The sequence below is a fragment of the Collimonas sp. GW821-FHT02H07 genome, assembly GCF_059421505.1.
This window is the reverse complement of sequence record NZ_JBWKVC010000012.1, coordinates 171,906-215,957: the sequence shown is the minus strand read 5'-3', so window position 1 is coordinate 215,957 and position 44,052 is coordinate 171,906. Positions and strand designations below refer to the sequence as shown.

General features: G+C 54.0%; 29 protein-coding genes and 7 pseudogenes (1 of these 36 cut by a window edge). 17 read left to right on the top strand and 19 right to left on the bottom strand.

Annotated features, from left to right (window positions below):
• Positions 1-554, bottom strand: a 554-nt coding sequence (locus AC07V8_RS18980; protein ID WP_494681179.1) for a TolC family protein, incomplete at its 3' end; no start/stop codon positions are given.
• A 407-nt stretch (positions 555-961) separates the two neighbouring features.
• On the opposite strand from AC07V8_RS18980, the pseudogene AC07V8_RS18975 reads away from it, so the two are divergent.
• A pseudogene (locus tag AC07V8_RS18975) lies at positions 962-1,734 on the top strand (IS5 family transposase); the annotation flags it as partial.
• A gap of 104 nt (positions 1,735-1,838) precedes the next feature.
• Positions 1,839-2,359: pseudogene (locus tag AC07V8_RS18970) on the top strand (IS6 family transposase); the annotation flags it as partial.
• 77 nt (positions 2,360-2,436) lie between these two features.
• Here the strand turns inward: AC07V8_RS18970 and AC07V8_RS18965 are convergent.
• Positions 2,437-4,518, bottom strand: coding sequence for a hypothetical protein (locus tag AC07V8_RS18965; RefSeq protein WP_494681183.1), 2,082 nt, complete (start codon positions 4,516-4,518; stop codon positions 2,437-2,439).
• Positions 4,519-4,659: 141 nt separating this feature from the next.
• Positions 4,660-6,360: a hypothetical protein gene (locus AC07V8_RS18960; protein WP_494721483.1), complete on the bottom strand. Its 1,701-nt coding sequence runs from the start codon at positions 6,358-6,360 to the stop codon at positions 4,660-4,662.
• A gap of 615 nt (positions 6,361-6,975) precedes the next feature.
• On the opposite strand from AC07V8_RS18960, the pseudogene AC07V8_RS18955 reads away from it, so the two are divergent.
• Positions 6,976-7,787: pseudogene (locus tag AC07V8_RS18955) on the top strand (IS3 family transposase); the annotation flags it as partial.
• A gap of 341 nt (positions 7,788-8,128) precedes the next feature.
• Positions 8,129-8,299, top strand: a pseudogene (locus tag AC07V8_RS18950) (response regulator); the annotation flags it as partial.
• 15 nt (positions 8,300-8,314) lie between these two features.
• Here the strand turns inward: AC07V8_RS18950 and AC07V8_RS18945 are convergent.
• The 11 genes from AC07V8_RS18945 to AC07V8_RS18895 all read right to left on the bottom strand — a co-directional run bounded on the left by AC07V8_RS18945 (position 8,315) and on the right by AC07V8_RS18895 (position 21,003).
• Complete coding sequence (locus tag AC07V8_RS18945; RefSeq protein WP_494680880.1) at positions 8,315-8,692, bottom strand: carboxymuconolactone decarboxylase family protein; 378 nt, start codon at positions 8,690-8,692, stop codon at positions 8,315-8,317.
• An 84-nt stretch (positions 8,693-8,776) separates the two neighbouring features.
• Positions 8,777-9,649, bottom strand: coding sequence for a hydroxymethylglutaryl-CoA lyase (locus AC07V8_RS18940; protein WP_494680879.1), 873 nt, complete (start codon positions 9,647-9,649; stop codon positions 8,777-8,779).
• 60 nt (positions 9,650-9,709) lie between these two features.
• Entirely contained in the window at positions 9,710-10,507 is a 798-nt protein-coding gene (locus AC07V8_RS18935; RefSeq protein ID WP_494680878.1) for a hypothetical protein, read from the bottom strand.
• 179 nt (positions 10,508-10,686) lie between these two features.
• Positions 10,687-12,186 carry a sugar ABC transporter ATP-binding protein gene (locus AC07V8_RS18930; RefSeq protein WP_494680877.1) on the bottom strand — a complete coding sequence of 500 codons (1,500 nt, stop codon included), beginning with the start codon at positions 12,184-12,186 and terminating at the stop codon, positions 10,687-10,689.
• A complete protein-coding gene (locus tag AC07V8_RS18925) occupies positions 12,183-13,211 on the bottom strand; it encodes an SMP-30/gluconolactonase/LRE family protein (RefSeq protein ID WP_494680876.1) in 1,029 nt (342 codons plus the stop codon). Before AC07V8_RS18925 ends, AC07V8_RS18930 begins: the two co-directional genes overlap by 4 nt.
• An 80-nt stretch (positions 13,212-13,291) precedes the next feature.
• Positions 13,292-15,412: an ABC transporter permease gene (locus AC07V8_RS18920; protein ID WP_494680875.1), complete on the bottom strand. Its 2,121-nt coding sequence runs from the start codon at positions 15,410-15,412 to the stop codon at positions 13,292-13,294.
• A gap of 53 nt (positions 15,413-15,465) precedes the next feature.
• On the bottom strand, positions 15,466-16,443 hold the full coding sequence (locus AC07V8_RS18915; RefSeq protein WP_494680874.1) for a sugar ABC transporter substrate-binding protein: 978 nt from the start codon (positions 16,441-16,443) through the stop codon (positions 15,466-15,468).
• Between the two features lie 75 nt (positions 16,444-16,518).
• Positions 16,519-17,547: an ABC transporter permease gene (locus AC07V8_RS18910; RefSeq protein WP_494680873.1), complete on the bottom strand. Its 1,029-nt coding sequence runs from the start codon at positions 17,545-17,547 to the stop codon at positions 16,519-16,521.
• Between the two features lie 26 nt (positions 17,548-17,573).
• Positions 17,574-18,338, bottom strand: coding sequence for an enoyl-CoA hydratase/isomerase family protein (locus tag AC07V8_RS18905; RefSeq protein WP_494680872.1), 765 nt, complete (start codon positions 18,336-18,338; stop codon positions 17,574-17,576).
• Positions 18,338-19,576 carry a CaiB/BaiF CoA transferase family protein gene (locus AC07V8_RS18900; protein WP_494680871.1) on the bottom strand — a complete coding sequence of 413 codons (1,239 nt, stop codon included), beginning with the start codon at positions 19,574-19,576 and terminating at the stop codon, positions 18,338-18,340. The genes AC07V8_RS18905 and AC07V8_RS18900 overlap by 1 nt, the downstream gene beginning before the upstream one ends.
• A 41-nt stretch (positions 19,577-19,617) precedes the next feature.
• Positions 19,618-21,003, bottom strand: coding sequence for a hydroxymethylglutaryl-CoA reductase, degradative (locus tag AC07V8_RS18895; RefSeq protein WP_494680870.1), 1,386 nt, complete (start codon positions 21,001-21,003; stop codon positions 19,618-19,620).
• A gap of 305 nt (positions 21,004-21,308) precedes the next feature.
• Here AC07V8_RS18895 and AC07V8_RS18890 point away from each other — a divergent pair, with 305 nt between their 5' ends.
• On the top strand, positions 21,309-22,688 hold the full coding sequence (locus AC07V8_RS18890) for an aminotransferase-like domain-containing protein (protein ID WP_494680869.1): 1,380 nt from the start codon (positions 21,309-21,311) through the stop codon (positions 22,686-22,688).
• Positions 22,689-23,176: 488 nt separating this feature from the next.
• On the opposite strand, the gene AC07V8_RS18885 is transcribed toward AC07V8_RS18890, so the two are convergent.
• Complete coding sequence (locus tag AC07V8_RS18885; protein ID WP_494680882.1) at positions 23,177-23,461, bottom strand: helix-turn-helix transcriptional regulator; 285 nt, start codon at positions 23,459-23,461, stop codon at positions 23,177-23,179.
• Between the two features lie 180 nt (positions 23,462-23,641).
• The gene (locus AC07V8_RS18880; protein ID WP_494680868.1) at positions 23,642-23,905 is read right to left on the bottom strand and encodes a hypothetical protein; all 264 of its coding nucleotides are present in this window, start codon (positions 23,903-23,905) and stop codon (positions 23,642-23,644) included.
• Between the two features lie 200 nt (positions 23,906-24,105).
• Here AC07V8_RS18880 and AC07V8_RS18875 point away from each other — a divergent pair, with 200 nt between their 5' ends.
• The 10 genes and pseudogenes from AC07V8_RS18875 (at position 24,106) to AC07V8_RS18830 (ending at position 37,245) form a co-directional block, all read left to right on the top strand.
• Positions 24,106-24,735, top strand: coding sequence for a hypothetical protein (locus tag AC07V8_RS18875; protein ID WP_494680867.1), 630 nt, complete (start codon positions 24,106-24,108; stop codon positions 24,733-24,735).
• Between the two features lie 279 nt (positions 24,736-25,014).
• Entirely contained in the window at positions 25,015-26,970 is a 1,956-nt protein-coding gene (locus AC07V8_RS18870; RefSeq protein WP_494680866.1) for an aconitase family protein, read from the top strand.
• 4 nt (positions 26,971-26,974) lie between these two features.
• Positions 26,975-28,085 (top strand): annotated as a pseudogene (leuB, locus tag AC07V8_RS18865) (3-isopropylmalate dehydrogenase).
• A 55-nt stretch (positions 28,086-28,140) separates the two neighbouring features.
• Positions 28,141-29,589 carry an MFS transporter gene (locus AC07V8_RS18860; RefSeq protein WP_494680865.1) on the top strand — a complete coding sequence of 483 codons (1,449 nt, stop codon included), beginning with the start codon at positions 28,141-28,143 and terminating at the stop codon, positions 29,587-29,589.
• Between the two features lie 69 nt (positions 29,590-29,658).
• The gene (locus AC07V8_RS18855) at positions 29,659-30,732 is read left to right on the top strand and encodes a hypothetical protein (protein WP_494680864.1); all 1,074 of its coding nucleotides are present in this window, start codon (positions 29,659-29,661) and stop codon (positions 30,730-30,732) included.
• A 196-nt stretch (positions 30,733-30,928) separates the two neighbouring features.
• Entirely contained in the window at positions 30,929-32,080 is a 1,152-nt protein-coding gene (locus tag AC07V8_RS18850) for a porin (RefSeq protein WP_494680863.1), read from the top strand.
• Positions 32,081-32,468: 388 nt separating this feature from the next.
• Entirely contained in the window at positions 32,469-33,371 is a 903-nt protein-coding gene (locus AC07V8_RS18845) for a LysR substrate-binding domain-containing protein (protein ID WP_494680862.1), read from the top strand.
• Positions 33,372-33,726: 355 nt separating this feature from the next.
• Positions 33,727-34,689 (top strand): hydroxymethylglutaryl-CoA lyase, encoded by a 963-nt coding sequence (locus tag AC07V8_RS18840; RefSeq protein WP_494680881.1) that lies wholly within the window; start codon positions 33,727-33,729, stop codon positions 34,687-34,689.
• On the top strand, positions 34,686-35,903 hold the full coding sequence (locus AC07V8_RS18835) for a CaiB/BaiF CoA transferase family protein (protein WP_494680861.1): 1,218 nt from the start codon (positions 34,686-34,688) through the stop codon (positions 35,901-35,903). Before AC07V8_RS18840 ends, AC07V8_RS18835 begins: the two co-directional genes overlap by 4 nt.
• A 269-nt stretch (positions 35,904-36,172) precedes the next feature.
• Positions 36,173-37,245: pseudogene (locus tag AC07V8_RS18830) on the top strand (transposase).
• Positions 37,246-37,481: 236 nt separating this feature from the next.
• Here the strand turns inward: AC07V8_RS18830 and AC07V8_RS18825 are convergent.
• Positions 37,482-37,952 (bottom strand): Lrp/AsnC family transcriptional regulator, encoded by a 471-nt coding sequence (locus tag AC07V8_RS18825; RefSeq protein ID WP_494680860.1) that lies wholly within the window; start codon positions 37,950-37,952, stop codon positions 37,482-37,484.
• 138 nt (positions 37,953-38,090) lie between these two features.
• Between AC07V8_RS18825 and AC07V8_RS18820 the strand changes: the two genes are divergently transcribed.
• Positions 38,091-41,570 carry an indolepyruvate ferredoxin oxidoreductase family protein gene (locus AC07V8_RS18820; RefSeq protein WP_494680859.1) on the top strand — a complete coding sequence of 1,160 codons (3,480 nt, stop codon included), beginning with the start codon at positions 38,091-38,093 and terminating at the stop codon, positions 41,568-41,570.
• Between the two features lie 45 nt (positions 41,571-41,615).
• Positions 41,616-42,071: pseudogene (locus AC07V8_RS18815) on the top strand (acyl-CoA dehydrogenase family protein); the annotation flags it as partial.
• A 32-nt stretch (positions 42,072-42,103) separates the two neighbouring features.
• Here the strand turns inward: AC07V8_RS18815 and AC07V8_RS18810 are convergent.
• Together AC07V8_RS18810 and AC07V8_RS18805 are read right to left on the bottom strand one after the other, a co-directional pair.
• On the bottom strand, positions 42,104-43,009 hold the full coding sequence (locus AC07V8_RS18810; protein ID WP_494680858.1) for a LysR family transcriptional regulator: 906 nt from the start codon (positions 43,007-43,009) through the stop codon (positions 42,104-42,106).
• Positions 43,010-43,134: 125 nt separating this feature from the next.
• A protein-coding gene (locus AC07V8_RS18805) for an MFS transporter (RefSeq protein ID WP_494680857.1) crosses the window boundary here: on the bottom strand, positions 43,135-44,052 show its 3' portion. Its footprint extends 417 nt past the window's final position; 918 of the gene's 1,335 nt are visible here — the last part of the coding sequence; its start codon lies off the right edge, out of view; its stop codon occupies positions 43,135-43,137.

Here is a 44,052-nt window from a genome sequence, read left to right as displayed (position 1 = left end):
GTGACGGTTGACGTGCCGACTTCAAAATTGCGATTGGCCGAGGCCAGTTGCTCGGTGATGGCGCTTTTCTGCGCCTGCAAAAACGCCAACACGTCTTGGGCCGCCAATATATCGAAATACGCCTGGCTGACACGCAACATTAAATCCTGCTGAGCCTGGGCAAATTTGACTTCACTGGCGGCGACCGACAATTTACTTGCTTGATATTGCTGCCAATAGGCCGGCCGAAAAAGCGGCAAAGTAAGCTGCAGGCTGTAGTTGTTGGTGACGGTATGCCAGGCCTCCCCGGCACGGCTATAAGTGCCCCCCAGAGCGACGGTGGGCAACAAGGCTGCGCGCCCCTGGGCACTGGCTTCGCTGCCGGCGCTGAGTGCATAACGCGCGCTCGTATATACCGGATCGTTGCCAAGTGCCTGCTGATAAGTTTGCAGCAGGTCGACCGCGTGCGCATGCGTCGATATAAGAGCAGCAGCCATCAACCAGGTAACGAGGGAACTGCGCATGACGCTCTCCGGAATTTTTACATCAGACAGGCAAACGGCATCCAGCAACAATGAAATTTGTAGCCAGCTGGGGAAATAATTTGAAACACGACAGCAATCGTTGCATCACACTTTCGACCCTATGATGCCTGTCAACTGCGTGCGCGGCACTGGCTTACGCGGCCTATTATCTGGCTTGTGGAGACAATATTTACACGAGGTGGCAATGAAGGCGGGGCTCAGGAGTAAGATTGGATATGTTGGATGAATTGGCGTCGATTCAAACCATGCAATGGCAAGACCGTATAGATCAGTCACCTGACGCCATCAGCGAAGAGCGTTCCCACTGAATTTGCGACTGATCCGGTATCGGCCGCCTGGATGCCCTCCGCCCCATTGCCCTAAGACTTGCCAGTGGGGTTTTGTTGCATAAATCAGTCCACCTACCGCTCGCAAGCTCCATCAGATAAGCCGGCGGCATGACCAAACCTGCTTCCGCGAGATACCGAACGACGAATTGGAAAGAGTACAACGCCACGGTGGAGTCAAGTGGCTCGTTGCTGCTCTGACCGGACAAAGAGATGCACTGGCACGACAGCGCGAATGGCAAGCGGGGCCGCAGGCCGAAGTTCAGCGATGCCGCCATTCAGTTCTGCCTGATGATCAAATGCCTGTTCAATCTGGCGCTGCGGTAAGCTATGGGGATGGCGCAAAGTCTGCTAAAGTTGGCAGGATTGGACTGGCAGGTGCGAGACTTCAGCACTGTGAGCTGCCGACAAAAGCGCCTGAGTGTGACGATCAAAGCCAGGCCAAGTACGGCCGGCTTGCACTTGCTGGTAGACAGCACCGGCATCAAGATGTTGGGCGAAGGCGAATGGAAAACCAAGAAACACGGTGCTGACTACCGGCGCCAGTGGCGCAAGGTGCACTTGGGACTAAACACTGCAACGCTGAAAATACGAGCCATTGAGGTCACGGACAACAGCATCGGCGATGCGCCAACGCTGCCCGAATTGTTTGAACAGAAGCCGTTTAACAAGAGCATCGCCAGCGTCGGTACCGATAGTGCCTATGACGCGAAAGCCTGCCACGAGGCCATGCGCAGGCCATTATCCCGACCAGGAAAAATGCCAAACCGTGAAAAGAGACGCGCCTTGGTGCCGATTTGCGGAACCAGATACTGCGGACAAGCCGGCTGCTCGGACGCGCCATCTGGAAGAAATGGAGCGGTTACCACCGGCGCAGCTTGGTCTAAACAAAAATGCGCTGTTTCAAAACTGCTCGGCGAACGTCAATGGATCTTACGACAGGGTGGCAGCGTTCGCCAGGCAATGGAGGGAGTTTGCCCTGAATGAAGTCAAACTGCTGCCTGCGTTGCAAAAGATTTTTCGTCGATACAAGCGCCCAGTAGGCAAGAGCTGGGTATGGACGAAACCTACATCAAGATTCGCGGCCAATGGAAGTACTTATATCGCACCATCGACAAGCAAGGCAAGACCATCGATTTTCTGCTCCGCGCCCAGCGCGATACCGCTGCGGCACGGTGTTTCTTCGAAAAAGCCATCGATCAAAATGGGCTTCCCGAGAAAGTCACCATCGACGGTAGCGCCTCTAATCTGGCCGCACTGCACGATATCAATGCCGAGCGGGAAACGCCTATTATCATCCGAAAAAAGAAATATCTTAACAACATCGTTGAACAAGACCACCGAGCCGTCAAACGCATTGTCGATCCGATGCTTGGCTTCAAGAACTTTCGCTGTGCGGCTATCCTTTTGGGTGGCATCGAAATGATGCATATGATCGCCAAGGGGCAATGTTCCCAGCAAGGTACAACCACGTCCGCTGCCCAACAATTCTATGCCATGGCCGCCTGATTTATTTCCCAAGCGGAAATTCGTCCAGGCGGAATTTCTTACTGCGACAGAGCCCCATATCATTCTACGCTACTCCCTCAGGGGTAAGTCACAGTAAAAGTGACGGTATCCCCATTGGGAACGACGTTGCTAATCTTCATGCCGAAGAAATTTGCGCTTTCGCCTGCTCCAAGTGTGTCATTTGAGAATAAATCAGATTCCGTGTTAATTTTTCTGAGATTGTTATCTCTTACATTATTTGTGTCGTCTGGTAATGGCTGCACAAAAAGCGGCATTATCCTTGCAGGATTCGATAATATTATTGCTTCAAAAGTGAGAAATTGTCGCTTTGGGTAATCAGTTCTTAATATTTCATAATCTGCGCCATTTATGTCTTTTGAATTGTAATAGTCAACCCATATTTCAACTTTATTGCCCCCATTAGGCAATTCTAATGCGGCTACTTGATAACCTGGCTTCAAGGGGGTGAACATCGAAGTTAATGTCACGGTTTGTGTCTTCGGCGTTGTAGAACCAGGGGCAGGAACTTTGACGCGCAGAATGTCGCCGTATTCTTCGGAAATAAAACCGGCGCTAAAACGCGACCCTATGCCCAAGCCAGGATGATAAAAAGTGGAACCAGTAGAGCCGACGCCATCAAAAGGGTTGGAGGTTCTCGTGCCATTAGGAGCCCAGTTGAAACCTGGAGGGGGGCCACTTAAATCCGCTAGATTTAGCAAAATAGTGGGGTCTGTTGAGCTTGCTAACCGCGGGTCATAACTGATCCCTGCCGTATGTCCAGGATAGGAGAATCTATTGCCATAAGTGTGTGTCAATTCATGAAAAAATAGCGCCTCAAAGCATAATGGTTTCAGTACATAATCAGCTACCGGATACATAGTGGTTCCATCTGTACCAGAAGCATTCGTATTCTGAATGAAAATTGGTGTGAAATAATTCACATGAGATTTTGGAAGGTGCAAGCTAACCGGACATCCGTAACCCGATTCGAACAATGGGTTTCTAGCTACATGTGTTGTTGGAAGGGATTGGTAAGCCGCCAAAATCGTGGGGTCAACGGCAGAAAGTGTAGAACCGAAGAATATTTCACCCGCAGTCATGGCTTGACCCAAAAACGTGCCAGTAGTAGGCACCCCATTTATTTTTGGCATATATTTGTCCGGATTTGCTGGGTCATAAATTCTTACGGGATTGCCAATGTCGGTTGTGTCACAAGGCTGTGACAGAATTATTATTCTGTCATTTATAACATTGTAATTTAAATCGCTGAGAGATTTACTTAACAAAATATTGAGATTAATGTCGAATGGATCTATGCATTTTTGCTGATCTGAGGCTGCCTTTTGTGGCCCAGCAGGAACCGCGTAACCCCTCCATTCCTCTATATATTTCACCTGGTATTTCATACGACCTCTGGTGACCTGCTGGAAATATCCCTGCATTAAAGGGCTATTGATAGCGTAGTTTGCCCAGTTTGTAACTGAAGGTGTTGGCACGCTGCCTAGGCTATTGTAAACGCCGATCACTATAAAATTTGCTGTGTCTGGTCTGGCTAGAAATTCCCCTAAGTAGTCAATACCTGTTAAGCCGTTGTAGGAGGTCTTCCTAGTGGCACTGGTGTTGGTGGCGTAAGCTGAAACTGTATTGGACAAAGCGCCGGCATACACCATCGTTGAGGCGTTCACCGGTGTGCTTTGTAATTGGTTAGAGTTCAGTATGTTGGCATTAACAATGAGGAAATTTCCGTTGCTGGGCAACTGCGTTTGAGGAATGGGGATGAGAATTTGCTTAGATGCAATGTCACCTAGACTTAGGCGTTGGGTGATCGGTTGTGCACTGCTATTTGGGAACGTGAGTCGCACACTGTAACCAAGTTGTACGTCACTCGCTAAATTTACTGTGGCAACAATTGATGGCGTCAACGATGGATTGGTGATCCCAACACCGCCATCATTGAACATTGCACTGACTGCGGGCATAGGGGTAACCAGGGTAACCAGGGTAACCGGGGTAACCGGGGTAACCGGGGTAACCGGGGTAACCGAAACAGTGTTGTCAGTAGTGTCAACGCTTCCTCCATCACCACAGCCTTGGAGTGTTGCGCACAGCAAGAAAAGACTGGCGAAAAATCTAAAGTTCAGTACCTGTGGTTTTTGCATAAGAGATATAGTCCAATCTGGTGTACGGCGCTCCTGAGCGTCCCTCGGTTTTGGACCTGTCAAGAATTCTGTGTGCGGGGTCAGATTCTGCCACTCGACAACGCCCCGGGTGTGATGTAGCTTATCATTCTCAGACATCCATCAAGGGTATTCAACATCGAAGGTGACGGTATCTCCCGTTGGCTGAACATTATTAATTTTTATCCCTAATAATGAAGCGCTCTCACCAGCGCCCAGGGTTTCATTAGTCAATAAATCAAAATTAGGATTTTTTGTTTTCCTCAAAGCTATATCTCTCGCATTAGTCAGATCAGGTGGATTCGGCGGAATGAAAATAACCCCTTGACCTTTGACATCCTGCATCTTCATTAACTCAAAAACCAATGCTTGCCGTTTGGGATAATTCGTGCGAAAAATCTCATAGTCTTTCCCATCTATATCTTTGGAGTTGTAATAGGAAATCCATAATTCAATTTTGTTTTTACTATTCGGCAACTCAATAGCCACAGCTTGGTAGCCGGGGATTGACGGTGCAAAGCTGGAAGTCAGCCTGACCGTTTGTTTTTTGGGGCTGCTTCCTGCGGGAGCCTTAAGGCGGGTAATATCGCCCTGTTCTTCAGAAATGAAACCCGCACCGAACCGTGTGCCGGCCGTCCAACCATAAGTATAGCGATCGTCACTAGAAGAACCGACGGCATCAAATGGATGATTTCCACGCTGAAACCCCGTGTTGTCGGGCATGTCATACGTCAACACAGGTAGATTGCCTGAGACATCAAATGCCCGTACGTATCCACTTCCGCCAGTATGATCTGTAGTTGTTCGAAACCCAAAGGTATGAGCCAGCTCGTGGAATATAATGGAAGCGCAAATTTGCTTAGTAATATATTGTGGGGTCCTTACTCCATTCACTATGAAATTTTGAACATAAATTGGTTGAAAATAGTCTTTATGGATGGCTGGTAAGGACATTTGTTTACAATCATCGTATCCCTTCTCATACCAGATATTGCGTGCGGGATGGTCGCCAGGCAGCTGGGCATATCTCATATACATTGCGTCTGATAATGCATAAGGGGCATTCTGAGGAGGAACAGGGTCGGAGGCCGCCATAAATATGATGCCCGGCACAAACTCTTGGCCGTTGGTTATCACCGAATATGCGCCATTAAATTTTACTTTCGCGTCATCGGACACCCGGCTGGTCGCCGTTAACGCTACCGGCGGATCCGCTAGATTTGTTCCGTCACTACAATCAACCAACACAACGATCCTATCGGTGACGGCGTTGAAATTGAGATCCTTAAGGGATTTGCTCAGCTGATAATCAAACGGTGCTGTGTTAAAACTAGCCGCACCAAAACATTTTTGAGCGTCGGCTTTTTCCTTGCCGCCAATCCCATCCGGAATGGCGTATGGCCGCCACTCCTCAACATATTTGATTTTAATTTTCGTCCTACCCCTGCTGATTTGATTAAACACTCCTTGAGCAAAATCCTGGGTAAAGTAATGGTTTGTCCATTCTGCTACCGTGGTAGTCGGTTTCTTGGCAGCTTGATGGTAAGCGCCCAATATAACAATACCCAGCTCATCTGTTTGCGGCACTGGCGGACCAAAATCCAGTTCTTCTTTTGACCGGAAAAAACCAGAGTAATTGGCGATAGGTGCTAATTGCGGCTTGGAAACCCGAACACTTGCGCTCGTTTTAGCGCGACTTGAAGGGGGCGTCTGAACTGAAGATGATTGACCGTCGCCGCACCCTTGAAGTATGAAACCAAATGAAATAGATATACATGCTAGAAATGCTATTGCCTTACATTTCTTATAAATGCGTTTATTCATAGAAATCTGCCTCAGGTTAATTCGTAAGATATTGTTGTATGCCACGAATTATTGAATTGTTCGAACTCAAAACAACGTCAATCCAACTCCCAATGAAATTCTTTTTCGGTGTATCCAACGATCCCTTGGAGGAGCGCTGATCTCTTGAATATTTTGATCTCAACGCTGACTTGCAAATCAGAAATGTAATCGCCAACCGAAATCTTGCGATTCATGCGGGCCATTCGTATTCAGCACGCTGACCAGTTCACCTCCGCTGTCAAATGAATTTATCGGGCCTATCTGCTCTGTATGTGCAACGAGATGAAGAAAGTGACGGTCTGTTACAAATTATTTTTTCATGCTGCGATTACAGTGGCGGTATTTTCCGATCTATAGAAAATATCTGCCTCGGTCAGAACTCGAAAGTGTTGGTCAGCAGCAGCGTACGAACTGGTTCGATGCTCACCGTAGATGTGGCAAAGTCGCTATAGAGACGACGATTGAACAGATTTTTGATGCCCAGCGTTGTCGACCAAGTCTTGATTTGTTGTAGATGATGACATCGGCGATGCGTTTGGCCCGCTATGCGGCCGAGCACATCGGTGTCCGGCTTGAGATTTTTGAAAGTTCTGCATGAAGACTTCCCGTTTTACCGACAGCCACATCATCGCCATCCTCAAGCAAGCCGAGGGTGGCTCGCCCGTCCCGGAGCTGTGCCGTGAACACGGCATCAGCAATGCCACGTTTTACAAATGGCGTTCAAAGTTCGGTGGTATGGATGCGTCGCTGATGGCCCGCATGAAAGAACTGGAAGACGAAAACCGGCGCCTGAAGAAGATGTATGCCGAAGAACGGCTCAAGGCCGAGATCGTCGCCGAGGCTCTCACAAAAAAATGGTAGCGCCATCTCAACGGCGAGAGATGGCGCAGTGGGCTGTAGCCAAGCGTTCAGCCACCATTGAATTGGCGTGCCAGGCATTTGGCATCAGCCAAACCTGCTATCGCTATCGCGCCAAGCTCGATGCGGAAAACGACGTTGTTGCCGACTGGCTGGTGCGGTTGACGAGTAACCAGCGCAATTGGGGCTTCGGCCTGTGTTTCCGGTATTTACGCAACGTGAAGGGTTTCAAATGGAACCACAAACGCGTCTACAGAATATATCGCGCACTTGAACTGAACCTGCGGATAAAACCGCGTCACCGCCTAGTGCGGGAGAAGCCGCTGCCGCTGGCTGTTCCCGCGCAGATCAACGAAACCTGGCCGATGGACTTCATACATGACCAGCTCGCCGACGGCCGCAGCATTCGCCTGTTCAACGTAATCGACGACTACAACCGTGAAGGACTTGGTATTGACGTCGATTTCTCGCCACCGTCGGAACGGGTCATCCGTTGCTTGGATCGGATCATTGAGTGGCGAGGCAAACCAAATGCGATCCGTTGCGACTTGTGTCAGTAGCTTGTGCGTTCGATCCAATCGCTGTTGCACCGGCCTTGGTGGCCTGTGCGCAGAGACCGGAGCCAGTAGCATCCACACCATTGACAGTGGTGCAGGTTGCCGCCGTCACATTTCGAATCGCGGTGCCGTTGGTGCAGCGTGTCTGTACTCTACCGTTATTATTGGCGCCGCCTATCGTAGTAACTCCGATCGTCGAGCCTTTGTGGCGGCGGCACCAGACGCATCTGCTAATGGCCTTAGTGTTGTTGACAATGCATTCGCCCTGTTGGCAATGCTATCCAAGTTCACAGAAGACGACGTCTATAGAATCCGACACCTGCGACCAAGTGCCGCTCGATCTCGGTTTGCCGGACGGCGACGGCCTGAACGTGTTGACACGCTTACGCCGTGAAAAAAGCAGCTTACCGGTAATTATCCTGAGTGCGCGCGACGCGCTTAGCGATCGCCTGCTTTGCCTTGATAGTGGCGCCGACGATTACCTGGTCAAGCCTTTTTTGCTGAGGTGTGGGCGGTTATCAATCAAGCGACGTCTCATCGAGTACCCGTTGTGCCGCGCGAAATGCGTCTGCCGCAAATGCTACCCCGCAGTAGACGCTGGTGTGCAAAAGTACCTCGCGTATTTCAATAACCGTTGCGCCATTATTGATAGCGCCACGTACATGTCCCTCTATCTCGTGCATGCGGCCCAAGGCGGTCAGAACGCCCAGTGTGATGAAGCTGCGAATTTTCAGGTCCAGCCCATCGCGGCACCACACTGTTCCCCACGCATTCCGCGTGATGAATTCCTGCAGTGGAAGCGTAAAGTCGTCGGCTTTAGCAAACGCCGCATCAACGAATGCCGTACCCATTACTTCTTTTCGTACCCTGAGGCCTTCATCAAACTGGTTGTCCATCCATTTTTCCTTCTCACGCCAATCTTGTTTGATCGCACAGAGCGCCACACATGGTGTGCGCGAGGTCGGTGGTAGGCGATCATCCTAGGGAGTGCGAGCCTCATCCAATTGCGAACGGATGAAACGCCCAGCGGCTGCAGCCCTTTCGTAGTCCACTCCGGACTTGATCGCCAAGCTATCGAGCAAATGGATCAGACTTTCAGTGGCAACATTGCCGGAGGATCCTGGCGAATATGGACACCCTCCCAATCCGCCGACGGAGCTGTCGAAGATGTTCATTCCAATGTCAAGTGAGGCACGGATATTCGCGATCGCCATGTCAAAAGTGTCGTGATAGTGACCGGCCAGCTGGCTGAGCGGTACGCGACGAGCGCACGCCTCCACCGCTGCACTTGTGGCCGCCGGTGTTCCAGCTCCTGTGGTATCGCCCAGCGATATCTCATAGCAACCTAACTGGTACAGCATGTCCGCGATGCGAGCGGCATTGGATGGTTCGATGGCGCCTTCGAATGGACAATGAACCATGCATGAAACATAACCCCTCACCAAAATCCCTGAGCTGCGCGCCGCCTCAAGGACAGGTTTGAAACGCGCTATGCTATCGGCGATGCTGCAGTTGATATTCTTTTGTGAGAATGTTTCAGAAGCGGAGGCAAATACGGCCACAACTTCGCAACCCGCTGCCAAGGCTGCCTCGAACCCGCGCAAGTTCGGCGTCAGCGCGCTATAGATCAGACCTGGCATGCGGGGCACCGCCTGCATCACCTCTGCCCCATCTGCCATCTGTGGCACCCAGACCGGAGACACGAATGCGGCTGCTTCAATGTTCCGCAGTCCCGCGTCGACCAACATACTGATAAGTTCAACCTTGACCGCGGTTGAAACGTGTTTTTTCTCGTTTTGCAAACCATCGCGCGGTCCGACTTCCACAACCTTGACTGTCTTTATTGCATGCATACACAACTCCCAAAATGTGCGAGCAGCTGCCAAACGGAATCCGCTCAGCAGCTGCTTACTCTAGAAGGCGAGCTTAGCCATTAGGTACGGTGTCGTACGGCTGTACGTACCACCACCCAGATTCTTATAGCGCGCATACTCGAGTCTCAGCCCGACCTGCACTCGTCCTTTCGGTAGCACGTCGACCAGCAAGTCAGGTTGGGCAAACACATTGGTCCCGAAATTGGTAGTCGATTTGATGAGCAGCAGCCCATCGAAGTGAAAATTGACACTACCGACATTGAACGGTGCCAGCCACACTGTGCGCGTGAGCCATTTCGAACCTTTGTCTACACTAGTACTGCGCACCATAAAATCTTGTTCAAAAAAAGCAGTTCCAGGTACTGCGAGATCAAAGGAGATGCCGTAGTTATTCGAATTGAAGTTACCGTAACTTGCCTGCTCTCGACGGTATGTTGCGTACACATCCTTTACGAATCCATTACTTAGTTGCAAGCCCGTCGTTTTCGAGATGCTTATCCTTGGCTGATAGACAAAATACATCTGATTGCTGGTGTTGGTGCCGAAAGATCCTGCGGCCTGTCCGCCTACGTTCTTTCCGTTGAACAGGTCGAGCGCAATGTAATTGTCCCCATACGCCCACGTGCCGTAGTGCTCTGCGCGAAAGACGGTCAGTTTTTCATCGGTCGTCCCAGTCCCGTTGAATATATCCGCCTTCGCCCCATTGGTAGCGAACAATTGTACGTTCGTGGATGAATAGTCCTCTGCCTTCACGCTGGCGGCGCCAACGACGGCGCAGGTTGCAAGCAATGCTCCCACTGCTTTGCTTGCAACGCGACGGTGTATTTGTTGAAACATGGATGTCTCCTTTTGTCAATATTGTGGCAACTTCCCTGATGGGCGGATAACGATGCCGCCGCTGCCGTGAGCGGCATCTCTTTCTTGTGAAATAAAAAAAGAGCGCGAGTTTCCCCTGGGCAGGGATGCAGTCCCTGCCACCGCGGCGCCAAGCGCCTAGTTACCGAGCGTTGTAGAAATTAATGGACGGCCGCGTACATGATCTTTTCCTCCATTGCCTCATCTGGCGTGAACTCTTCGACGACACGCCCTTGGCGTGTAACGAGGATACGGTCGGACAGACTGAGGATCTCCGGGAGATAGGAGGAAATAACCATCACAGCGAGGCCCTCGTCCGCCAGTTGGTGGATCAGCTGATGGATTTCAGCGATGGCGCCAACGTCCACCCCACGCGTAGGTTCATCGAAAATGATGAGCCGTGGTTTTTGCACAAGCGATTTGGCGATTACGACCTTTTGCTGGTTTCCGCCAGATAGCTCGATCACATGGGCGTCGCCGCTGATGGTACGGATGTTCAGCGCCTTTTGCCACGAGGCCGCGATTTCTGCCATCTCGTTGTAACTAACGAAGGAGCTCTTACAGTCGGCGGACGCGAGCTTCCCCATAAAGATGTTTTCAGAGATGGACATGGTTTCAAAAAAACCTTCAAGCTTGCGATCTTCGGTCACGTACATGATGCCGTCGCGCACTGCCGACTGCGGCGTGCGGTAGCGCACGGACTTGCCGTCGAGTAAAATTTCGCCGCCGTGCAGAAAATCCCGCTTCACCACGCCGGCGATGATTTTCGCGGTCTCTGTACGGCCCGACCCGATGAGGCCGAAGACACCGGTTATCTGGCCGGCGTAGAGTGAAAAAGCATTGTTCTTGACGACGCTGCCCATCGACAGGTTTTGCACGCTGAGCAGCTTGGGTCCTCGCGGCCGGCGCTGACGAAGTGCATTGTCCTTGCCGTAAAGCTCGTCCGACAGAACGCGCCCAACCATCGCCTTGATGATCTTGTCTCGATCCATATTGCGAGTGTTCTCGGTCAGGACATGCTCACCGTCGCGCAAGACCGTAATGCGGTCGGAGATCGCTAGCGCTTCTTCCAGAGCGTGCGAAATGAAAACGATCGATACGCCGCTCAGCTTTAGGCGTTCGACCAAGCCGAAGAAATGGTGCTTTTCCTCCGGTGTAAGGGTGGCAGTAGGCTCGTCAAAAATGATAACCCGCGCATTGTGCTGCACGGCTCGCGCAATCTCCACCATCTGGCGCTGTGCTGCGCCCAACGACGACACCAGCTTGGTAGGATCGACGTTGAAATTAAGCTGTTGCAGGAATTGTTGCGCGGAAATGTAGAGTCCTCGCAAGCGGTTGAAAAACGGCTCGTCGCCGAGGTACAGGTTTTGCGCGACCGTGAGAGTGGGGACCAGGCTCGTTTCCTGGAACACCATCGCAATGCCGTTGTGGAGTGCCGCGTGCGGGGTATCGAACGCGATAGGTTTCCCATCCAACAGTACCTGACCCGCCGACGGCTGAACCGCGCCCGCGATCATTTTAGTCAAGGTTGACTTGCCAGCGCCGTTTTCCCCAAGCAGCGCATGAACTTCTCCTTCGCGTATATCGAAATTGACGTTCCTAATTGCAGGTATACCGCGATATTCCTTGGTGATATTACGCACTTCAATCAGCGTTTTCATGCCTGCCTCGTCAGCCAGGTGGAGGGTGCCAGCAGAATCGCATCGCCTCCGTTGCTGGAAATAATTAGTTGACCATCGACCTCGGCCACGCTCGTGATCCCGTGGCGACGACCGTCTGCCCTGCTGTGCAAGCTGTCGGTAGGGAATAATTCTGCATCGAGCTTGACCAGCAAGCCATACGAGCGCGCCGGTGCCCATGGCTTGAGGATGCCCATCGACTTGATCGCTCCACCCTGCAGCGGCTCGCGGAAGTCCCCCCCGCTCGAAAGTGCCGGCGCGACCCAGTGCTTGTCCGCGATTTCAGACATCATGCGCGTGCGGAACTGATCTTCACGCAGCACAAACTCAATCAGCTGGCTACGTGGGGCGAACACGGCAAGCCAGTAGCCTCCGTCCGCGGCCGCCGCCAGTCGAGCCGGATAGCCCGGCAAATCACCCAGCGCCACAACCGGCGCGCCACCAGGTGCCAGTTTGAGCAGGCGATGGCGCCAGCTTTCGCTGACCACCACCGCGCCATCGGCGGAATGGGCTAAGCCGTTAGGATACGCCAGCTGTGCACCGAGACAGGTCGCCGTTCCGCTGGCCATGTCCAATCGCCAGACCGAGCCGCTCGCCCCCTTGCCCATCAAGTCACGCTTCCAGTGCTGAGGCCGGTTCACCTGGGAGCCTTCCGCTACCAGCAAGGTGCCGCCAGGTGCGGCCAGCAGCGCGGTAGGGCAATGACAACGATATTCAGCCGCATGGGTAATCACCCGCCCATCATGGGCTCCGCCAACGATCCTGATTTCGCCATTTGTCAAGCCGGCCGCCCATGCGCCGCCAGGCAGCGCGGCCAACGCGCTCACCGGGGTATCGAAGCTCCGCAACTCAGTTGCTGCTCCAGTGCGCGGATTCAGCAAACTTACTTGCGCTCCGCTCGAGAACAGCACTCCTGCATCCACATGCACAACGTTGTCGGGCGCGCTAATCGCGAGCAGTTGCCGCGCACTTTCTAGCTCCTGATTCGGTTGCAATGCGCCGTCCATTGGAGGTACCGTGACCGCCGCTTCGCCGCGTCCCAATATCGAATCGACTCCGTGTACGACTCTCTGTATTAGAGATACCATTATTTTTCCTCCCAGTAACTTGTATGTCCGGACCAAGTTGGATCGACGCCGGCAACCCGATATTTACCAATCCGGTTGTTCAACAACCCACCCAGGTAAAGGTAGCCATGGTGCTCGCGCATCGAGGTGATCATCGGGTGGTTCTCGCCCCCCAAGTCCCAGAGTGATTCGAGTACAGTACCCTGTTCGTTGAACTTGACCACGCAGCCGGTATTGATATTTGGGAAGAGCAACTCCTGAGGCGAGACCCGTCGTGCCATACGACGCCTGAAGCCGGGCATTTTCAGCGACAAGTCCAATGACGGGGTTCGCATGCCAACCAGGGCAAGCCAATACGAACCATCGGAAGCGCGGTTAATGTTGTCGGGATAGCCAGGCAAGTCCCCGATCACGCACTCGACAGTGCCGGCCTTCGGTCCATCGAACCAGTAACGACTGATGCGGCAAGCCCACGTTTCGGCGAAGAAGAACGATTGACCGTCGTGCGACATGCAAATGCCGTTCGGAAAAATAAGGTTGCGAATCACCGTTCGGGTCTTGCCAGTGTTCGGATCGAAACAGATGATGCGCCCGTTGCCACGGCTCTCGAGTGCATCGTACGCCCAGTTCGACATCTCGTAGCGGATCGTCGCTTCGCTGAAAAATATTCTGCCATCTGGGGCGATGTCGAGATCGTCCGCAAGCTTGAGGCGCGAGTCGTCGATGATCGACCACGGCGTGCGATTGGTCTCGTCGGTCAGCTTGGTGACCGTGCGCTCCGAGCTGACTTGGTACAGGCCCATGCCGGCGATGCAAACGATCAAGTTGTCGTGCCGGTCGAACGCCAGTCCCAGAGGGTGACCGCCGACGTGAGCGAATACTTCTGCCTTCTCATGACCAGGCCCCATGAAACGCACGATGTCACCGTGGCGTGTGCCCGTGTAGAGGTTGCCGTGCCGGTCGAAGATGACGTCTTCCGGCCCCTCCACCTGCCCTAGGCCGATGAGCTCGACATCTCTGAGCTTGTCGTTGACCGCGTACGGGGAGTTCGAACCCTGCGCGGTTGACGGGCAAGGCGGCAAGTCGAGGAACGCTGGAGACACATATAGCTTAGCCAGCAGTTTGTGGCGATTCTTCAGCCAACGCACATCAATGGCGATCGCCAGAAGCAAGATGCCACCCAATGCAAACGAACCAGCGCCACTCTGGAAGCCAAGCCGGATGAGTCCATTGGTAACGCACAGGACGACGATAGCTCCCATCAGCGCCTTAGTGATCGAACCTCGGCCGCCACCTAAGCTGTTACCACCGACTACGGCTGCCGTCAGCGCCATGACCTCCAGCGCCAACCCGGCATCGGAACCGGCACTGCTCAGGCGCGCTGCGTACATGGCGCCGGCCACGCCGCACAATGCTCCTGAACCAACGTAGGTCAGGCAAATGACGCGCCGCACCGGAATGCCGACGTTGTAGGCCGACTTGCGCGAGCCGCCGATCGCCATGATGTGCCAGCCAGGACGGGTCCGGCTCAGGAAAAGATGGGCGCCGATGGCGAACACGAGAGCCACAAAAAAACTGACCGGAAGGCCGAATACGGAACCGGAACCGATGAAATCCCACATCCGTGAATCTGGCGTCACCATCGAAATATCGACCGCGTACTTCAGCAGTAGCATGTCGACCACGGCGCGCACGATAATCAGTGTCACCAGGGTAGTCAGGAATGCGCGTAGCCGCAGATAGCCAATCAACACGCCGTTGACCAGCCCCACCAGAGCGCAAACAGCAATCACAGTAGGAATGATGGCCCAGGCCGGCATCCCCAGCAGGTTCATCATCAGCAAGGCGACGAAGTTCCCGAGCGCAAAATTTGAACCTACGCTTAGGTCGATACCGCCAGCGAACATCACAATCATCATCGCGAAAACGATGAACATGAATTCGCCGAGTTGGCGAGTAGTATCGGACATGTTCCCGATGCTAAAAAAATTGGGAATGAGCGACCCAAGTATCCAGATCGTCGCGACCAAGGCGAGGAATGGGACCGTGTTATCGACCCAGTTTTTCGACAGAATTTCCCCCGCAATATGATCTGGGATGTACTTGTTCCGCCACTTCGCCAAAGTGTCTTGTAACAGCATGATACGTGTCTCCTTGTCGCACGCCGAATCGCAGCAGCGGTTCGGCGCTCGAATCATTTCTTTTTATAATTAGCAAGATCCCAACACGAATCTTCGCGCAGGGTAGCTTTAGTAAGAACGTGAATTGGCGTGACCTTCGAGATATCGCCATCGCCCGACTTTTTGCCGTTGGCCAGGATATCCTTGACGATCTTGACGATCTCCTCCGACTGCTCCTTGACGTTGTAGGTCATGTATGCACTGAACGTGCCGTTGGCCACATTGGCACAGCCGGTACTAGCGGCGCCGCCATTAGTTACCAGATAGACCTGGTCCTGTTTCTTCGCCTCACGGATCGCGGCGCCCGTCCCGGTATCCTGGCCGTCCCAGAAACCGATTACACCGCACAGATCGGGGTGCTGCTTGAGCGTGGTATCGGTAATCCCGCGCGCCTTCGATGCATCCCAGTCCGCCGTCTGGTTAGACACGACCGAAATTTCGGGATGCAGAGCCAGAACTTTTCGGACGCCTTGCATTTGAAAAGCACTGGCGGCTGAGGTCAGCACGCCTTGCACGATGCTAATCTTGCCCGACTTGCCAGCAGGCTTACCGCACTTAGCCACCACCGCATTCGCCATCGCCGCACCAATGCCGATCCAATCAGCACCGACAAAGGCGGTGGTAGAATGGATGGAGCGCATATTAACTTGCACCACCGGAATGCCGCTGTCTTCAGCGCGTTTGAGCAGTCGGTCGTAGGATTGAATGTCAGGATTTTGCACCAGCAACACATCAGGCTTTTCTGATATCAGCGAGGTAATCGCCTGTGCGCCAGCATCGGTACTCCAGCTCGGATCGCGGACAATAAACTTGATACCTAGCGGCTCGAGTTCCTTACGGATCATCGCATTCCAGCCATCAGTGAGATCATATCCGAGCGACGTCGGGACAAAGGCCACGGTTTTACCCTTATAGGGATCGGTGTTCGGAGCCGCCTGTGCGCAGCAGGTGGCAGCCACGGTAAGGGCCACTACAGAGGTGAATCGTTTCATGTAAGTCTCCTTGAATGAGCGCCTTTTTGGCGCGGTTAATTATTTTTGGCAACAATTGAGGCTGTGTGAATGCGACTAGATATCTCCCTGCTGTGCGGTCTGTTCGTCGCGCGGGTTCAACAGGCTGTCGAAGACCAGAGCGATTAACAGAATGGTGCTCTTGATGACGTTTTGCACGGTGTATTGGACGTCAAGGATCGTCATGCCATTGAGTAGTATCCCTATCAGCAGGGTACCGACGATCACGTTGCGCACCCCGCCCTTGCCTCCGCTCAGACCTATGCCACCGAGCACCACCACCAGGATTACGTCGTAAATCAAGGTGGAGTTCACGATCCGCGTATTCATGCTGGCAACCGACGCGGCGGTGATAACACCCGCCAGAAAGCCGATGAAGGAAGCCAGGGTGTACTGTAAGATCGCCATGGGGCGGGTGCCGATGCCGGTAATGCGCGCGGTCTGGTAATTGTCGCCAATCGCGTACACGTAGCGGCCGATCCGGGTGTAGCGCAGGAACAGGGCCATGCCGGCCGATAGCATGGCAAACAAAATCACCGGCATCGGAATCCCAGCCACTTCGCCTTGCCCAATCAAGGTGAACCAGCCGACGTTGTCAGGCACATACACAACGTCGAGAGGAATGAGGTTAAGGCGGCCGAATCCGTAGATCAGCGTGCCCATCGCCAGGGTGGAAAACAGCGCCGGAATCTCCGCGTAGGCGATCAGGATACCGTTCAGAATGCCGACCCCCAGCGCGAAGGCCAGGCCCATCGCCAAGGCGACCCCCACCGTCTTTCCGCTGGCCATCAGCGCCAGCGTCCAGGCTACCGAGATGGCCATGGTCGCCACGAGTGACAGGTCGATCCCGCGTCCAATGACGACCAGCGCCATGGCGAGCCCGAGGATGCCGAGCACAGACACACTGCGCACTAGCGAAAACAGGTTGTCATGGGTGGCAAAACCATTCAGAAAGATGCTGAAAGTGGCGAACAGTGCGAGCGCAAGCGATAGTACGATGCGCTCCTGCGTGAAAAATTCCTTGCCGGGCAGGCGAAATTTCCAGGGTTGGCCGCCATGCGGCGTTGTGTTTTGCTTTGTAGTCATTTTGTTCTCGATGTGGCTACGCGCCATTAAAAAACTGCCTTGCCGCCGGCAGCAAACGCCGCCAGTCCCTTTTTGGCATCAGCGCTGCGAAACGCACGCTGGCCTAGGATTGCCTCGGCAGCGAATGCCTGTGCCAGCGGCAAATCCGGCAGCGCGGCAACTGATTCCTTGATCACTGCCAGTGCCGTCGGGCTGAGTCGTTTGATCCGATTGGCGAACTCGAACGCCGTTGCCATCAGCCGCTCACGCGGCACCACGTGGTTGATCACGCCCATTTGGGCAAGCCGCGCGGCGCCGAAGCGGTCGCCAGTGAGCAACAGCTCCATCGCATGCGCATAAGGAATCTGCCGGATGAGGCGGACCAGGGTCCCGCCTGCCGGGACAACGCCAATCGACGGCTCGGGTAGTGCAAATGAGGCGTCGTCGGCGGCGATGCGAATATCGCTCGCCAGCATGATTTCAAATCCCCCCCCCATGCACAGGCCGTTGACCGCACATATGATGGGCTTGTAGATCTTACTGTTCTTTAAGTGGGCTCCGTCCCAGTGCGAGATATCGAAACGGCCTTCGGCCAGGACAGGAATCGACTCATTCAGGTCGGCCCCCACGCAAAAGGCACGCTCACCCCTGCCGGTGAGCACAATGACGCGGACCGCAACGTCGGCGCCGGCACGCAAGAACGCAGCGCCCAGGTCGTCGTACATGGCCAGCGTCAGGGCGTTCAGTTTTTCCGGACGATCAAAGCGAATCAGGGCGATTCCGTCGCTCGCCTCATAGGCTATATTGCTCATCAGATCGCTCCCTTCGCACGCAGATATTCGTAGTGCTCGCGGGCCATGCCGAGCCATCCGAGATATATCTCTTCATTGTGCTGGCCCAGCAGCGGCACCACGCCACCTGTCACGCCTGGTGTTGCCGACAGTTTCACCGGTGAACCGAACACCTCGAATTGTACGCCGCCGTACTCGACCGGAACGACCATTTTCCGCGCCGCCAAATGCGGATCACGGACGACCTCGGCGATATTGTTGATCGGTGACATCGGGAAACGGTCGCTCGCCAACTGCTCGAGCTGCGCCTTAGTGCGGCCTGCGCACCAGCGCTCCACGATCGGACGCACACGCTCTTCGTACACGTCCTCGCGGAAGCGCTTTTCCATGGTATCGATCTGCGGATCCTGTCCGAGCTCTGGCTCGCCGAACACGATACAGGCTTCGCGCCAGAACTTGTCGGTGTAGGCGCCAAAGAATACATACCCGTCCTGGCAACGATAGCGTCCGTAAGGCCGCACAAACGGATGATCGTCACCCAGTGGAACCGCGATCTCCCCCGTCTGCGTGTAGTTCACCACTGCAGTTTCCGTCAGCGACAGCACTGAGTCCTGCTGTGACACGTCAACTACTTGACCATTGCCGGAAGTGGCCGCCGCGCGCAATGCCACCATCGTACCGAAAGCGGCGTATAGGGACGCGGCCAGGTCGCCGATAATGGTCCCGACACGCGTCGGCGTATCGGGCGGGCCGTTCATCGACCACAAGCCACCGCTGGCCTGCGCGCTATTGTCGTAGGCCGGCCGTGATGAGTTCGGGCCGAACTGGCCGAAGCCGCTGATCGCGGTTAACACAATCTTCGGATTGTGTTTGGTGAGCACGGCGAAGCCAAGGTCCAGTTTTTCCATCGTACCGGGACGGAAATTTTCGATGACCACATCCGCCTTCGACACCATGTCCAGGAAAGCCTGCTTGCCGTCAAAGTCTTTGAGATTCAGACTCACGCCCAGTTTGTTGCGGTTGTACTGCGCGAAAAAGCCGCTGCGCTGTTCGCCGTCTATCTCGCGTATAGGGGGAAAGTTGCGCACATAGTCAGCGTCGCTTGGGTGCTCGATCTTGATGACCATGGCGCCAGCGTCCGCAAACAACATCGAGCAATACGGGCCGGCCACGACACGCGTCAAGTCTAGGACGGTGATGCCAGCCAGCGCTCCCGCCGGGAGCGATACCGCCGCTGCTGGTATTTCTTTGAATGACATGGGATGTTCCTGTAATGAGGGCTAGAATCGGCGCAAATGCCCTATCCGGCGCGCCGCTGCGCCAAAAGCTGAACGGCAAAATCGGTGCACACATCTTTGGCCGAAACCATCTGCTGTACAACCCAGTCCATTTCCGCGCCTTGAGCGCCGACTGACAGCGCGATATTGCGCGCGTGCAGGGCCATGTGCCCGCGCTGGATGCCCTCGGTCGCCAAGGCACGTAACGCCCCCATGTTTTGCGCCAGTCCCACGGCTGCCGCAACCTCGCCCAGTTCCTGGGCAGTCTGAACATTGAGTATCTTCAGCGCGAGACGGGCGAGCGGATGAGTCTTGGTCGCACCACCGACCAACCCGACCGGCATCGGCATCTCGATGGTTCCGACGAGGTCGCCGTTATTGCCTTTCTCCCAGCAAGTGAGCGAGGTATAGCGGCCGTTGCGGCATGCATAAGCGTGCGCACCCGCTTCGACTGCTCGCCAATCGTTGCCCGTGGCGACAATCACGGGATCTACACCGTTCATGATGCCCTTGTTATGGGTCGCAGCGCGGTAAGGATCGACGGCTGCAAAGGTGTACGCATCAATGATGCGCTCGACCACATCCGCACCATCGTAGTCGCGGGTGGTTAAGACCGAAGCCGGAATGCGGACACTCGCGCGCGCTAGGCGCAGGTCGGCCAGATTAGACAGAATCCGCAACCGGACCTTTCCGCCGGTAACCTGCTCAATGTGTCCCGCCACAGCCTCAGCCATGGTATTGACCGTGTTGGCACCCATCGCGTCGCACACGTCCACTATCAGATGGGTTACCACCATCGGCCCGCGTGGGGTGTCGGGAAATACGTGGACCTCGATGTCGCGGCAGCCACCGCCCAGCCCGATCAGTACCTTGTCACGGCTGTTGGCGATGTCGATGATCTGCTGACGTTGCTGCAGGATGGCGTGGCGCGCGCCCAGCGGATCTGTGACGTCGATCAGCTGCACTTGCGCCCGCATCAGCGGGCCGGAGCTGGAAGTCTGGAAACCGCCACACTCGCGGACCAGCTTGGCCATATAGGACGCGGCCGCAACGACAGAGGGTTCCTCCACCACCATCGGTACCAGTACATCCCGGCCATTCAGCTGGAAGTACCCGGCCAGCGCGAACGGGAGTTCGAACTTGCCGACCACGTTCTCAATCATGCCGTTCGCAGTCTCGGACGGCAGGCCACCCGCCTCCGACAATAAGGTGGCTTCGGCTTGCGTGAGTTGCGCCTTAGCAACCAGCTCCGCCAGCCGCTCAGGTACGCTCATTGAACGGAAATTGGGTAAACGGGAATCGATTGTCATGCTGCGTCTCCTTTTTTTCTGTCGGCGTTTTTGCGATGCCGTTCTGAAAGTTCTATTGAGCTTCCAATATAAGCCCGCTGCACCCGTAGAAAAAGGCACAGTTTTGCCAGACAGTCACCCAGCTGTCCGACGACAGTTTTTCAAGGTCGATTGCAACGCTGTTTCATAGAGAATTTCAGCGATGGCGAAAGCAAAATCGTCACAAGTGTACCCGGCACGCGCGGCTTGCCAGACTGGCCTGATGGACATCAACGGATCCGTGTTGTAGGATGGAAAAGGTACAGTTCGAATTGTTCCTATTACAGCCTAAAAATAAGCGACATCGTGTCCATAAAGTAAGTGTTAAGCGCGCAGTGCGGATACTCCGTTCACGCAGATCAAGAGCCGGGAGACGGGAGGAGCATTTGGTTACGAAACAAAAAACAATCGCTGAGACTATGGCTGAATCGTTGCGACGCCAAATAGCGGATGGTGCTTTTCGGCCGGGTGAAAAACTGCCATCAATCCGGGAGCTGGTCAGAACGCACGGCCATTCCAAGAACACAGTTGTTGATGCCTTCGAACGACTGGTTGCGTCCGGCGAGGCGGAACCGCGAAGAGGTGCCGGCTACTACGTTACCGAGAGCAAACGTAGCCCTGCCAGCGACATTGAACCGAGCTCGCTGGAGCGAGCCATGGACACTGTTTGGCTGATGCGCGAGCAGACCAACAACGACCCTAATCATCTGCCCATCGGTCACGGCATACCGCCTAGCGAGTGGCTGAAGGAAAACCGAATCGACAAGTTTCACCAGCAAGTATTGAGAGGCGGTCTGGGCATGATGTTCCAATATGGCGATCGCTTTGGCTACAAGTCTCTGCGTCAGCTTCTGGAGCGCAAGCTAGGCAGCATCGGGATTGATGCCCATCCAAGCCAGATCGTGCTCACCAACGGCGCTAACCATGCAATGGATCTAATCATCCGCTGCCTGATTCGCCCGGGCGATCCAGTGCTAGTGGACGAGCCTGGCTACTATCCGCTGTATGGCAAGCTGCAATTGCATGGCGCGACTCTGATCGGTGTGCCACGCGCGGCCGACGGACCGGATGTCGTGGCACTGGAAGCTCTGCTGCGGACCTCCAAATCGAGAATATTCTTTACCCAGTCCGTGGGGCAGAACCCGACCGGATCCGACACCACACCGGCAAAGGCCCATCGCATTCTGCAGTTAGCCGAAAAATATGATGTCCTTATCGTTGAGAACGACCCGCTCGCCGATCTCAAGCCCTCTACCCTGTCGCGCATTGCGACGCTCGACCAACTGAACCGCACCATCTACATTGGCAGCTTTACGAAATCAGTGGCGGCAGCGCTGCGCGTCGGCTTTATTGCCTGCCATCGAGATCTGGCGGATACTTTGGCGGACATTAAAATGTTAATACAGGTGACCAGTTCGGAATACTGTGAACGCACGCTCGATGCCGTATTACGTGACCGCCAATTTTCGCGCCACATCGCGCGCATGAAGGAGCATCTCGAAAAATCGACACATGGTGCGGTTAAGCTCTTCACCGAAATTGGTGCCGAGATATTTTATGCGCCGCAACAGACGCTCTACCTCTGGGCGGCCCTGCCCTTCGCTCCCGATTCAATGAAACTGGCGAAGGAAATGCTAACGAAAAACATTGCGCTGGCTCCCGGTGCAGTGTTCTACCTAGACACTCAACAGGCGATCGCGTGGTCTCGCTACAACGTGGGCTATGTGAACGATCCGCGCTTTCTCACGGCATTGCAATCCCCTTAGCTGTGGAGATTTTTTTTAACAGCTCATTTATCTCAGGTGTCATAATTTTGTAAGGGCTCACTTGAATTAGGGTGAAAAATATCCTTTAAGCAACGGATAGTATCACTTGAGTGGGTGCGAATGCCTTCTTCGGAGCGAAAGCTCCATCGTCAGGATTTGGCCGATTGTACGCATTCGGCATCAATCCAGAAAGCGGCCATCAAGGGATCGTGCGCGGGATGGCAGACTGACATACGCATAACAACACAATCAGACTTCGACCAACCAGGAAAAAATCTGACATGGAATCAACTCACATTCAGGAGCCAGGCAAGCTGATCGGGTAATAGCCGCCACTCAAGCCAAAGGATATCCTTGCTTACCTTGATGGACGACAACGGTATATGACTTATTGGCGTAAATTGTTGTGAACCCTTGGAGGATGCCAATCTACAGGAAGACGATTTTTTATTCGAGCCGGACGAATCTTGCGTCACCATCTCTTACCGCTACATCAGGTTTGTTGCCACCGAGACCGGAGCACACCCGAATTGTCGGGTAAATGCTCTTGAAAATGCCGCCGCACTGCCAAAGCCGACGCGTCGAGCCACCAATTTGACGGACTCTCCTCTCATGAGCCATCGATGCCCGAGCGCCAATCTCCAGCCGGTTACATATGCGCCGGGCGTCTCACCAACAACGGCGCGAAATTGCGCGATAAAGTAGCTCCGCGACATCCCTGCAGCATCGGCCAGTTTATTGATGTCCCATGTTGCGGCTGGTGCATCGTGCATTGCGACGAGCGCATGATGCAGTCTTGGATGAGCCAGTCCCGCCAGAGGGCATGAACCTCCTGCATGGAGCCCGATCGTACGGCGTAAAATGATGAGCGTTATCACCTCAACGAGACGGTTGATACGCAGTTGGCTCAATTGCGGACAGGCCATGCGTCTTTGGGCACACAGGTTGAGGAGCTACAGGCCGCTCTTGCCGCCGCCACCGCGCAATGTAATTTTCTGGCGACCGAGTTGGACGATCAAAAATCTGCGCATGCTCAGGCTGTCGCTGCCGCCCGTGAACGCTACGACGGGTTGTCCAAGCAATTGATGCTCGAAACGGCTCAGCAACGCCAGACTACGCAACAAGATGTCAGTCGCATGAGCAATCAGCTCAAATTTTCCGAAAAACGAGAAGTGTCGCTGGTTGGTCGAATCGAGCTTCTCGAAGCCGATTTGCAAGAGACTCGGACCGCGCGCGACAAAGCGATCGGAGAGATTTCTGCGCTTCGGTACGTCAACACCACCTTACGCTCTCAACTTGACGATTTCATGCGGTCCGCATCGCAGCCACAAGTGGCCGGCGTCGCGAGTGCCACAAAAGCGCTAACAAGAGGTAAAAGACGTCCGTCCACGCGAGGCACTGGCTTGGCATCGAATACATGAGCGTCATATTCCCTCAATGGATTGACCATGGTGTCCAGCCGCACCAACTGGTCCCAATGGGTGCTGTAGCCGCTGGGTATTACTTGGCGCAATGTCTGGGCCATCCGGTCTATGAGCGGTGGACCTGGCAGCAATTACTTAAAGTCTATGCGGCGCTGCCGGACGCTCGCCGCGCTAAACCTAAGGTATGCCTGCTTCTGATTGAGCACACTGCAGTCATTGAGTTTTGGCAACGCGGACGAGTTCATGCGGTCGCGGAATCTGAGGCCCCCAATGCCGACATGATCGTCGGCGCATTACTTAAAAGTCGCAAACGACGTTTCAAACCCGTGGGTGTCGTTGACCTGACCAGTCGGGAGGACTCAGCAGATCAAGCCTTGACCGCCGATCGGGGTATTCCAATTCATTTAGTGCCCTGGCTGCAGCGCACCGGTCGCCTCTTCAATCCGCAAACCACCACCAATACTCTGGGAGTCAGCAGTGACCTGGACGCGTTGTCTGCATTCCTGCATGAGCGCGCTAGTCACTCGCGGCATACTTGGCGACGATCGAGAAGTTGGCTGCGCGAGAATAGTTATTCGTGTGCACTATGCAGCAGACGGAACTCTACCGGTGTCACCCATTAGCCGTCCAGTGTAAAGGGCACGAATTGAATACTCGCAATTTTCGGCGATACGTCGATTTAATCGGCCATCGCTGTGACGTCTGGTGGCCGAATTCGGGACGTAGCGATGGCGGCGCAAAGATAACAAAGCATGGAAGAAAATCGCCATTGCGGCACAAGCGGAACTGACCGCTCAGGGTTGATCAGATGATAAGACATCGTCATTTGCGATGCCCGGCTTGCTGATAGAGCACTTCTTGTAAATCCCCTCAGACCGTAAATTGAGTCTTGGGAGACTGACATGGCGCAACTTACACTCACAGGGCGAATTCTTTTTTTGAGCGTTGACCCGACCGTCATTGAGGCGCAACTCGTTGGACGCGATCTGATATTGTCGCAAGCAGGCAAGTTACGCGACGATATTTCTACCGATGAAATCACGCCGATGCCGGTGCTGGTACATTACGACGACGAGCTCGCAGCCTATCCGTACGTCGGGTTAACAGTCGGCGAGCGGTTGCCCATAGGGCGCAACGCGGTGCGTTCAGCGGGCTTTAGCGTCACCGTTGCAGGTAAGAACTATGGCAAGGGATCATCTCGAGAGCATAGCCCGGTTGCAGAGCGCGCTGCGGGCATTCAACTAGTCATCGCCGAAAGCTTTGCGCGCATTTATCGCCAGAACGCCGACAACGTCGGTTTGTTCACTTCGACCGATTTCTCCCTCATCGAACGCATCCAACTCGGCGAATCGATCGATATCGCAGAAATCGTCGGTTCTCGGGATGCGTTGGCGGCGGCGATCTTGCATTGTGGAGGGTTATTGCGCTATGGGGAACAACGTATGCGCTCGGTTACGGCTTTTGAACTGGTAGAGATAAGGGACAAACCCAAGACACTTTTCGACAAAATCCTGGCGCGCCATGCGATCCAGACTGATGATGTAGATGGACTGCTCCAGCCCGGCAGCGGTGCCTTAGTGCGCGCTGACTGGCGATTTATTGTCGAGTATTACACCGGGATGTGTGCTCATATGCTGCACTCGACCTTTGGCAAGCCGGTAAATTTGTGTCACCAGGAATCGATTGTCACTTTCGAAGATCATCTGTCCTACGCTGAGCGTAGTCCGATGCATGAGAAAAATGGCCTGCTGCCGGATTTGCGCGGGCTTTCAATCGTCCACCGTGATTTTGTGAAGGAGTACGGCCTGCGTGCGCATGGTCATTTGCAGGAGGATTGGGCGCACGGTTCCGAAGGCATTTCGCATCCGATCATAACAGAACGCTACGCCCTGCCAGGGCAGGTACTGGTTGGTACGGACTCTCATACCCCACACAGCGGGTCGCTCGGCTGCGTGGCGTTTGGTGTCGGCACTACCGATATGGCAAATGCGTTTGTTACCGGCGCCGTGCGTATCACGGTGCCACAGGTCATGCGTATTGAATTGACCGGCCCCGTTCCGGTTGGGGTGACCGCGAAAGATATTGTGTTGTATTTGCTGGCGCATCAAGATATTAAAGCCGGTACCGGGACAGGTCGGGTATTCGAATTTGGCGGCTCGGCAGTGACATATCTGAGCACGGACGAACGAGCAACCCTCACCAATATGACCGCCGAGCTCGGCGGATTCACAGGAATCGTCGCACCAGATGCAGAAACGGTGCGCTTTCTACAGGAACGACGAGGCGTGGTATTTACCATTGAACCCTGGATGTGCACCGACCCTGATGCCAGTTATGCCCATGTGATCGAGGTTAATTGTGCTGAGCTCTCACCAATGATCTCGGTTCCGGGTGACCCGGGTAATAGCATTCCTCTTCGCCAGTTGAAAGATCGGGTCAAGGTCGACATCGCTTACGGGGGATCGTGCACCGCTGGCAAACGAGAGGACTTCGATCATTACCATGAGGTATCGTCGTGGGCAGCAGAACGTCATCTACGTGTTGCTGAGGGAGTCAAACTTTACCTCCAGTTCGGCACGATCGCGGTACGTGATTACTGTATCGAGCAGGGCTATATGGCTACCTTCGAAGCGGTGGGTGCTGAAATTCTGCAGCCGTCATGCGGGGCTTGCGCTAATTGTGGGCCGGGATCATCAACTGAGTCCGATCAGATTACTGTCAGCGCAATCAATCGTAATTTTCCGGGACGATCCGGTCCCGGACAGGTGTGGCTGGCTAGCCCTCCTACCGTGGTTGCCAGTGCTATTGCCGGCGAACTTGTTTCGTTCGAAGAGCTTTGTCAGCGGCACGGAGCTTGACCTTATGAAGATCGCACTTTTCCCAGGAGATGGCATTGGCTCCGAGGTTATTGCTCAGGCAGTCAAGGTACTTGATGCTATGCGTTCCCCGGACTTCGTCTTTGACGTCAGTGAGGCGCCGGTCAGAGGAACCGCATTGCTGTTGAGCGGGCATCCGCTGCCTGAAGCCTCGCTACGGTTGGCGCGCGATTCCGATGCGGTTTTGTTCGGTGCCGTGGGCGATCCGAGTTTTGACTATCGTGAGCGTGCATTGCAGCCAGAGCAAGCTATCCTTGGTCTGAGATGCACACTGGGGGTTGTTTGCGTGTATACACCGCATTGCGATTGAGCCTGAGTTGGCAGAACTGTCGCCGCTAGGCGCTGAACGCACCGAAAGCACTAATCTATTGATTGTACGTGAATTGAATGGCGACGTTTGTGGCGGACAGCCGCGTGGCCAACGTTACGCGCCAGATGGTGATTTTGAAGGTGAGCGGGAGGGATTCGACACCATGCGGTGTACCGATGGTGAAGCACGTCGCATTGCGCATCTCGCATTCCAGTCCACTCGTTCACGTTCTAGACGTGTCTGTAGTGTCGACAAGGCGAACGTACTGGAAACTTCGCAGCTTTGGCGCACAGTGCTTAAGGATGTGGCGCTTGATTATCCAGATATCTAATTGACACACATGTACGCAGATAATGCGGTAGTGCAATTGATCGCGCGTCCCGCAGCGTTCGACGTGATCGTTTCCGGCAATCTCTTCGGTGACATTTTGTGCGACGCGGCGTCCGTCATTACCGGTTCGATCGGACTGCCAGCATCTGCTTTGTTGGGTGTCGGTTCGCGCGGCATGTATGAAGCTGGTCACGGCACAGCGTTTGATATCGCAGGCCGTGATGTGGCCAATCCAATCGGCTGTATTCGTGCCACGGCGTTAATGCTCCGTCATTCTGCGCAGCGGCCGGATCTAGCGATACGGATTGAAGCCGCTGTGCAGACCGTTTTGCGTCAAGGATTGCGGACAGCCGATTTGTACCGCGCCGGTACACATAAAGTAGGCACTCAAGAAATGGGAGAGGCAATCGCGCAAGCGGTTCGTGCTCCCCCCAAACAATTAGAAGCTGATTCATAGCTGCTTCACGGTTGATTTACGCTGTATCAAATTAAAAAATAAATGGAGACAAGACATGGCCTATACCCAAAATTTTTCTACAGCATTGCATGCGCCCGCAAATGCTGCCGATGCGCTACTACTGGAGCGAGCGCTCGACAGCGGTAGCATTTCAGCCAGACTAGATCGACTGCCAGCATCACGCACGCTATGGAAGCTTATCGTATTGCTGAGTCTGGGCTTCTTTTTTGAAGTCTACGATCTGCTCTTTACTGGCTACATTGCACCGGGTCTGGTCAAGAGCGGCATGCTCACGACGACGACGGTTGGCTTGTTTGGCACCTCCGGGATAGCAAGTTTTATTGCTTCGTTATTTTCCGGATTGTTTGTCGGGACCATTGCATGCGGCTTTCTGGCAGACCGTTTTGGACGCAGAGCGATCTTTACGTACGCATTGCTATGGTACGCGCTGGCAAACACCATCATGGTGTTTCAAACCACTGCGTTGGGTCTGAACGGCTGGCGCTTCATATCGGGTCTCGGGATCGGCGTCGAACTGATTACAATCGGCACTTATTTGTCCGAACTGGCGCCGAAACATTTGCGCGGCAGGGCATTTGCAATCTGCCAGACAACCGGTTTTGCCGCAGTTCCTGTGGTGGCCTTCCTGTCCTACTTGCTGGTGCCAAATGCACCATTCGGAATGGCTGGCTGGCGCTGGGTTGTAGTGTTTGGTGGCTTCGGCGCGATTCTGGTGTGGTGGATTCGTCGCAATGTGCCGGAGAGCCCACGCTGGCTAGCCAGCAAGGGCCGCTTGAAGGAAGCGGACGAAATTCTTAGTGCGCTGGAAGCCAAGGTTCAGATAGAACATGGAAAACCTTTGCCGGCACCAGGGCCATCGGAGCCGGTTGCTGTGGCCGGTCGCTATCGCGACATGTGGAAACCTCCTTACCGCAAGCGCTCAATCATGCTGATTATTTTTCATGTATTTCAGACCATAGGATTTTACGGTTTCGCCAACTGGGTACCGACACTGCTGGTCAAACAAGGTATTACCGTTACCTCCAGCTTGCTTTACACAACTCTGATTGGCTTGGCAGCACCGGTCGGGCCGTTGATTGGCTATTGGATCGCAGACCGTTTTGAGCGCAAGCATGTCATTATCGTTGCGGCTGGCGTGAATGTGGCGTGTGGCCTGATTTTCAGCCAAGTTAGCGCACCGGCCACGATCGTTGCGCTCGGCATCTCACTTACGCTGGCGGGGAATATCATCTCGTTTACTTATCACACCTATCAGCAGGAACTTTATCCGACTGGCATCAGGGCGCGTGCTGTTGGATTCGTCTATTCGTGGAGTCGTCTTTCAGCCGTATTCAGTTCTTTTATCATCGCCCACATTCTTGGTCGATTCGGGGTATCAGGGGTATTCATTTTTATCGCCAGCGCGATGGTCATCGTGATGGTGACCATCGGCATTATGGGCCCACGCACCCGCGGTGCCTCGCTCGAAAGTATTTCTCACTAACGGCTGTTTAATTCCGGCGTCGTGTGAAGGCGCTCGGGACAGTTGAGTAGCTATTTTACAGGATTCACAATGCCTTCAAATGCTTCTTCATTAGCGCTGCCGGCGGCTTTGTCGGGCATCACCTTGTCGGATAAATATGACTCGCCGAAGGGGAGAGTATACATGACTGGAACGCAAGTGTTGGTACGTATGCTAATGGCGCAGAAGCAGCGCGATGCGACTGCCGGGCTGAATACCGCCGGCTTTGTCTCCGGTTATCGTGGCTCACTGCTGGGAGTCGTTGATCAGGAACTGTGGAAAGCGCGAAAATGTCTAGATCAAAACGATATCAAGTTTCAGCCGGGCCTCAATGAGGAGTTGGCTGCCACTGCCGTCTGGGGTTCGCAGATGGTCAATCTCGATCTTAATGCCGCGGTGGGTGGCGTGTTCGCCTTATGGTACAGCAAAGGGCCCGGGGTAGATCGCAGCGGCGACGTATTTAAACACGGCAATATCGCCGGTACTTCACGGCACGGGGGTGTCCTTGTCATTGCCGGTGACGATCACGCATTTATCGCGGCGATGATGCCGGTGATGAATTCTTCTGGAGTCTGCGAATTTCTCGAATTCGGTCTGCACGGCTGGGCAATGTCGCGCTATTCGGGTTGTTGGGTGGGCTTCAAGGCGATCACCGATACGGTTGAGACGTCTTCGTCGTTCGATATCGACCCTGCGGCGGTCGATATCCGTATTCCAGATACCTACCCGATTCCGCCGGATGGCTTTTCCCTGCGCTGGCCGGATGCGCCGCTAGAACAGGAAAATCGGCTACAGCGAGAGCGGCTATATGGCTTGCTGGAATATGTGCGCCTAAATAAATTGAATCGGCAACTGTGGGACGTGCCGCATACGAAGCTGGGTATCGTAACGACCGGCAAGAGTTACCTTGATGTACGGGAAACGTTGGCACTGATGAACATCGATGAAGATGGTGCAAAAGCGATGGGTCTTCGGCCGCTAAAAATTGGTGTGTCGTGGCCGCTAGAGCCGGATTGCATCCGCACATTATCTGAAGGACTCGATGAAATATTAGTCGTTGAGAAAAAAACGCCAGATCATCGAATACCAAATAAAAGAGCAACTCTACAATGCGCCGGCCTCTGACCATGCACTGATAAAGGACTCTCCCGCCAGGCAAATTTTCAGGTTATGGCAGGTAGGCTATTGTCGTTTTTTTTGTGATGAATATGAGCTTTCAGCATTGAAGGGGACAAACAACTAAAGAAAATTACTTACCGGCTTCTGCTATCGCAATATGTACAGATCAATAAAAGATAATTTAATAAATAGGGGACATTACATGAAAAAAACACTCATTGCATTGGCCGTACTCGGCACCGTCGCAGGCGCAGTTCAAGCGCAAAGCTCTATCACTATCTACGGTATCGTGGATACCGGCGTTGCATATACAAACAAAACTCTTCTCCCCGGCACCAAAAGCGGTGCGACTGGCAGCAAAGTCAGTCTCAATTCCGGCATTGTCCAAGGCTCGCGTCTGGGTTTTAAGGGCGTTGAAGATCTAGGCGGCGATCTGAAGGCGCTATTCCAGCTGGAAACCGGCTTCAACAACGACACTGGCGCACTGCAAGGTGACAAAGGTTCGACAAATTTATTTCGTCGCAAAGCAGTAGTCGGCTTGGGTGGTAGCTTGGGTACGGTTCTCCTGGGGCGTCAAACTGACATTCTGGATGACATCGGCGGCCAATGGACCTCAGTTCTGGATTTCGGCACTTTTGTTGCTGCACCAGGACACGTTCTAGATCGCTTGGAAGGTACGCGTACCAATAACTCGATCCGTTACAATACGCCAAATTTGGCTGGCTTCACTGCTAGCGCGATCTATGGTTTCGGTGAAGCAGCTGGTTCAACTACCGGGGGGCAATCGTTCGGCTTCGGTAGCCAGTACGTCAATGGGCCGCTCGCCTTGTTCGCCGCTTACTATCAGTCGAAATTGGGCCATACATTAAACGGCACGATGAGCGATACGTCGTTGATCAATACCGCACCTGCTTTTGTTGGAAGCCCGGACGCTACAGCGCTGAAAACATTTAGCCTGGGCAGTAGTTACCAGATTGGTCCAGCACGCGTGTACGGTAACTGGTCGCGTACCAGACAGCCACTGGCAACTGTTACACCTAACAACGTCATTGGCGGCCTGAGCAACGACAAGGCTGACGTTTTCGAATTAGGCGTGAATTACGCCATTACTGCTCCATTGCAACTGGTGGCTAGCGTTCAACATACCAGCCTGGATTTCATTGGCGCTAGCAGGGGTACGTTGAACCAGTTCAACCTCGGTACCCATTACTTCCTGTCGAAGCGTACTGATGTATATGCATTCGTGTCTGAACTGCGTGCTACAAACACTACTAACCCAGGCATTTTGGGCGACACGACTGGCACCATAGGCAATCAAACTGCATTTGCGGTTGGCGTCCGTCACAAGTTCTAAAGTCGATTTATCCAGGTTTACTGTGGGTTCACCTACGGCAGGAGGGGGCTGATATCTCCCTCCTGCTTGCGGAAGAAAGGTCAATGCGCAACTTTTTCTGCGTTTCCCGTGACAGAGTTTCTTTACGCACAAAAGATCTACGTAGCCTTAACCAATATTGGTACCGAGTTGGAAGTTTGGTATTTAGGATGATAAAAATGCCATACCCGCGGGCCGTATCACATAGTACATACCGCGAGAAACCATCGAAGGGCCGTGATATGAAGGTCATTTGCGAGGGTTTTAAAAGCGTGTGCAGCAATTACGAAGGACCACGGCACCAGCATAGTAGAATATCGTTATATAGTTTGTGCTGGCTGATGCCAATTTCGAGATGACACAAAGAAACATGCACAATTTGCTTCGAAAAATCGATCTCACGTCACTGAGATTGTTCGTCGCCGTTTGCCAGGAGAAGAATATTGCACGCGCTGCAGAACGTGAGTTCATTGCGCCATCGGCGGTGAGCCGCCGTATCGCGGATATCGAAGCCGCGATAGGCCTGCCGGTTATCCAGCGGCAGGCGCGCGGCATTGCCGTAACGCCGGTCGGCGAAACGGTATTTCGGCATGCGCAGGCGGCTATAGGGAATATCGAAGCAATGAGCGCGGAGCTTTCTCAGTATTTTTCCGGAGTCAAGGGAAGCGTGCGCGTAGTTGTCAGCCAGTCTTCAATTGTCCAGTTCTTACCGGAAGACATTGCTGCTTTCCAGCGCCTCTTCCCGGAAGTCAATATCGATCTCGAAGAGCAGAATAGTATCCAGATTTTGCGCACAATTGATGAGCGCGCCGCAGACTTGGGTATCTGTAATACAGTCCCCGGCTTTGAGGAATTCCAATACTTGCCATACCGTACTGACCACCTGGTTCTGGTGGTTCCCAAAGGTCATCATCTGGCCGGTGCGAACCAGATTTCCTTGGCAGATATACTGCAGGATGATTTTGTAGGGTGTCGCGACGAGACTGCGCTGGCAACCCTACTGGCGAGAGAGGCGGCTAAACTCGATGGCAAGCTGAAAGTGAAAATCCGTGTCTTGGGTTTAGATGCGCTGTGTCGAATGGTGCATGTTGGACTAGGTGTTGCCATCGTTCCGCAACAGGTGGCAGAGTTGTATCTCAACGTCCTTGATATCGATCTCGTACCTTTGACTGACCCCTGGGCAACTCGCCAGGTCGTGGTGATTTACAAATCGAAAGAACAACTGACCGCCACTGCGGCTTCATTAGTCAATTTCCTGACGAACAAGTCCTGAGCAGTCCCGCATACCGGTTCCGTCGCGCGTGGTCGCTCGCGTCCTTTCGACGCGAGAAAATTGGACTATCGATTGGTCGTGTCCGGCTCCGATAACGTGCGGGTATATTGGCGCAGCGTGTGGCCAGTTGCGAAATGCATCATGCTCGTGGCACTGCCGCCAAGGGTGGATGCTGATCGCTGTCTGACCGGCCACGCACATTGATCGAGTGCATGTAGCCATCCTGTTTTGCGATGGCACCCTTTCCCAAACGCTGCTTTAATTTCATTCACGAAGCATTATCATTGGTCCTTCTGGTGGTGCTGAAATGTGGCGCCGGATTACGATCAATTACTTCAACGATGAACACAACCTCATGCTTAAGAAAAACAGGAAAGTCGTAGTGCAAGACGTCGGATTGCGCGATGGCTTGCAGAGTGTATCTTCTATCATGTCTACCGAAGACAAAAAGCGTTGGATTGACGCTGTCTACGCGGCAGGCGTGCGCTATATGGAAGTCGCTTCGTTCGTGCCGGCGAAATTGCTGCCGCAGTTGGCCGATGCGGAACAGGTGATCGCACATGCGCTGACCTATCCGGACCTAATCGTGACTGCCCTCGTACCCAATCTGAAAGGCGCAGAGAAGGCGATTATCGCCGGTGTTCACCGCATCATCGCGCCGATATCGGTAAGTGAACGCCACAGTCTGGCAAATGTGCGGAAAACGCCTTTCCAGATGGTCGACGAATTCCGCCGTATTCGCGAATTGCGCGATGCGACAGGCAAGCGCGGTGCAATCAAGCTCATCGCTGGCATATCCACAGTGTTCGGCTGCACGATTCAGGGAAAAGTGCCACTGAAGGACGTTAGCGAAATCATTCTGCGTGTGCTGGATGCGGACTGTGATCTGATCGCGCTCGCGGACACGACTGGTCATGCGACACCAGGCCAGGTTGATCAATTGCTTGGAGCTTTACTTCCATTGTCACCGGAAAAGCTGACTATTTTGCATTTTCACGACACGCGTGGTATGGCGCTAGCTAATACCCTGATCGCGTTGCGCCACGGGATCAATGAATTCGATGCAACTTTGGCCGGACTTGGCGGATGTCCGCATGCGCCCGATGCGTCAGGCAACGTCGCGCTCGAAGATCTGGCTTTTATGCTGGAAAGCATGGGTTATCAGACTGGAATCGATGTCGGTCAGCTGTTGGTGGCGCGTACCCTCTTGCATGAAGCGCTACCCAACGAATCGTTGAACGGCGCATTGGCATGCGCCGGTTTGCCATTAGGCTACGAAAACAAAAAGGTCGATCTGACCACTGGAGAGGCAGTATGAGCGCGTCAGCACTTAAGAAAACAGAATTACCGTTGGAGGGTATTCGTGTCGTTGAAATATCTCACATGGTGATGGGACCCACCTGCGGCATGATTTTGGGCGATCTCGGCGCCGAGGTCATCAAGGTGGAACCATCGCATGGTGACGGCACGCGTAGGCTGTTGGGGGCAGGTGCAGGTTTCTTTCGCACCTTCAATCGAAACAAAAAAAGTGTATCGCTCGACATAAATAGTATTGAGGGCCGTGAAGCGCTGCGGCGCCTGGTGGATAGTGCCGACGTGTTCATCGAAAATTTTAAGCCCGGCCGCATGAAAGATCTGGGACTCGATTACGAAACGGTACACGCTCATAACCCGAAGCTGATTTATGTATCGCACAAGGGTTTCTTGAAAGGGCCTTATGAAAATCGTCTGGCGCTGGACGAAGTGGTGCAGATGATGGCGGGCCTAGCCTACATGACCGGTCCGGTCGGCACGCCACTACGCGCGGGCAGCTCCGTGAACGACATTATGGGAGGTATGTTTGGTGCCATCGGCGTATTAGCTGCTCTGTACCAACGTCGCACGACCGATTTGGGCGCCGAGATTCAAAGTGCGCTGTTTGAAAACTGCGTTTTGCTTTCGGCCCAGCACATGCAGCAATTCGCAGTAACCAGAGTGCCGGCAGCACCGATGCCGGCGCGGATCAATCCCTGGTCTGTATACGATGTGTTCGAACTGGCTGGAAAAGAGCAGATGTTCATCGCCGCGACGGGTGACGGTCAATGGCGCGCGCTGTGTACAATTTTGAAGCGCGATGACCTGCTGGCCAATCCGGCATTAAAGACCAACAATCAACGCGTACTGGTACGGCCATGGTTACTCCAAACCCTCCGCGAAACGCTGGCAAATCTGGACAGCGTACGGCTTGCTGTTGCATTTGAGGAGAACGCCATTCCATTTGCCCCGATCACTCGGCCGGAGGAACTGTTTGAAGATCCTCATCTGCTCGCCAGTGGCGGATTGGCAACGTTGACGCTGGAAGATGGTTCGCAAACCGCCATGCCGCTGTTGCCGATCTCCATAGACGGTAAGCGCTTTCAACCAAGACTGCCGATCCCTTCTATCGGGGAGAATACGGTAGAAGTGATGCGCGAGCTTGGTTACAGCGACGAGCAAATTACGTTGCTGTCGCGGCAAAATGAAGTTGCGCAGGTAAGCCGTCAAGATCGCTGAGACGAAGCGGTCCACATGGATGTAAGCTATCAAGCAACAAGGCTGTGTCGTATTAACTGGTATCCAGTAAATTCTGGGCGTGCGATTTCGCCTGCCCTTGAAACTGTAGAGCGGAACAATCGACGTTGGTGTACTTCGAAATCGAGAAGTGCACCAACGCTCCACAAGGTGCGATAACGTAATCCGCGCCGCAGCGGTTATACAAACGAGCGTTCAAAAGCAGTGCCTAGACTTTCGACTAAAGCGCTGACCTTTGATTCTGAAACGTTATGTGGAGAACTGATCAAACGTTGAGGTTCCGAGATGAAGCGTTTTTCCAAGGGGAAGATCGCACACAAGGCATATTGCTACCGGAGCACCTGGACTATTACGTAACAGGGAACAATCCGATCCGCGTGATTGATGTCTTCGTCGATGAGCTCGATCTCGACAAGCTGGGATTTGAAGGCGTCAATCCTGCGATAACGGGTAGACCCGCCTATGACCCCGCAGTGCTCCTGAAGATTTACATTTACGGATACCTAAATCGTATTCAATCCAGCTGGAATCTGGAACGAGAGGCGGAACGGAATGTGGAGCTCATGTGACTGACCGGGCGCTTGATACCCGACTTCAAGACCATCGCCAGATTTCGCAAAGACATCGTCGGCTACAACGTCTAAACAGCGGTGGATGCCAAGCACCATATGATTGTTGCGCACGAAGTAACTAATGTTGGCGTAGACCGTGGCCAGCTGTCCTCCATGGCCAAACAGGAACGCGCTGCGATGGCTGCTCAGGAATTGACGTTGATTGCAGACCGAGGCTATTTCAAAAGCGAAGAAATCCTTGCGTGCCATGAGGCCGGCATTAACGTGTTGGTACCCAAGACGGTGATCTTCGGTGCCACGGCCGACGGACGATTCGGCATGGCCGATTTTATTTACAGTCCGGAGAAGGATGAGTATCGCTGCTCGGCAGGTCACCGAGTGATTTGGCGTTTTACCAGCCCCGAGGAGGGGTTGAACATCCAACCTTACTGGAGTTCGCACTGCCACAGTTGCGCCATCAAGGCGCAATGCATACCAAGTAAACAGCGGCGCGTCTCGCGCTGGGAGCACGAAGCTATCCTCGATTAAATGCAAAGCCGACTAGATAAACCCCCTGATGCGATGCGCATTCGCCGTCAGACAGTCGAGCATCCGTAAGAGACGCTCTAGGCGTGGATGGGGCGCCCCACGTCCTGACAAAGACGCTGGATCGGGTTAGTATCGAGAGGAGTCTGCATGTACTGGCGTACAACTTGAAGCGCTTGATGAAAATAGTGGGGATCGGCCTAATGATGCAGGTGGTGAAAGCTTGAGGGGTCTTTTTTTCGGCACAAATCAGCGCAATTTCGGCCGGATAGCAGCCTTTACTTTACGCGATCCCATTTCAAAAAACCTCTTACCAACTTGGTCCCGACTATCGTTCAACACAATCGCTGTCATCGCCTTGATCAACGTGGTAGAACGAGTTAATCATCGCCAAGACGAAGTTTTTTGTTTTTACACAGTCTGGGCCGAGTTGGTGCAAAGCCTGACAAAACCCATTACCAAGCTACAGCGAAGGAGCAGAACGAACAAAGACCGTTTTAAGTGCAAAACTTGATTTGATGTGCGCGACACCCGGAATGCGCGTTAGCGTTCGAGTAAGAAATTGATTATAGGAATCAAGGTCTTTTACGACCACGCGAAGGCTGTAGTCCGCATCTCCGGTCATGAGGAAGCAGTTCATTACTTCAGGCACCAGCGCAATCTGTTTCTCGAAATTGGCAATGGTTTCTTCCGACTGCGTGGCTAACGTGACGGCCACAAAAACAGTCATACGCCCAGACAGGCGCGCTTCGTCCAGCCGTGCCACGTAGCCCTGGATAAAACCACTCTCTTCCAGGCGCCGCACGCGTCGAAGCGTCGGCGTCAGCGACAGCCCCACGCGGTCGCCCAGCTTATTCCAAGTCAGGCGGCCATCCTGGGCAAGTTCTTTCAGAATTTTGAGATCAATTCTGTCAAGTTCATCAACTGTAGTCATATATACCTACTATTTAAATAAAATGTAGATTGATTGTACTAAAAAGTTCGGCATACATGGCTAAGTTCAGTTCCAAATGCTAGCGATGGAAGCGTAAGATTTCTTACCTTTTCCAGCATCAGAACCAGGAGCTGCAGTATGCCTACTATCAACAAAACCTTTAGTTCCGGGAATATCTATGCCCATGCAGCGGGTAGAATTTTCCTCACGGGAATCCAGGCGCTGGTGCTGTTGCCGATGCTGCAACGCCAGCTCGATCGCGCACGCGGAATTAATACCGCGGGCCTCGTATCGGGCTATCGGGGCTCGCCGCTTGGTGCCTACGACCAGCAACTATGGAAAGCATCGAAAGAACTGGCAGCGCACGAAATTGTTTTTCAGCCCGGCTTGAATGAAGACCTGGCCGCTACCGCATTATGGGGGGCGCAGATGCATAGCGCCTATGGCAGTACCACTGCAGATGGTGTATTCGGAATCTGGTACGGCAAAGGTCCGGGCGTCGATCGAACCGGAGATGTATTCCGAAGTGCGAATATGCTTGGCACCTCCCCGCTTGGCGGCGTGCTTGCCGTGTCGGGCGATGACCACGCTGCGCAGTCTTCAATGTATCCGCACCAGACGGACGGCATTTTCCAGTCTGCCTCCATCCCGGTTCTACAACCTGCGAGCGTGCAAGAAGTCATTCAACTCGGTCTGGCCGGCTTCGCGATGTCGCGTTATTCCGGGCTCTGGGTTGGCCTGAAGACGATTGCCGAAGTGATCGAGACCGCCGCCTCATTCGACGTAGGCCAGCCACCTTCCTTCGTTATTCCTTCTGATTTTCCGGTACCGGCGCACGGGCTGAACTGGGACCCAGGCATTTCCTGGCCGGGTCAGCGAGCAGAACTGGAGCGTCGGCTGATTGATGAACGTATTCCGGCTGCACGCGCCTGGGCGCGTGCCAATAGCCTGGATCGGATCATCGTTGCGGCCCCCCGTCGCCGGCTGGGAATAGTCACCGTCGGCAAGGCGCACCAGGATTTGATGCAAGCCATCGACGATCTGGAGCTTAGCAAGGTTGCATTGCAGGACATGGGTATCTCAGTGTATAAAGTGGCGATGAGCTGGCCGCTTGAGACGAGCGGCATGCTCGCATTCGCCGATGGTCATGAAGAACTCTTTGTCGTCGAAGAGAAGCGCGCAACGGTCGAGACGCAGATCAAGGAAGCGCTCTACCATCGTTTCGCAGAACAGCGGCCGCGGGTAAGCGGAAAGACGGACCCAATGGGCGCGCCGCTGTTGCCGGAGGTATCCGAATTTACGCCACTGCTGGTCGCGCGCAAACTGGTTTCACGGTTGGCTGATGCGCTGCCGATGCTGCGCGATAGACTGGCCGCGCTTGAGGCGCGGCAGAAGCCTGTTCGCGCAGCGCTAATTCCGATTCGCACCCCCTATTTCTGTTCGGGCTGTCCGCACAATACCTCGACCAAAACACCGGACGGCTCAGTTGCCGGTGGCGGCATCGGCTGCCATGTCATGGCATTGGCCCAGCCGGAACTGAAAACCAAAACATTTAGCCAGATGGGTGGCGAAGGCGCGCAATGGATCGGTGCTGCGCAGTTCTCCGCCGTCCAACATGTTTTCCAGAACCTTGGCGACGGCACATATCAGCATTCGGGTCTGCTCGCGATTCGCGCCGCGGTCGCGGCCAAGACGAACGTGACCTATAAAATTCTGTATAACGATGCGGTCGCCATGACTGGGGGCCAGGCAGCGGAAGGTCTTATCGATCCAGCCCGCATCACCCGGCAACTGCACGCGGAGGGCGTAGTTCATATCGCGCTCGTCTCGGAGGATCCAGGCCGTTGGCGCGGAAATAAAGAACTTGCAGCAGGGACTGCCGTTCACCATCGCGACGAGCTGGACAAAGTGCAACGCGCGTTGCGTGAGGTGTCCGGTGTCACTGCGATTGTCTATGAGCAAACGTGTGCGGCGGAGAAGCGCCGCAAGCGCAAGCGTAAAGAGCTTCCGGATCCGGACAAACGCCTGTTCATCAACGACCGCGTTTGCGAAGGTTGCGGGGATTGTTCGGTCCAGTCGAACTGCATCGCTATCGAACCGCTGGAGACCGCCTTCGGCCGTAAACGCAAAATTAACCAAAGTTCTTGCAACAAGGATTTCTCTTGCATCAAGGGTTTCTGCCCCAGCTTCATAGAGGTAGAGGGAGCCTGGCTCAGGAAGCCAAATGATGCACGTCTTAAAACGCTCGAAACGGAAGCGGCAGCGACTCTGCCGGTACCGACGATACCAAAAATCGCTGGTACTTTTAACGTCCTCGTCACAGGTATTGGCGGAACAGGCGTACTAACCATGGGAGCGCTGATAGGCGGGGCCGCGCATTTGGAGGGAAAAGGCTCGACCGTTCTCGACTTCACCGGCCTGGCACAAAAAAACGGCGCCGTTGTGAGCCAGATTCGGATTGCATCAGCACCTGATGATATTTATGCGGTGCGCATCGGACCTGGATCGGTCGACCTGCTGCTGGGCGCTGATCTTGTCGTGGCGTCGGCTACCGATTCGCTTATTCGAATTTCTTCAAAACGCTCAGCGGCAATATTAAATCTGGATGAGACGCCAACTGCAGAAGTCATTGCGCAGCGTGACGCAGCCCTGCCGACCAAGCTCATGCTTGACCGGGTAAGTCAACGTTGTGTAGACAAAAATTGCCATTCTCTAAACGCCGGCACGCTGGCACAACGGGTCTTTGGCGACACCGTCACTGTGCATACTTTGTTGTTGGGCTATGCCTGGCAAAAAGGGTTGGTGCCGTTGTCGTTTGAGGCTATCGACCGCACCATTGAGCTCAACGGGGCTGCCGTCGCCCTGAATAAGCGCGCCTTCACATGGGGGCGGATCGCGGCAGCCAGTCCGCAGACATTGCAAAAACTTGATGACAATGCACGGCCCGCCGCCGCATTATCCGAGACCCTGGACGAGTTGATTGAGCACCGCTTCCAAGACTTGATCGCGTACCAAAACATCGCATATGCCGAACGCTACCGCGCGCTCATAACCCGTGTGCGTAACGCTGAGAACGTGCTTGTGTCGACTGGTGAAGAGTTGACACGCGCCGTTGCCATCAGCGCTTATCGATTAATGGCCTACAAGGACGAGTACGAGGTGGCGCGTCTTTTCGCTAGTTCGGAATTCAAGGCGTCCCTGTCCGCTCAGTTCGCCGGCTCAAAGAAAATATCACTCTGGTTGTCTCCGCCGCTCATTTCTCGCATTGACCCGGCGACGGGGCGGCCGCAGAAGCGAAAATTCGGCCCCTGGATATTGCCGCTTTTCAATGTACTGGCACGGCTGCGAGGCTTGCGCGGTACAGCGATGGACGTATTCGGTTACAGCGCCGAGCGCCGGCATGAGCGAGGTCTCATCGGCGACTACTTCGGCCAAATCGAGCGGCTATGCACTACGCTCACCACAAATAACATTGTCTACGCGGTCGAACTGGCTGCATTGCCCCAGGAAATTCGGGGCTACGGTCCGGTCAAGGCCGAAGCAATCAGGAATTACGAGCGTCGCAGAGCCGAACTGCTCGCCGCCGCATCCAGGAAAATTGTGCTGCAGGCGGCATGATAAGCTGGCTGAAATTCATCGCATTACGACATCTTGGGATAACAAATGATACTGACGCAAGAACAGGAAATGATTCGTGACGCCGTACGCCAATACACTGGCGAGCGTATCGCGCCAAACGCAGCGCAGTGGGCACGCCACCACACTTTTCCTCGTCAGGTATTGAAAGAATTGGGTGCACTGGGCGTAATGAGCATGACGGTCGCCGAAGAATTGGGCGGCGCCGGACTTGACTACCTGTCGCTGGTGCTGGCGTTTGAAGAAATTGCCGCCGGCGACGGCGCCACTTCAACCACTGTTTCGGTACAGCACTCACTGGCGTGCGGCATTCCCGACAAATTCGGTTTGCATGAACAGAAGAAAAAGTATTTGAAGCCGCTGGCAACGGGAGAAATGCTTGGCTGCTTCTGTCTCACTGAACCGCATGTGGGTTTGGATGCATCTGCAATCCGGACCACGGCGGTGCGCGATGGCGGCCACTGGATTTTGAATTGGGTCAAACTGAGGTGCCCCGGTTTTGGTGGACAAGTTAATTAAGCACTTTTGAACTGTGCCTCGACATCGGTAGGGGTGCGGTAGCTCAATGGTTGATGTGGTTGCAGGCGATTGTAATACACCTCGATGTAATCGGAAATTGCGGCCTTGGCTTCGTCAGGGTAATCGCATGAAGCAACAGTCTGGTCGATGCCGGTAGAGGGAAAGAAGTGCTTGTAAACTTCGCAAGAAAAGCGTTTACTGTCGATATTTGGACGACGAGATGGCAAACGCACCAATATCATTGCTGGGAAATAAATGAAATTCGAAATGAAGAAGAAGGAAAACGACGCATTTATGACTGACCAGCGCAGCCAAGAGCAGGTCTTGCGCGCATAGAATATCGCTTCCAAAAGTTTGCTAACTTCATCCGAATTGTTGGATCGCTTGGGCATCACAAGCGAAGAGCTGATGGCGGCCATCAGGGAACAACGCCTGTTCGCACTCGCCGGACCGTCCGAAGAAGAATATCGACACTGAGATGTTCTTCCAACACTATCTTGACTTTCGGATTCTGAAATTTGAAACTGCGCAAATCCTCGGGCAGAAATATTGGCAAACATGCGGATATGTCCTTGCACATCCTCGGCATAGGTGGACACATCATTTTTCATACACACTAGATTGTTTAACACCGAGCGCGCATGGAACAATAAGGCTTCGCCCGCAGCGGTAGGCGAAACACCTTGATGAAGCCGATTTAACAGGAGTACGTCCATCATCGCCTCCAGGTTGGAGAGGCGCTTGCTGACAGCCGATGGCACGATAGACTCGCGCTCGGCCGCCTTGGCAATGCTGCCCTCTTCGCACACACTCACGAAAAAACGCAGGGATGTAAAACTGACTTGCCTCATGCGCATCACCCGTTCGTCATTTTGATTGCTTCTGCTGGAGCACAGCAGCACCTGTCATCTCGTTGAAAAGAAAAGGCTTCTAAAAGCAACTGTCATTGTTCCTTCTGGAGTGGCCCTTGCTGCCACTCTAGAACTAATTGCCGGAACAGGCGCGTTGCGCAAGCGCCATTTTTCCCTTAGTTCGCTGGACGCACTTCTCGTTTGCACAACTGTTGCGGCAATCCGTACGCCAGAATCAACGCGCACAACAAGGTAATACCTGCGATCGCATACAGCGCTGGCGTGGTACTTCCGGTCACGTCCTTGATGCGACCGACCATGACCGGACTCACGATTCCGCCCAGTTGCCCCAGGGTGTTGATCAGCGCAATGCCAGCAGCAGCGCCCGCGCCCGTCAGCAACTTCGGGGGAAGCGCCCAAAACGCAGGAATCGACGCGATGACGCCGGCGCCCAGCACGCCTAACGCAACGATAAGAAGCGCGATCTGCTTGTCAAAAATGCCTGCGCTGAAAAATCCGATGGATGCCAGCAACATCAGACCGACGACAAATTTATGCCGTATGCCGCTGGCGTCCGACAGCTGCCCAACGACAACCATCGCGATTGCGCCGCAGATATAAGGTACCGCGGTCAGCAGCCCAATAATGGTCGGGTTGTTAGTGCCGGCGCTACGGATAAGATGCGGAGCCCAGAAATTCAGACCGTAGGACCCGACCTGAATCAGAAAATAGATGAATGCAAGCGTCAACACCCCTGGCGTCTTGATTACCTGCCACATGGACTGAGCGCCCGCACTATGCTTGCCCTGCTCCGTAATACGGCCGCCGAGGATATCCTTCTCCGCCCGGCTTAACCAGCCGGCGTCTTCAATCCTGTCCTTCAGTTGCGTGAGCACCACCAGTCCGAGCAGAATACAGGGAAGACCTCCAAGCAGGAACAACCAGTGCCAGCCACGAATTCCCATCACGCCATTCATATGCGACAGAACCAGTCCAGAAATCGGCGCCCCGATCAAGCCGGAAAATGCGGAAGCCAAAAACAGCATTGAGGTGATCCGACCGCGGAAACTGGTAGGAAACCACAGCGTCAGGTA

Coding starts and splice junctions, on each gene's coding strand:
- AC07V8_RS18965 (WP_494681183.1), bottom strand. CDS start 4,518: ATGCAAAAACCACAGGTACTGAACTTTAGATTTTTCGCCAGTCTTTTC.
- AC07V8_RS18960 (WP_494721483.1), bottom strand. CDS start 6,360: ATGAATAAACGCATTTATAAGAAATGTAAGGCAATAGCATTTCTAGCA.
- AC07V8_RS18945 (WP_494680880.1), bottom strand. CDS start 8,692: ATGGACAACCAGTTTGATGAAGGCCTCAGGGTACGAAAAGAAGTAATG.
- AC07V8_RS18940 (WP_494680879.1), bottom strand. CDS start 9,649: ATGCATGCAATAAAGACAGTCAAGGTTGTGGAAGTCGGACCGCGCGAT.
- AC07V8_RS18935 (WP_494680878.1), bottom strand. CDS start 10,507: ATGTTTCAACAAATACACCGTCGCGTTGCAAGCAAAGCAGTGGGAGCA.
- AC07V8_RS18930 (WP_494680877.1), bottom strand. CDS start 12,186: ATGAAAACGCTGATTGAAGTGCGTAATATCACCAAGGAATATCGCGGT.
- AC07V8_RS18925 (WP_494680876.1), bottom strand. CDS start 13,211: ATGGACGGCGCATTGCAACCGAATCAGGAGCTAGAAAGTGCGCGGCAA.
- AC07V8_RS18920 (WP_494680875.1), bottom strand. CDS start 15,412: ATGCTGTTACAAGACACTTTGGCGAAGTGGCGGAACAAGTACATCCCA.
- AC07V8_RS18915 (WP_494680874.1), bottom strand. CDS start 16,443: ATGAAACGATTCACCTCTGTAGTGGCCCTTACCGTGGCTGCCACCTGC.
- AC07V8_RS18910 (WP_494680873.1), bottom strand. CDS start 17,547: ATGACTACAAAGCAAAACACAACGCCGCATGGCGGCCAACCCTGGAAA.
- AC07V8_RS18905 (WP_494680872.1), bottom strand. CDS start 18,338: ATGAGCAATATAGCCTATGAGGCGAGCGACGGAATCGCCCTGATTCGC.
- AC07V8_RS18900 (WP_494680871.1), bottom strand. CDS start 19,576: ATGTCATTCAAAGAAATACCAGCAGCGGCGGTATCGCTCCCGGCGGGA.
- AC07V8_RS18885 (WP_494680882.1), bottom strand. CDS start 23,461: ATGCACGATGCACCAGCCGCAACATGGGACATCAATAAACTGGCCGAT.
- AC07V8_RS18875 (WP_494680867.1), top strand. CDS start 24,106: ATGAGCGTCATATTCCCTCAATGGATTGACCATGGTGTCCAGCCGCAC.
- AC07V8_RS18870 (WP_494680866.1), top strand. CDS start 25,015: ATGGCGCAACTTACACTCACAGGGCGAATTCTTTTTTTGAGCGTTGAC.
- AC07V8_RS18860 (WP_494680865.1), top strand. CDS start 28,141: ATGGCCTATACCCAAAATTTTTCTACAGCATTGCATGCGCCCGCAAAT.
- AC07V8_RS18855 (WP_494680864.1), top strand. CDS start 29,659: ATGCCTTCAAATGCTTCTTCATTAGCGCTGCCGGCGGCTTTGTCGGGC.
- AC07V8_RS18850 (WP_494680863.1), top strand. CDS start 30,929: ATGAAAAAAACACTCATTGCATTGGCCGTACTCGGCACCGTCGCAGGC.
- AC07V8_RS18845 (WP_494680862.1), top strand. CDS start 32,469: ATGCACAATTTGCTTCGAAAAATCGATCTCACGTCACTGAGATTGTTC.
- AC07V8_RS18840 (WP_494680881.1), top strand. CDS start 33,727: ATGCTTAAGAAAAACAGGAAAGTCGTAGTGCAAGACGTCGGATTGCGC.
- AC07V8_RS18835 (WP_494680861.1), top strand. CDS start 34,686: ATGAGCGCGTCAGCACTTAAGAAAACAGAATTACCGTTGGAGGGTATT.
- AC07V8_RS18825 (WP_494680860.1), bottom strand. CDS start 37,952: ATGACTACAGTTGATGAACTTGACAGAATTGATCTCAAAATTCTGAAA.
- AC07V8_RS18820 (WP_494680859.1), top strand. CDS start 38,091: ATGCCTACTATCAACAAAACCTTTAGTTCCGGGAATATCTATGCCCAT.